Here is a 57,671-nt window from a genome sequence, read left to right on the forward strand (position 1 = left end):
GATACTCCAACAAGCTCTGGGGTAATAATTTCATACGTTGTTTTCTCTTTAAGGACCCCATCTTGGTGAATACCTGATTCGTGAGCGAATGCATTGTTTCCAACTACCGCCTTATTATTCGGAACAACCATCCCCGTTAACTTGCTAACTAGAGAACTTGTTCGTTTTACTTCTTTTAAAGTAAGTCTAGTATTCGCTTTATAAAAATCATTTCGTATATGAAGAGCAACAGCTACTTCCTCCAAAGAAGCATTTCCTGCTCGCTCTCCAATTCCATTAATCGTTCCTTCGACTTGATCTGCACCTGCTTCAATAGCTGCAAGTGAGTTTGCCGTTGCCATCCCTAAATCATCATGGCAATGCGTTGAAAGTTTTGCTTTATGCATATTCGGGACATTTTCTTTTAAATAACTAAAAATATACGTAATTTCTTTCGGAGTGATATATCCGACTGTATCTGGGATGTTAATGACGGAAGCACCTGCATCTATGACTTGCTCGATAATACGAACAAGAAAATCTAAATCAGAGCGACAGGCGTCTTCTGCAGACCACTGAATTTTCGGAAATTTTTGTGCTGCATATTTCACAGATGCAACAGCATTTTCAATAACTTGATCTGGAGTCATACGAAGTTTATGTTTCATATGAATAGGTGATGTCGCAAGAAATACGTGAATTCTAGGGTCAACTCCACCTTTTAATGCTTCCCACGCAGCATCAATATCAGATTGAATACTACGTGATAACCCAGTTACTGAGCTTCCTTTTACAAGGTCTGCAATCGCCTTAACAGACTTAAAATCGCCTGGGGATGAAGCTGGAAAACCAGCTTCGATAATATCTACCCCAAGTCGTTCTAACTGCTTTGCAATCTCTAATTTTTCTTCAAAGTTTAAATTAACTCCTGCGGACTGCTCTCCGTCTCTTAAAGTTGTATCGAATACATCAATTTTTCGCACTACCTACCACTCCTTTTGATTTGGCCTTGACGAAAGGCATCATTTCACGAAGCTCGCGTCCAACCACTTCAATTGGATGTTTTTTCTCACTTTCATTGATTGCTGTGAATTCTGGACGATTTGCTTGGTTTTCTAAGATCCATCCTTTAGCAAATTTACCAGTTTGGATATCACTTAAGATTGATTTCATTGCTTTTTTCGTATCTTCTGTTACAATTTGTGGTCCTGCAACAAAATCGCCCCATTGTGCTGTATCAGAGATTGAATAGCGCATACCTTCTAGTCCACCTTCGTACATTAAGTCAACGATTAATTTCAACTCATGTAGGCACTCAAAATATGCTACCTCTGGCTGATAACCAGCTTCTACTAACGTTTCAAATCCAGCTTTTACTAGCGCTGAAGTTCCACCACAAAGTACTGCTTGCTCACCGAAAAGGTCTGTTTCAGTTTCTTCTTGGAATGTAGTTTCAATTACTCCACCGCGAGCTGAACCAATTTGTTTTGCATATGCTAATGCAAGCTCTTTTGCTTGGCCTGTAGCATCTTGGTATACAGCGATAAGTCCTGGTACACCAGCACCTTCTGTATACGTACGGCGAACTAGATGTCCTGGTCCTTTTGGTGCAGCTAAGAATACATCCACATCTTGTGGTGGTTGAATTTGGTTAAAGTGAACGTTAAAGCCATGAGCGAATACTAATGCTTTACCCGCTGTTAATTCTGGTTCAATAGACTCTTTATATACTTTCGGTTGATTTTCATCTGGAAGAAGGATCATAATAACTTCTGCTTTTGCAGCTGCTTCACGAACTGTAAGTACTTCGAATCCATCATTTACTGCTTGATCAAAAGATTTCCCTGGACGTAAACCTACAACAACACTTACTCCACTCTCACGTAAATTTTGCGCATGAGCATGACCTTGTGAACCATATCCGATAATTGCTACAGTTTTTCCTTGTAATACGCCTTCGTTGATATCTCCGTTATAATAGATGTTTGCCATAATAAATCTCTCCTCTTTTAATGTTATTTTAGATTTTATATTAATTAATATTAATTAATTAGTGTGATTCGGTTTGTATCAAGAGATCTTTTCGTTCCTCGCTTAAGTGCAGTGATACCAGTACGGGCAAGGTCTTGAATGCCGTATGGTCTTAAGAGGTCTAATAACGCCTCTACTTTTTCATGATCTCCAGTAATTTCTATTGTCATGTTTTCACGGCCAACGTCAATGATCGAAGCTCTAAATGGATTTACTAAAGCCGCTAATTCCCCTCGTTGTTGAGGAGTAACACCTACTTTTATTAACGCCAGCTCTCTAGCAACTGTTTGTTCATCAGTAATATCTCTTACCTTTAGAACATCCACTTGTTTATTTAATTGTTTAATTACTTGATCAATGCTTCCAATCGTATCTACAACAACGACAAATGTCATTCTTGAAATGGATGGATTTTCCGTAACACCAACTGTGATACTTTCGATATTAAAATTACGTCTAGCAAATAAGCCTGTAATACGATTAAGAACCCCAGACGTATTATTTACAAGAGCAGTTATTGTTCGTTTCATGGTTTAATTCCCTCCATTTCATGCTGTCCTTTACCAGGCGCAATCATTGGATATACGTTTTCCACTTGAGTCACTCTAAAGTCCATTAATACTGGGCCATTATGCGCAAGTGCCTCTTCTAAAGCCCCTCTTACATCCTCGACTTTATCAATACGCATTCCCTTCACATCGTAAGCTTCTGCTAGCTTCACAAAGTTTGGTTGTGTATTGAAAACCGAGTTAGAATAACGTTCCTCATAAAAAAGCTGCTGCCATTGACGAACCATACCAAGTGATGAATTGTTTACGATAATAATCTTCACTGGTAAATTTAAGTCTTGAAGAATGGAAAGCTCTTGAGCTGTCATCTGGAACCCTGCATCTCCTAAGATTGACACAACTGGTGTTTCAGGTTCTGCAAATTGTGCTCCAATTGCTGCTGGAAAACCAAAGCCCATCGTTCCTAATCCACCTGATGTAACCCAACGGTTCGGCTTATTAAACTTGTAATATTGCGCTGCCCACATTTGATGTTGACCCACATCTGTTGTAACAATTGCCTCACCATTAGTTACTTCAAAGATTAATTCCATAAGTTTTTGTGGCTTAATCGTTTGGTCATCTTCTTTGTACCAAAGTGGATATTCTGTTTTCATCTTGTCTAACTCAGCTAACCATACCTCTGTCTCTCCTGCTGCTCCTTTTTCCTCAAGAAGCATTTTCAAAGCTTCCTTTGCATCACCCACAACTGGGATATGCGTTTCGATGTTCTTACCAATCTCAGCTGGGTCGATATCAATGTGTGCAATCTTTGCATTTGGTGCAAAATGCTGTAATGCTCCAGTTAAGCGGTCATCAAAACGTGCCCCAATACTTATCAGTAAGTCACTCTGATGAATGGCCATGTTTGCAGCGTATGTTCCATGCATACCTGCCATTCCTAAGAATAGTTCGTGTTCACCTGGGAAAGCACCAAGTCCAAGTAAAGTACTTGCAACAGGAATACGCATTCTCTCAGCATATTCAAACAATTCATCGTAAGCATGTGCATGAAGGACACCTGCCCCAGATAAAATACAAGGCTTTTTCGCTTCTGCTACTGCTTCTGAAAGCTTTCTAATTTGCAATTTATTTGGGATTACTGTTGGTTGATAGCCTGGTAAATCGACCTCTTTATCGTAATCAAAAATGCCTGTCGCAACAGAAACATCCTTAGGTAAATCGATAAGGACTGGGCCTGGTCGCCCTGTTGTAGCAATGTGGAATGCTTCTTTCATTATTCTAGGAAGGTCTTCCACCGTTCTTACCTGAAAATTATGCTTTGTGATCGGCATAGTAATACCAATCATGTCAGCTTCTTGGAAAGCATCTGTCCCTATTACCGAAGTAGCAACTTGGCCAGTAATAACAACAAGTGGCAATGAGTCAATCATTGCATCTGCAATTCCAGTAACAACATTCGTTGCTCCAGGTCCTGAGGTAACAATACAAACTCCTGGCTTCCCTGAAACTCTTGCGTACCCTTCTGCTGCGTGAATTGCTCCTTGTTCATGGCGGGCTAAAATATGACGAATACCTGACTTATAGATTTCATCATATGTCGGTAAAATCGCCCCTCCAGGGTAACCAAAGATGACATCAACACCTTCTTTAGCTAGTGCTTTAATTAACATACTAGACCCTGATAATGGTTGCTTCTCCTCTACTACTGAAAGATCTTTGTTTCTCAACTTGGTACTCACTTTTCTTCCTCCTTACTACCAGTTGAATTATTTGACTGACATTTTACATATAAATCTATATTGTAAGAAAGTTAGACTTTCTTAGTTAACAAATAAAAAACACCTTCTCACCCCATCAATGAACCAACCTATTGGTCCTAGCAGAAGGGGTGAAAAGATGTTTTCTTTCCACGGTACCACCCTTTTTTATGACATTTTTGCAAATGCCACCTTATGAACGTAAGTAAGACCTACATCCAGTTTTAATAACGAGTGCAGTGTACACCCGACCAACCCTACTTGCTTACGTTCGAATTGGCACTCCGAGGTGAGTTCGTCGATAGGAGCATCGCCGCCTCTCAGCACATACGGCTCTCTGTGGATGCTAATCCTTATCAATTACTTTTCCTCTTCAACGTTTTTATCATAGTATTTATTTTTTCTAGCGTTTATATTTTCATAATTCCACCAGTGTTAGCAGAAGTAACTAGCTTGGAGTAGCGAGCTAAGTACCCTTTTTTCACTTTTGGTTCTGGTTCTTGCCAGTTTTCTTTTCTATTTGCTAGCTCTACGTCATCAACATTGAGTGTGATCGTCCGATTGATTAAATCGAGCGTGATTTTATCTCCATTCTCAACGAATGCGATCGGACCGCCTTCAGCTGCTTCTGGACTAATATGGCCAATTGAAATTCCTCTTGAAGCGCCAGAGAAACGACCATCTGTTATAAGTGCAACCTTCGTTCCTAGCCCTCGTCCTACAATCGATGAGGTCGGTGCTAACATTTCAGGCATTCCTGGTCCACCTTTTGGTCCTTCGTATCGAATAACGACAACGTGGCCTTCTCTTACATCCCCATTATTAATTCCTTCAATTGCTTCATCCTGTGAATTATAGACGATTGCCTCTCCTTCAAACACTTTAATCGAAGGATCAACTGCACCGACTTTTATAACTCCACCATCTGGTGCTAGATTTCCGAATAATACGGATAAACCACCAACTGGACTATACGGATTATCTTTTCGACGGATGACATCATCATTTGTAATTTCTGCATCTTTTACTGTTTCATAAATAGTCTTCCCAGAAATTGTTATACGATCCGGGTGAATAGCTCCATCAATTTTACATAGCTCTTTAATGATGGCACTAACTCCACCTGCTTTATGAACATCATCCATAGAATAATCAGAAGCCGGACTAATTTTACTTAGGTACGGTACTCGTTCCGCCACTTTATTAATATCACTAATGTTATACTCAATTTCAGCTTCATTTGCAATCGCTAATGTGTGTAGAACCGTATTCGTCGAACCACCCATTGCCATATCTAGCGCAAATGCATCATCAATCGCATCTTTTGTGATAATATCACGAGGACGAATGTCTTTTTCAATTAAAGTCATTAAATGTTTAGCTGCATCTTTAATTAATTGGTGTCGGCCTTCAGATGTTGCTACGAGTGTTCCGTTTCCTGGAAGAGCAACTCCAAGCATTTCCATTAATGTGTTCATAGAGTTTGCTGTAAACATTCCCGAACAAGAACCACAGGTCGGACATGCTGATTGCTCAATTTCTAATAATTCTTCACGAGTCATACTTCCTGAAGAAAATGCCCCAACACCTTCAAAAACAGATACTAGTGAAAGACTCTTTCCATCTTTCGTCCTTCCAGCTTCCATTGGACCCCCTGAAACGAATACAGATGGTACATTCGTACGAACCGATGCCATAAGCATTCCTGGAGTTATTTTATCACAGTTTGGAATATAAAATACTCCGTCAAACCAATGAGCATTAATTACGGTTTCAGCTGCGTCACAAATAATTTCTCTACTTGGTAAAGAGTAGCGCATTCCGATGTGCCCCATCGCTATCCCGTCATCAACACCAATTGTATTAAATTCAAACGGGATACCACCAGCTTCTCGGATCGCTTCTTTTGCAACTTCTGCAAACTTATTTAAATGCATATGTCCTGGAATGATATCGATGTAGGAATTACATACACCGATAAATGGTTTGTCCATATCTTCTTCTTTAACCCCAGCCGCTCTTAGTAAACTTCGGTGTGGGGCGCGATCAATTCCTTTTTTAATCATATTACTTCTCATATTTGTTCTCTCCCACATCTATTGTTTTTCTTATTATACCTCTATCAAGTACTTTTAACTAACTTCTACTTGAGATTTTACTGTATAAACTTTTTCTCCATCTTCGACTACTTTTTTACGGAAAGCATTGAGCAACTTGTTTGTCTCTTTCCCAGGCTTCCCGTCTCCGATCACTCTTCCATCCACTTTTACTACTGCAATGACTTCAGCAGCAGTACCAGTTAAGAAAACTTCGTCTGCAACATAAACATCATGACGAGTAAACGGCTCTTCCTTGACTTCGTATCCGAGGTCAGAAGCGATATCAATAATGGCATTTCTTGTAATTCCTTCTAATGCTCCAATGTATCCAGGAGGAGTAAGGATCTTATTTCCTTTAACTATGAATACATTATCAGCTGACCCTTCAGCTACATACCCTTCATTGTTAAGCATTAATGCTTCACTAACACCAGCTAACGATGCTTCTATTTTCACTAATATATTATTCAAATAATTCAGAGACTTAACTTTAGGACTTAATACATCTGGTCGATTACGTCTTGTCGGTACGGTTACAATTTCTAGTCCCTTTTCATACAATTCTTTTGGAAAAATCGATAATTGTTCCGCAATAACAATAACGTTAGGTTTTGGGCAAGAGGCAGGATCTAATCCTAAGTTACCTACTCCTCTAGATACTACAAGGCGTATATACGCATCATGAAGTTTATTAACCTTTATCGTTTCCACAATGATCTGTGTTAATTCCTCTATTGTATGAGGTATTGACAGCATAATCGACTTTGCTGAATTGTATAGGCGCTCTAAATGCTCTTTTAATTGAAAAACATTGCCGTCGTAGACACGAATACCTTCAAATACACCATCACCATATAAAAAACCGTGATCATATACTGAAACTTTAGCATTATGTTTTTCAACAAATTCTCCGTTTAAATAAATCCATTGCTCACTCATACGATACACTCCTCTAGTTGCATATCAATTGTTAGAAAATTTTGAATTCTTGGTGTGCAGATAGAAATATATCTTTTTTTTCTGCAATGAGAAATTTTTTAATTATAAAAGATAAAATACTTTCATGCATTTCGTTTGTTATTTTTCTTTTCAAACAATTTGTTATTTGAGGATTATAATACGCTTATTATGAGTGCTGGTCAACCACTTTTTATAAAATTTTTTGACTATTTTGATTTGTGAGTTTCGTTGTATCCGCTTACACCATTACTACATCAGGAAAATGATATTATTAATTTTTTTTACCCTAAACAAAAAAGTTTTTATATCTTTTGTAATAGTTAATGGAAGATTGGTAAAAACTAGGTACGGTGATGATTATGATGAAAATAAGATGGAAAACTCATAGGTTTTTATTTATGAAAGTTACTTTACCAACACTTTCCTTAAGAAGAAAAAAACCGCCATTTCTCGTACCCGTAAATTTAGAGGAGCATAAATGTCAAAAAGAGTGTGAGCGAAAATTATATCAGGCACTCTTTTCACAAAATTATTATGTTACTCCTTACCTTGAGTGTGGAAGGTTTGTCATTAATCTAGCCCTTATTCCTTTTCGTATTGCAATTATCGACGAAAAGCAAGCTGGAAATGAGAAGCTAGAAAAAGCTTTAAAGAAAGATGGATGGAGAGTGATTTACTACAATGAGGAAGAATTAAATCACAATATTAAATCCATTCTGCTACAGATTCAACAAGAAGCACACAGTTACAAGCAGTTATTATCTTAATGAACTAGTTTGTGTTGTAAACCTGCAATAGTTTTGGAGATCGGCTTTGGCCGATCTTTTTATTTGTCTTTATTGTCCAAATGATGTCCAAAGGCTTTTATAGATTAAGTTATCCACTTTTTACTTCAACTTATATTTATTAAACAGAAAAAACACTCTTACCATTTGATAAGAGTGTTAATTATTATGTAATGGCGTCCCAGGAGAGATTCGAACTCCCGACCGACGGCTTAGAAGGCCGTTGCTCTATCCAGCTGAGCTACTGGGACATATTAAATTGGAGCGGGTGATGGGAATCGAACCCACGACATTAGCTTGGAAGGCTAGAGTTTTACCATTAAACTACACCCGCATGTTATGAAATAATTTGCTACGTTGGAAGTAATGTTCGTAACGACAATTACTAATATATAATATTTCAACCATAATGTCAACAATTCTTAAAAAACTTTTTTTTGTTGCATGTGGCTAATTAAGGTGATGAACTGTATCTCACATGAACCTACCCATTTATTATATCATAAAGGTCTCCTTAAGTTTACCAACATTTCACCCACATTTCACCCATCAACCACATGCATATGTACAAACATCTAAAGAATGTATTTTTTCGATAAATCTTCTACTATTTTACCTTCTAATGAATAAAACGTCACGTCAACCGCTTTGCTTTGATCGATTGTACACAAACAATATGTTTGCTCTTTACGATTTCGCGGTAATCTTATACTCCCTGGATTAATATAAATGACTCCGTTCTCCATAAAAGTTATAGCGACATGTGAATGGCCGAAGCAAACAATCTGTGCTCCTACTTCTTCAGCCCGGTAACTTAAGGGGACATAGGTCATTTTGACATTGTAATGATGCCCATGAGTAGCATAAAGAACCGTTTCTTTCGACACATTAACTGTCACTTCCTCAGGAAATTCGCTACCCCAATCACAATTACCCCTTACAACTTTAGCACCTTCAAGCTCCCTTGCACCTACTTCTAATTCTGAGTCGCCGCAATGGATTATGAAGTCTACTTCATCCCGATGACGTTCAATTAAATTCATCAGTTCCATTTTCCAGCCATGGCTATCACTAATTATTAGAATTTTAGGCACTTCCTCATCTCCCCATTTTCACTTATGAAGTGATTTCTATCCATTTTTCTTTTAATTGCTGAAGTGCTTTGGCACGATGACTAATTGCGTTCTTTACTTCTAAAGGTAGCTGGGCCATCGTTTGTTGTTTTTCTTCTATGTACATAATCGGATCATAGCCAAAGCCATTTGTTCCAATAGGTTCTTTTGTTATTTTCCCTTCACAATTTCCTTCAAAACATTCTGTATGCCCATCTGGGTAAGCGAGCGCAATCGTACAATGGAATCGGGCAGTTCGTTCATCTTCCGGAACGTTTTTTATTTCAGTCAATACTTTGTTCATATTTTCCGTATCATTTTTATTTACTCCTGCATAACGAGCCGAATACACACCCGGCCTTCCTCCTAACGCATCAACGATTAAACCTGAATCATCTGCTATTACCGGCTTTTGAAAGTGCTTTGCGATCGTCGTTGCTTTTATAATCGCATTTTCCGTAAATGTTTCACCAGTTTCTTCAACTTCTGGTATTTCTGGGTAATCCAAAAGTGAAGTCACTTTATAACCAAGTTGACCTAATATCGCTTTAAATTCTTTTACCTTTCCTTTATTTTTCGTTGCTACGATGATTTCTTTCATTTTGTTACTTCCCCTTTTGTTCCGCTAACTTTTTTGTTAAAGCGTTTGAAATCTCTTCGCCTAGTGCTACTTTTTGCTTTTCAATTAACTCTTCAATACCTAATTCACCTAAATATAAAAGTTTATCTAACTGATCTCTTGTAAAGGTTGCTTCTTCTCCGGTTCCTTGAAGTTCAACAAACTCTCCTTTTCCAGTCATGACTACATTCATGTCCACTTCTGCGCTCGCATCTTCTAGATAGCATAAGTCTAAAATTTCTCCATTCTTTTTATCAATACCAACCGAAACAGCTGCCAGAAAATCGGTTACTGGTAAGATTGAAAATGTCTTTTTCTCAACATACTTTTGTAATGCAAGCACCATCGCTACATATGCCCCTGTGATAGCTGCTGTACGGGTACCACCATCGGCTTGGATGACATCGCAATCAATCCACACAGTTCTTTCGCCAAGTTTTTCTAAGTCAATAACTGTACGTAGTGCTCTACCAATTAGACGCTGAATTTCCATCGTCCGTCCACTTACTTTCCCTTTTGATGATTCACGAATATTTCGTTGCTCTGTAGCTCTAGGAAGCATTGAATATTCAGCGGTGATCCAACCCTTTCCTTGATTTCTCATAAAAGGAGGAACCCTATCTTCAATCGAAGCTGTACAGATCACCTTCGTATTCCCAAAAGATATAAGTACAGAACCCTCGGGATGCATTAAATAATCTCTTATAATTTCTACTTTTCGTAATTGATCTTGCTTTCTATTATCTACTCTCATGTGATAAAACCCTCCCTTAAAAAGCCTTACTTATGTAGTATCCACTTTTTTTGCCAATAATATAAGATAAAGTAGATCTGTGAAACACCTTTAAAATCTAGTCACGGAAAAAGGCAGCAAAGTTGCTGCCTTAACCATGAACACCTTATACTACTTCGCTATTATAGCAAATTTTCCTGTAATCTAATATGTTCGTCTTAAAATTTACCAGTATTAATGTTCGTTGGTCGAGCCACAGGCTCCGATAATGGTTCTCCAGAAGCTTTTAACACTTTGGCTTCTCCATTAACTTCGATTGCTACTTTTTCAACACCTGGCTGTTCTGTTAATGATAACACAAGCAAATTAAGCACTTCATCTGAAATAGCTGTGTTTTCCATTTGGTTTAAAATCGCCTCATTAAAATTAACCGTTACGACCCCATTTTCATATTTTGGGGTGTCTAACAGCTCTACACCGTTACGTATATCGGTTAATAAATTAGAATAAATTGAAGGTCCTGCGAGAAGTTGTTTTACAACTTCTTGAATGGGTTCATCTGTATTTTTGACCCGTCTCGTTACAGGTACATAATAGGTGTTGTCCCCATTTTGGGCAAGGAAGTAAAGGGTAACCCCTTTACTGTTAACAACGTCTGCTACTTCACTTTGTTCAAAATTAATTCCATTGGCACGACTATACCCTTCTCCGATAGGTGTGTTATTTACAGGCATCGTTTCCTGATCGTAGCCATTGATACGAATTTGCACTTTATCTACATTTTCAAATTGAGTTAAAGTCCATGTAATTGATTGAAGAATTTGCAACTCATGTTCTGGATTATACGTTTTAAACTCCTCTGAAAAGTCAGCAACAGCTGTTCGTTCCTCCTCTATATAATTTACATCTACTTCAGTACCCGCTGGTAAAACGGCTTTAAAGCCGTTAGGTAGCATATTAGATACTGGACCACCCTCTACTAAATATTCTAACGATTGTCGAAGAACACCTTGTGTCTTTGGTAAATCAAATGTTTGTGAAACAACCATACCATTTTGGTCAATTAAGTAAAGTTCTCTTTTTACAGTTTCAATAGGTTCATCTTGTTCTTGAACTGGTTGTTCTTCAGAGCCATCAGTTTCTGTTTCTTCATCTAGCGTTTCTCCCTCATCGACATAATTTATTGGAGGAGTATCCATTTCCTGCATAGCATCATTTGAGCCAAAGGAACATCCAGAAACAATTAGCATTAGAAGTATTAGCAGCGGGACCCCTGTTTTGAACAGTTTGCTCATTCTTTTCCCTCCTAAGGTAGTTTGTACTAGTATGTATACGAGCCTTTTTAAAAAATAGACCACCTTTGTCTACAAATTCAGAGAAGGAGCGAAATTTTTAGTTAGAGGGAGTATTTTCAAATTTTAACCAATAAAAAGAGACTATCATTTTGATAGCCCTTAAATTTGACATTATCCAAGTTGAATCGTTTCCACATGTTGAAGATCTATTTTTAGCCAATTGCTTGCAATTGATTTAAAAGTATTACTATTACCTGTCGTATAAAAGATATGCTTAGGTGACCGGTCCTCCGTATAAAGTAAATTTTTATGATACAAGAGCGCACTTACTTCACGTGCGGTTTCGTCACCAGAACTTATTAATGTTATATCATTTCCTACAACACCTTGAATGACCTGTCGTAATAATGGATAGTGTGTACATCCGAGGATTAACGTATCAAATTTCTTATCAAGAAGCGGCTTTAACGTTTCCGATACGATATTGACCGCTTCCGTCCCTTTAAATATACCTCTTTCTACTAAAGGTACAAACGGTGGACATGACAGACTTTCAATTTGAACATTACTATTAATCGCTTTTAACGCTTTTTCGTACGCTTCACTTTTGATCGTTCCAGTAGTACCAATAACCGCTACATGATCATTTCTTGTCACTTTTAAAGCTGTAATTGCCCCTGGATGAACAACACCTACAACAGGAATGGACAATTTTTCTTTTACTTCTTCTAATACAACAGCCGTTGCTGTATTACAAGCGATAACAAGCATTTTGATCTGATCCTGAAGTAAACGCTCAATCATTTCCCAAGTAAACGTCCGCACTTCCTCTGGTGGTCGTGGACCGTATGGACAGCGGATCGTATCACCAATATAAATAATTTGTTCTTTCGGTAATTGTCGAAGGATTTCTTTTGCAACCGTTAACCCTCCGAGCCCTGAATCTATAACGCCAATGGGTCTCTCCAATACTCTCCCTCATTTTCTATCTTTGAAGTATTTTTAGTTGTTATATTATTCTTTAGATGATGACTCCATTTCTTGATGAAGTACATGTAAGCTTTTTTCTAAAAAAGCAATTTCTTCATCAGAAAAATTTTGAAGAATACCTTTTAAGTAATCTTGTCTTTTCTTAATTACTTCTTGAATGATCTTTTCACCTTTTTCTAATAAATGAATGCGTACCACTCTTCTATCATTTTGATCTTTAACACGCTCGACTAATTCATTTTTTTCCATTCTATCTACAAGATCAGTCGTCGTACTGCATGCCAAATACATTTTAGTAGACAAATCTCCAATGGTCATATCGCCTAGTTCATTTAACCATTGCAAAGCAACAAACTGAGGTGGTGTAATCGGAAATTGATTTAAAATAACCCGCCCCTTTTGTTTGATGATCTCAGCTACTTTCCTTAATGATTTTTCAATGTGTTCTACCTGCTGATTTTCTACCATGTTTCCATCCCTCCTACTAGTCATTATATATATCAAATATTTTAATTTTTCCTTTATGTTTATCATTCTCCCTGTTTTCCTATCGAATTGCAATAGAAAAACATTAAGAAATGTGAAGAAGAGTTGTCAATTGACAACTCTTCTCCTTTCTTTTATTGACTCGTAAGTAAAGTAAATCGATTTTTTACCGCTTCCTCTACTTCTTCTGCAGTACTTTTCATTAACATCTCTTTTGAAAACGTTTTTAACTCTTGCTTTGACAATTTTGCAACTTGACTACGTGCCGGCAAAACAGACGTTGCACTCATACTAAACTCATCAAGTCCTAATCCTAAAAGGATAGGAATAGCGATCTCATCGCCAGCCATTTCCCCACACATCCCTGCCCATTTTCCTTCTTTGTGGGCAGCCTCAATAACCATGTTGACGAGGCGAAGAATTGCTGGATGGTACGGCTGGTATAAATACGATACTTGTTCGTTCATTCGATCTGCTGCCATTGTATATTGAATTAAATCATTTGTCCCGACACTAAAGAAATCAACCTCTTTTGCAAATATGTCGGCAGCTACAGCAGTGGACGGGATTTCAACCATCATCCCAACTTCAATCGAATCAGAAACTTGTTGGCCTTCATTTTGAAGTTTTTCTTTTTCTTCAGCTAAAATAGCTTTTGCCTGTCGCAGCTCTTCAACTGTTGCAATCATTGGAAACATAATTTTTAAATTTCCAAATGTACTTGCACGAAGTAATGCACGAAGTTGCGTACGGAATATATCTTGATGTTCTAAACAGAGGCGAATCGCTCTGAATCCTAAAAACGGGTTTAACTCTTTTGGAAGCTCTAAGTATGGAAGTTCTTTATCACCACCGATATCCAACGTACGAATAACAACTGGTTTATGTTCCATTTTCTCTAAAACCGTTTTATATGCTTTAAACTGTTCTTCTTCAGTTGGTAATTGGTCTCTCCCCATATAAAGGAACTCAGTACGATATAAACCAATACCTTCAGCCCCATTATTAATCACGCCTGCCAAATCCTCAGGTGTACCAATATTTGCTGCAAGTTCTACATGATGCCCATCCGTAGTTGTGGTCGCTTCATTTACGAGCTTTGCCCATTCTAATTTTTGTTGTTCGTACTGATCTTTTTTCTGTTCAAATGCTCGGATTGCTTCCTCATCAGGTTGAACTATGACGACACCTTCAAGTCCATCTATAATGATCGTATCACCGTTATTGATAGAAGCAGTTGCTTCTTTTGTCCCAACAACTGCTGGGATTTCCATTGAACGGGCCATGATCGCAGAGTGTGATGTTCTTCCCCCAATGTCTGCTGCAAATCCTTTAACAAATTTAGGGTTAAGTTGTGCTGTATCAGATGGGGTTAAGTCTTTAGCTATTATAATTGTTGCTTCATCGATAGCAGCCAAAGACTTCATTTGTAACCCTAGCAAATGCCCTAACACTCGCTTTGATACATCGCGAATATCAGCAGCACGTTCTTTCATATACTCATTATCCATCGATTCAAACATCGTAATAAATGTTTGTGATACATCTTGTACTGCACTTTCAGCATTGACTTTCTCATTGTCAATGTGAGACTGCATGCCTCCAACAAATTCTGGGTCACTAAGTACGAGGAGATGCGCAGCGAAAATTGCTGCTTCTTCCTCGCCTAAGTCGACTTCTGCTTTTTCCTTGATGAGAGTAAGGTCAGCCTTTGCTTTTTCAAGCGCTGTTTCAAGTCTTGTCTTTTCACTTTCCACATTATCGACTGTCTTTTTCTCAAAGGAATAGTCAGGTTCTTCTAGTATATATGCTTTTGCAATTGCAATTCCAGCTGAAGCGGCTATTCCTGAAATTTGTTTCATTATTCTCCTAATCCTTCCTTTATTACTGATGCAAGTGCTTCTAAAGCTTCTTTCTCGTCTGATCCTTCAGCTTTAATTGTTACTTCAGCTCCTTGTCCAACACCTAAAGACATTACACCCATGATTGACTTTAAGTTAACAGACTTACCTTTATATTCAATATTAATGTCTGATGAATATTGACCTGCTTTATTAACAAGTTGTGTTGCTGGACGTGCGTGAATTCCTGTTTCAGCTGTGATTTTAAACGTTTTTTCTACCATGAGATCTACCTCTTTCTTTAATAATAGTTTTTTATTTATTTTCAATGGAAACTATTCCAGTTTCTCCCAATTCAATATTACCTTGTTTTTGTAAGGCAATTTGTTGATCGTCTTTCAAATTCGTAAATACGATTGGGGTAATCGTTGAAGCTGCTTTTTCTTTTATTAAACTTAAATTCATTTCAAGAAGCTTTTGACCTATTGTAATTTCATCTCCCTCTTGAACGAACGTTTCAAATCCTTCCCCATTCATTTGAACCGTGTCAATACCGACATGAATTAATATTTCTTGTCCACTATTTGCAAGTATACCAATCGCATGCTTTGTAGGGAAGATATTAATAATCTTTCCATTTACCGGCGAACCGACAATTCCTTCTTGTGGCTCAATAGCAAAGCCATCACCCATCATTTTTTCAGCAAAAACTTTATCAGGAACTTCAGTGATAGGTAATAATTTCCCTTTTATTGGTGAACCTAAATCAATTGTTTTTGTTGTATCTTCTGATTGTCCATCAGATGAAGGGACAACTTTTGTTTCATCTACTTCTTGATCTTCTAAATCATTCATCAGTTCTTTTCCGTTAATAATATCTTTAATTAATCCTTTTAGTGAATCAGATTGAGTACCAAAGATCGCTTGGATATTATTACCCATTTCTAGGACCCCTGAAGCACCTAATTTCTTCAATTGCGCACTGTCGACTTCATTTGGTTCTTTTACAGAAACCCTTAGCCTTGTTATACAAGCATCTAAAGCAGTAATGTTATCTTTACCACCTAGAGCATGTAATACATTTTTCGCTAATTCAGTTTTACCGCCTTTAACAGCTGCTTCACTTGCTTGTGCTTCTTCTGGTTCACGTCCTGGTGTTTTTAAATTCCATTTTCTAATCGCAAACCGGAACCCAAAATAGTAAATAAATGCAAAACCAATACCTACTGGAATAACCAGCCATGAGTTTGTTGATAATCCCCAGTAGAGAACATAGTCAATAAAGCCTCCTGAGAATGTAAAACCAGCTTTGACACCGAGTAAGTCCATTATAACAAACGAAAATCCTGCAAATACACAGTGAATTAAAAATAATACAGGAGCTACAAATAGAAATGCGAACTCAATTGGCTCTGTTATTCCTGTTAAAAAGCTTGTTAATGCCGCAGACGCCATAATACCTGCAACTGCTTTTTTTCTTTCTGGTTTCGCTTCATGATAAATCGCTAACGCTGCAGCAGGAAGACCGAACAGCATAAACGGGAATAATCCAGCCATAAACGTCCCCGCTGTAGGATCTCCAGCAAAGAAACGTGTCATATCTCCTCTCACTACTTCTCCTGCAGCATTCGTAAACGACCCAAATTCAAACCAAAACGGCTGGTAGAAAATATGGTGTAACCCAAACGGGATGAGTGCTCTTTGAGTAAAGCCAAATACAAAAGCTGCTATTGTCGTACCTGTTTCCGTAGCTAAATGAGAAAACCAATCAATGACTCCTTGAATAGGAGGCCAAACAAATACAAAGATAATTCCTAGTAGTACTGCTGTAGCAGCTGTAATAATCGGAACAAATCTCTTCCCAGCAAAGAATCCTAAAAACGGAGGTAATTCGATATTATAAAACCGTTTATAGAGTGCAGCTGCTACAAGACCCATTATAATTCCACCGAATACACCTGTTTGTAACGTCTCAATTCCTAGAACCGTTACAGTTTCAGCTCCATAATAACCAGCCATAATCCCTAAGGTTGTATTCATGACAAGGTAACCGATGACAGCTGCTAAACCTGCGACACCTTCACCATCAGCTAAACCAATAGCAACCCCTACCGCAAACAATAGTGCTAAGTTCCCAAAAATTACTCCACCAGCTTCTGCCATGATTGGAATATTTAAAACATTTTCATGACCAAGACCGAGTAATAAACCCGCTGCTGGCAGTACTGATACTGGTGTCATTAATGCACGACCGACACGTTGCAATGTCCCAAATGCCTTTTTAAACATAACATCACCTCTTTTTGCTATTTCCTTTGTTGTTTTGAAGTCATTCATACTCAATAAAAGTAATCGTTTTCAGTCAATGCCTAAGAACTTCACTCTTTGCATATGTTTCAGTCACTATAGCTAAAATTGTTTCCATAGGCAGACGGCTTCATTTTCTTATACGATCCAACCACGGTTTGATGTATAAAAAAAGACATGAGTGAAAGAAAGCATACGAGTAGACATGACAAACCTATGGATAGATTGCCCAAGTTCTACTACATATACACTTCTTTTACTCATGCCTGATCGTATCAGTAACACGTAATTAGAGTGTAACTATTATTCACTTTGAGAAAGCCTTTGCAAATGCATCGCTAGATATACAGCTTCTGCATCAGCGACTTGTAATTGATAATGAGATTGAATGACCTTAATTAACTTCCATGCAAGATTATAGCATATCGGATACTCTTGCTTCAATAGCTTCACAAATTTTTCATTTAATTCAACCGTTTCTTCATGAATGACACGATCCATTACGTGGCGAAGGTGTGTAACAAGACGTGAATATTGTAGTGAGTGTCTAGCAATTTTTGTTTTTAAACCGTTTTCAATGAGTTCGATAAGCTTTATTATAAGTTTCGTGTCATCTTGCATTTCTGATAAAGGCTTATTTTCTATTGCACTATGGATGTGTAGAGCTACAAAGCCAATTTCATCTTTCGGTAACTGAAGCTTCAGTCGTTCATTAATAAAAGAAACGACCTGCTCCGCTATCTCGAATTCCTCTGGATACATGGACATCGTTTCATGTAAAAATGGATTTGTAATGATTATTCCTTGCTCAAGTCTCCTGATTGCAAAGGCAATATGATCAGTTAAGGCAATATGGATACGCTCATTTATTTTTTTATTTAACTTCTTTCTTATTAATACAATCGCTTCATTGATTGCCTCCATAATCGAATCATCTATTTGTAATAGCAGCTGTTTAAATTCTTCTTGTTGTTGTTCGTTAACGAGCTGGAAAAGTTGTTCTACACTTTGATGTGATATATAATCCCCTTGTTTTTTTCCAAAACCTATTCCTTTACCTATCAAAATAACTTCTTCTCCCTGTGAATTTACAGCGATGACTACATTATTATTTAGTGGTTTCTGAATTAAGTACATTCCCCTCATCTAGTTTTTCCTTTCTAAATAGCCTTTGTAAGTCATCGTAATCTCCCTCTTCTTTTTTTTCAAGTATAACGTTAATAAAAGTGAGACAAAATAGAAAGGAAAATTTTAGTTTGTTAGTAGTATATTCCGTTTATGACATTATTTATTTACTTAATTTAGGGTGTTTTCACAAAGGAGGATCTTGTCCGTGGAAGTAGGAACTGCAAAAGTAGAAACTGGTAAAAAAGAAAAAAGCGTAATATGGGACTGGCTCACAACAGTAGATCATAAAAAAATTGGAATCATGTATTTAGTCGCTGGTACATTTTTCTTTGTAAAAGCAGGAATCATGGCACTACTAATTCGTATACAGCTTATGTATCCTGAAAACATATTTATTAGTGGTCAAACATTTAATGAACTCATAACGATGCATGGGACATTGATGTTATTTATCGCCATTACCCCATTAATTTTAGGATTTATGAATTACATCGTGCCACTTCAAATCGGTGCCAGGGACGTCGCATTCCCATTCGTAAACGCTTTAGGCTTTTGGATTTTTTTAGCTGGGGCCACTTTAATGAGCTTATCTTGGTTTTTTGGTGGGGGTCCCGATGCTGGCTGGACGGCATATGTTCCTTTGTCTGCCAGAGATTATGCAGGTCTAGGATTAGACTTTTATGTTCTTGGATTACAAGTCAGTGGAATTGGTACTTTGATTGCAGCAATTAATTTCTTAGTAACGATTGTTAATATGCGTGCTCCTGGGATGACTTTAATGAGAATGCCTTTATTTGTATGGACGACATTTGTTGTATCAACATTAATATTGTTTGCCTTCACTCCACTCGCTGCAGGGTTATTGTTATTAATGTTAGATCGAGTCTTTAGCGGTCAATTTTTTACGCCTGACATGGGTGGGAACGCCATAATATGGCAACATATCTTTTGGGTATTTGGACATCCAGAAGTATATATCCTTGTTCTACCTGCTTTTGGAATTATTTCAGAGGTCATACCTGCCTTTTCAAGAAAACGGCTATTCGGATATACAACTATGGTGTTTGCTACAATCTTAATTGCTTTTCTTGGCTTTATGGTTTGGGCTCACCACATGTTTACAGTAGGTATGGGACCGATTGCAAACTCTGTTTTTGCTATTACAACGATGTTAATTGCAGTTCCGACAGGTGTAAAAATATTTAATTGGTTATTTACAATGTGGGGCGGAAAAATTACATTTAATACTGCCATGTTGTTTGCCTCTTCATTCGTACCAACATTTGTTCTCGGTGGAGTTACTGGTGTAATGGTAGCGATGGCGCCTGTTGATCTCTTGTACCATGACACGTATTTTATCGTTGCTCATTTTCATTATATCGTTGTTGGGGGTATCGCTCTTGGTCTATTTGCTGGTCTGTTTTATTGGTATCCCAAAATGTTTGGACATCGTTTAAACGAAACGCTTGGAAAACTATTTTTTTGGATTTTTTATATTGGCTTCCACTTAACTTTCTTTATCCAGCATATACTCGGCCTAGTAGGAATGCCACGCCGTGTCTACACTTACCTTGGCGATCAAGGCTGGGATCTGATGAATTTCATTAGTACGATTGGGACGTTCTTCATGGCCATGGGTGTCATTTTACTTGTCATTAATATCATCTATTCTGCTTTTAAAGCAGAAAGAATCGCAAACGGTGACCCGTGGGATGCAAGAACACTTGAATGGTCCATTCCGAATCCTGTACCTGAATATAATTTTGCACAAACTCCGCAAGTACGATCATTAGATCCATTATTTTATGAGAAAGTTCATGGTAGCGGTAAGATGAAAGCCGCAGAACCATTGCAAGATATTCATATGCCAAATGGTTCTATTCTACCACTGATTATGGCCATTGGATTATTCTTTGTTGGGTTTGGATTTATCATGATGAATATGAATGATCCTTGGATAGACCCTTACATCGTCATGGGTGGAGGCTTTGTTATTACGATTATTTCTATGATCATCCGCTCCGTTAAGGAAGACCATGGTTATTATATTGCAAAGAAAGATATTAAAGCGGAAGAAATGGGATAATTCATCCCCCCTTTACTTCACCTTGCATTTGAAGTAAAGGGGGTTTTTTATTAATTAAGCAAAGTTCACTAGACAGACACAGTTATAACCTTCTTATAATTAGAAAAAAACTCGCCGAACGGCGAGCCTTGAGAGCGACAAGACAGGTGGGGGACACATTGACCTTCAATACATACGACTGTTTTACAATGATATTAAAGCAGCTTTAATTCATATATTTGTAAAAATAAAAGAAGCTGACTCAAGTATTGAAGTGTCTTTCAGCTCTAGGATATGATAGAACTACTTAAAAAGCAGACTATATATCATGAGGAGTTGTAACACTTAGGAGTCAGCCTCGTTTTAATCAAATCTCGAGTTCACCTAGACGTATTAACTCGATCACTGCTTGGGAGCGCCCCTTAACCCCAAGCTTTTGCATCGTGTTAGAAATGTGATTGCGAACTGTTTTTTCACTAATGAAAAGCTGCTGAGCAATTTCTTTCGTCGTTTTGTCTTGAACCAATAGCTCAAATACTTCTCGTTCCCTTTTTGTAAGTAAGGGTTTTGGTCCGTATTCTGCTCCTTTCAATGAATTCACCCCTTCTTGCTCAGGCTGTACACCAAAGAGGCTTCAAATAAGAGAATTCTAAACGTATGGACGGTTCAGTTAAACTCTTACAGAAGGTATTTAGTCAAGATAGTATATGTACTCTATAGGAACCTTGTGAATTCATATCCGCATAAAATAGCTTTATATTCCCATTTTTTTTGAAATCGCATGAAATTTTTTAAATAATCACCCGTCTATATAAAAATTTAGCCTTTTAATAACAAAATAATGCTTGAACCCCTTCACATCGTTTCAGATAGTAATGCTCGTTCCTGTGCTAACTTTTTTCCATACTCTCTAGAAAAGCGCAAGCGCCCGTTTAGCGGCGTATAGACTGGAGCCCCACCGTATGAGATAAAGGAAACACGGTGAGTGTAATCGAGCCGATGTTGACTTATCGTAAGGAGGAGGAGCGAAGTCTACTAGACGCTGGGCGCTGTAGCTAGACAAGAAAAGCGCAAGCGCCCGTTTAGCGGCGTATGGACTGAAGCCCCACCGTATGAGATAAAGGAAACACGGTAAGTGTAATCGAGCCGATGTTGACTTATCGTAAGGAGGAGGAGCGAAGTCTACTAGACGCTGGGCGCTGTAGCTAGACAAGAAAAGCGCAAGCGCCCGTTTAGCGGCGTATAGACTGGAGCCCCACCGTATGAGATAAAGGAAACACGGTGAGTGTAAAGGGGGGAGCGAAGTCCACTAGACGGTGGGCACTGCAGCTAGACACAAAAAAACGACTCTCTTTTTCAGAGAGTCGTTTTGATTTAATAGATTATTAATAGCCACCAAAGAAGTTTTTAAATGATTGAATCGTTGTTGAACGGTTAAGTGCCGCAATGGAAGTTGTTAATGGAATACCTTTAGGGCAAGACTGAACACAGTTTTGTGAGTTACCACAATTCGTAAGCCCTCCGTCTCCCATAATCGATTCTAAACGCTCTTCTTTATTCATTTCTCCTGTTGGATGGGCATTGAATAAACGTACTTGAGAAAGTGGCGCTGGTCCGATAAAGTCGGATTTACTATTCACATTTGGACAAGCTTCTAAACAAACACCACAAGTCATACATTTAGAAAGTTCATACGCCCACTGACGTTTTGTTTCAGGCATACGTGGTCCAGGACCTAAATCATACGTTCCATCGATTGGGATCCAAGCTTTTACTTTCTTTAATGAATCGAACATACGGCTACGGTCAATAACTAAGTCACGAACGACAGGGAAAGTCTTCATTGGCTCCACACGGATTGGTTGTTCTAATTGATCAACAAGTGCAGTACAAGATTGACGTGGCTTTCCGTTAATGACCATTGAACATGCTCCACACACTTCTTCTAAACAGTTCATCTCCCAGTTTACTGGTGTCGTATTTTCCCCTTTAGCATTTACTGGATTACGGCGAATTTCCATAAGAGCCGATATAACGTTCATATTTGGACGGTATGGAACTTCAAACTCCTCTGTATATGGGGCGCTGTTAGGATCTTCTTGACGAGTTACGATAAATTTTATTAATTTGTTTTCACTCATGATTTAGCAGCTCCTTGCTTCTTCGACGTATAGTCACGTTTACGTGGTGGTATTAAAGATACGTCAATATCTTCGTAATGGAATTCAGGGTTACCAGTAGAAGCATTATATTTAGCCATCGTTGTTTTCATGAATTCATCATCGTTACGATCAGGGAACTCCGGCTTATAATGTGCTCCACGACTCTCATTACGGTTATAAGCTCCAAGTGTAATTACACGAGCAAGATTTAACATACCATTTAATTGACGAGTAAATGAAGCTCCTTGGTTACTCCATTTCGCAGTATCAACAATATTAATGTTTTTGTAACGCTCCATTAATTCTTGAATCTTCTCGTCTGTTTTTAACAGCTTATCATTGTGACGAACAACTGTTACATTATCAGTCATCCACTCACCAAGCTCTTTATGAAGAACATACGCATTTTCTTTACCATCCATTTTTAGAATGTTATCATAGCGTTCTTGCTCTTTCTTTTTCTCTGCGTCAAATACGCTTGAAGAGACAGCATCAGCAGACTTTTCTAAGCCTTTAATATATTCAACAGCATTAGGGCCAGCTACCATACCACCATAAATTGCAGATAGTAATGAATTAGCACCTAAACGGTTTGCACCATGCTGAGAATAATCACATTCACCCGCTGCAAATAATCCAGGGATATTTGTCATTTGGTTGTAGTCAACCCACATACCACCCATTGAATAGTGAACAGCAGGGAAAATTTTCATAGGTACTTTACGAGGATCGTCACCCATGAATTTTTCATAAATCTCAATGATCCCACCTAGTTTAATGTCTAGTTCTTTAGGATCTTTATGAGAAAGATCTAGATATACCATGTTTTCACCATTAATACCTAGTTTTTGCTCAACACAGACATCAAAGATTTCTCGAGTGGCGATATCACGTGGAACAAGGTTACCGTAAGCAGGATACTTTTCCTCTAAGAAATACCATGGCTTACCATCTTTATACGTCCACACTCGGCCACCTTCACCACGGGCCGACTCACTCATTAAGCGCAATTTGTCATCACCAGGAATGGCAGTTGGATGGATTTGAATAAACTCACCGTTTGCATAATATACACCTTGCTCATATAAAGAAGCCGCAGCGTATCCTGTATTAATAACTGAGTTTGTCGATTTACCAAAGATAATTCCAGGTCCACCTGTAGCCATAATTACTGCATCAGCTGCAAAATGATGGATTTCCATCGTTTTTAAGTCCTGTGCAGTAATCCCGCGACAGACACCTTCATCATCCATAATGGCAGATAAGAATTCCCAACCTTCATACTTAGTTACAAGACCAGCAACTTCCCAACGACGAACTTGCTCATCTAATGCATATAGTAACTGCTGACCAGTTGTTGCGCCTGAAAACGCAGTACGGTGATGCTGTGTCCCACCGAACCGACGGAAATCTAGTAAACCTTCTGGTGTACGGTTAAACATTACCCCCATACGGTCCATTAAATGGATAATTCCAGGTGCAGCTTCACACATCGCTTTAACAGGAGGTTGGTTTGCTAAGAAGTCTCCACCGTATACTGTGTCGTCAAAGTGTTCCCACGGTGAGTCACCTTCACCTTTCGTATTTACAGCACCATTAATTCCACCTTGAGCACATACGGAGTGAGAACGTTTAACCGGAACTAATGAAAATAGATCGACTGGTACGCCTGCTTCCGCTGCTTTAATGGTTGCCATTAATCCGGCTAAGCCACCACCGACAACAATAACTCTTCCTTTACTCATCATCACTCACTCCTTAAATGTTTGCTAGTTCTGGATTAATAAATGCTAAGATTGCACGGATACCTACCCAAGAAAGGGCTACGAAGATACCGAGTGTTACATACGTAGAAATAACTTGCGAACGAGGAGTAACAGTAATACCCCAAGATACTGCAAATGACCACAATCCATTCGCAAAATGGAAGATTGTAGCGATGACACCAACAAAGTAGAACACTAACATAAATGGACTACTTAAAATATCAGCCATCATATTATAATTAACCTCTGCTCCGAAAGCAGCTTGGATACGAGTCTCATATACGTGCCATACAACGAAAATTAATGTAATGACACCTGTAATCCGTTGTAAAATGAACATCCAGTTACGGAAAAAGCCATAATGACTAACATTATTCTTAGCTTGAAAAGCAATATAAAGTCCATAAATTGCATGATAAAGTAATGGAATAAAGATTATAAAAATCTCTAAAAAGTAACGGAATGGAAGATTTTCCATAAAATGCGATGCTTGATTAAAAGAACTAGCACCTCTTGTAGCAAAATGGTTAACAATTAAGTGTTGGACTAAAAATAATCCAACTGGAATAACACCCAATAATGAGTGCAGCTTCCGGTTCATAAACTCTCGGTTTCCAGCCATACTAATGTCCCCCCACAATTTTTTTTTGACTTTTTAGCAGCTTGTCCTCTAGTTATCTCTTTTCTTTGCGCTTATAATGCTGTACCTCCCTACTTTGACTTATGTAAAGCATTAATAGTGAACACACACTTAAGATAAAATATGAAACTTTAATAAAGTTTCTGTGAATAATTTACGACAAATTTATTGTACTCCCATCGACTTGTATCGTCAAGAAAACGTATACAGGATATATTCAAAAAATTCAATTTAAAATACAATGACTTATTGATAGATTGTACTTTAGTAGAATAAAACCCGTATATGAAAAAAAAAGAACAATAAAGAATTCTCATAACATTTTCTCATATTTTGTCGCTTTTGTAAGAAAAAATAATAAAATTGACTTTAATTTCTTCTCATTTATAGATTTGTCATTTTTTAAACTTTACTGTCGAATTTACTAACCAATAATAATTCGCTCTGTTGGATATTTATAATGGCTTTTCGTTTCTTTTCGACGAATTGAAAATAGAAAAGCAATCAAGCCAACTCGTCCGATAAACATTAATATCATTAATATGAATTGACTGGCTAGACTTAAATCAGCTGTGATCCCCATGGAAAGACCACACGTTCCGAAAGCGGATGCTGTTTCAAAAATAATTGCCATTAATGCAATATCATTTCCATTTTCAAAAGCTGCTATCAAAATAACAGCACTGAATAATAATAAGATAAAAACACTCAAGACGATAAATGCTTTTTGACGATCTTCAGGGTGAATCTCTCTGCCAAACACTTTAACATCGGATTTACCTAACGCAAAACTCCAAATCGTTAAAAACATGACAGCTAATGTCGTTGTTCGAATACCGCCACCTACGGAAGATGGGCTTGCTCCAATAATCATAAGACCCGAAATAAATAACAGTGTAGCTAAACTTAACTCGGATACGTCCATCGTAGCTAAACCACCGCTTCTAGCTGTTGCTGAATTAAACAAAGAAAAAAATAATTGCTGATGCCATGCTAACCCTTCATAAAAATGTCCTAATTCAAGCAACCAAATACCGATTACACCAATTAAGAAAACAGCAAAATAAGTCGTTGTTGTTATCTTTGTAAATAAGCTAAATTTAAAGTTTGGATTTTCTTTTGAGAAGTATTCCCTTATTTCCAATAAAACAGGAAAGCCTATCGCTCCTGCAAAAATGAGTAAGATCACGACAAGTTGAACGTAATAGTCATTTGCAAACGGTATTAAAGACTGACCTGTGATATCAAAACCAGCATTTGTAAATGCACTTAATGAAGCAAAAGCTCCTTGATAATAGGCTTCTCCAACCGTATCAAAATAACGAATATAATATGTACCTAGGATTAAGGCCCCAATTAACTCAATGATTAAGGCAACAAATAAAATACCTCTCATTAAATTAACAAGACCCGAAAATGTATTTTGGTTTTGATCAACCATAATGAGCATCCGTTGTGATAAGATAATTTTTTTTCCAAACAACATCCAGACAAATGTTCCTAACGTCATAATACCAATGCCACCTAATTGAATTGCTAACGCCAAGAAAAAGATCCCAATATAACTGTATGTTTCTGGAACATTAACGACCGTTAAGCCCGTTACACTAACAGCACTTACAGAAGTAAATAACGCTTCTGAAAAGGTTAATTTTACACCTGCTTGCTGCGATATTGGTAAGTACAACAGGATACTAAAGAGAACCATTGCAATAATATATGACAATAATATAATTCGAAATGGTGTGAGAAACTGGTTTAGGGCTAATTTCATACACTTTACCTCCGCATTCTTTCGCGGTTTAGTATACCATGATTAATTTTAGAAAGTAAATTTAAAATCCAACAAATTGAACATAGAGAAAAACGAAATGAGTGATTATAATAAGTAATAAGAGAGGGGTTTACATAAATGAAGAAAACTGAGCAAATCTTATTTAATAGTGAGCAAGCCGTTCCATTACTTGGTCACCATTTAATTCGAAATGTTCTCATGTCTAATTTATTAGGAAAAGACCATGAAAATATTTTGTACTGGGCTGGAAAAAGTATTGCTAGGGAATATCCACAAGAAAATATTGAAGCAGTTATCGACTTTTTTTCCAAAGTCGGCTGGGGAGAGCTTTCGCTTATAAAAGAAAAAAAAGATGAAATAAACCTACAACTCGTTTCACCTTACCATAAAGAAAAGATTACAGTAACTTACCAATTAGAAGCAGGATTTTTAGCTCAACAAATGGAGAGCCAAAAGAAGCTAATGACTGAAGCAATTGTCCAAGAAAAAAAAGATAAAGTACTAATAACCTTAAAATGGGATTTGAAAGACCCAACAGAATAAGAAAATGGCTTAGAGGCAAATCTCTAAGCCATTTTTTAGTGATAAACATTATTACACCATTACTTCTTGTTCTTCAAGTTGAAATGCTCGATGAAGGGCTTCAACTGCAGGAACCATTATACCTTCTTCTACTAGAGCTGACACCTTAATTTCTGATGTACTAACCATCTTAATTAAAATCTCATGTTCCGCTAATATCTTAAACATTTGTGCAGCCACACCTGGATTAGAAACCATCCCTGAGCCGACGATAGAGACTTTTGCTAGGTCTCCTTCATGAGTTAATTCAGTAAATTGAAGCTCATCTTTGTGATCATTCAAAACGGCTAATGCCTCTTCAAGCAAAGAGCGGCTTGTCGAAAAAGAAAGGCTTGTTTTTTCTTCAGCTGTTTGATTTTGGATAATTATATCTACATTAATTCCGTGCTCTGATAATAATGTAAAGACATTAGATAGTGTTTCGATTTTGTTTGGTAACCCTGAAACCGTAATTTTCGTCACATCGTTCTCAAATGCAATTCCTCGTACAACTAAATTTTGTTCCATTGAAACTTCCTCCTCAATTATCGTCCCTACTTCCTCAACCATACTTGAAGCGACCATTAATTTAACTTGATAATTTTTTGCAAATTCTACCGCTCTCGGATGGAGTACACCTGCTCCTAAGTTAGCCATTTCTAACATTTCATCATAAGAAATTGAATGCAATTTTCTTGCACCATCAATATAACGAGGATCTGTCGTATAAACTCCTGTTACATCTGTGTATATATCGCATCGCTCAGCTTTTAGAGCAGCTGCTAATGCAACTGCTGTCGTATCTGAACCACCTCTTCCAAGCGTAGTAATTTCGCCGTGCTCTGAGAAGCCTTGGAAACCAGCGACGATAACAACATTTCCTAAAGAAAGTTGCGCTTCAACCTTATCAGTTTGAATATCAAGGATTCGCGCATTCCCATGACTTTCTTCTGTCACAATACCTGCTTGCCATCCTGTCATCGAGATCGCACCTAAACCTCTTTTTTGTAGCGCCATCGCTAGTAAGGAAATGGTTACTTGCTCTCCTGTAGTTAAAAGCATATCCATTTCTCGTTTACTTGGCTTTTCCGAAATTTCTGATGCTAATTTTACTAGTTGATCAGTTGTTTTCCCCATTGCAGAAACGACGACAACGACTTGATTTCCTTGTTCTACCGTTTTAGCAACACGCCCAGCGACATGCTCAATTCGTTCTACAGAACCAACGGATGTACCACCATATTTTTGTACTATAATTGACATTTTTTTCATCCTTTCTAAAAGTGGTTGTTCAAAAAGTTAAGGAACTTATTGTACCTGCGTCTTCTAGTCTACTCTTTGAAGAAAGCTTCCTCGGTACATGTTAGCTAAGAAGAAACTGCAGCGTAGTATACATGCTGTCGATGAAAGAACTTCGACTAAGAACCCCACGTCCTGCGGGAACGTCGAAGTCACCACATCCTGTGGAAGCTCGTTGGCTTGCTTCTGCGTTACTCATGTATTAATTACCATACACTGCGCTCCTCATAGCTACGCCTCGACCTTCTCGGCCCTTTTTGTCCTCCTTTTTGAACGAATTTTGTAAAGGAGAAAGAAAACAAAAAAGCAACAGAAAAGGAAAAGTCCTCACTGTTGCTTGGAATACCAAAAGGTAATAGTTGTTCCCTTGCTCCGTGAGATAGTTCTCCACACAACTTTTGGGTTGGTTGCGTGACAGCCCTGTACTTATTCAATACAGGTCCAGCATTAAGAGAGATGAGACTCTCAACACTTCGGCGAATTCCCCTTTCAGCAAAATTCTTCGGACCCCATCTTCCTCACTTTGCTTACTCTTGGTTTTCGCACCTCTACCACCACTTCATTTAGAAGTACGGTATATTTAATTGTCCTTTATTTTATCAGAACACATTGAATATGACAATTATTTTTTGTTCCCATCACTATTTAATACCTGAAGAATTTCGGTTGCTACTTTTTCTGGAATTTTTATTTCCTTAAAGTCTTCAATTGAAGCTTCTTTCATTTTCTTGATGGAACCAAAGTGTTTGAGTAGTTTCCTTCGTCTTTTTTCACCGACTCCTGGTATGTCATCAAGAACTGAAGTAAAAAGAGTTTTACTACGAGCCTGCCGGTGAAATGTAATGGCAAAACGGTGCACCTCATCTTGAATTCGTTGTAAAAGGTAAAATTCATGGCTATCTCTTTTTAAAGGAACGATCTCTGGAGGATCTCCCATTAAAAGCTGTGATGTTCGATGTTTGTCATCCTTTGCTAAACCACATACTGGGATTGATAGTCCTAGTTGATCTTCTAGAACGCTTTGCGCGGCTGCAATTTGCCCTTTTCCTCCATCAATGACTATTAAGTCTGGTAATGGCCCATTTTCTTTCAATAGACGTAAATACCGGCGATAGATGACTTCTCGCATGGAAGCATAATCATCAGGACCTTTCACATCCTTAATCTTATACTTTCGATAATCTTTTTTGCTCGGTTTTCCATCGACAAAGGAAATCATTGCTGAAACAGGGTCTGTTCCTTGAATATTAGAATTATCAAACGCTTCTATACGATATGGAGTGGAAATACAAAGTGCTTTTCCAAGGTTTTCAACTGCTTTAATCGTTCGTTCTTCATTTCTTTCAATAAGTGTAAATTTTTCTTTCAGTGCTACTTCAGCATTTTTCTTAGCCAAATTTAACAGTTCTTTTTTCTTACCTCTTTTTGGTTGAACAACTTTTACGGATAGCAATTGTTCGACTAAATCAGCTTCAACTTCGTCAGGTACGAGAATTTCTGAAGGCTTCACATGCTCCTTCTTTAAATAAAACTGCCCAATAAATGTGAGAACATCATCGAGTGGCTCTTGGTAAAATGGAAACATGGAAACATCCCTTTCAATCAACTTCCCTTGTCTTACAAAAAAGACTTGAATACACATCCATCCTTTATCATATGCGTAGGCAAAAACATCACGATCCACTTTGTCATTGATCGACATTTTTTGCTTTTCCATGACCGTTTCCATTTGCTGAATTAAATCCCTTAGTTCCTTGGCACGTTCAAATTTTAAATCTTCTGCAGCTTTATGCATTTTTTCAAAAAGTGCATTTTTCACTACTTCATGCCCATATTTTAAAAACCTTGTAATTTCTTGAACCATCTCTTGATTTTGGTCTTTCGTTACTTCTTGAACACAAGGGGCTAAACACTGACCAATATGATAATACAGACAGACCCGGTCTGGTAATGTACTACATTTTCGTAATGGATAAAGTCTGTCAAGAAGCTTTTTCGTTTCATTAGCCGCCCCTGCATTTGGATATGGTCCAAAATATTTTCCTCCATCCTTCTTCACATTCCGAGTAGTAATTAGACGAGGATGTTCTTCAGACGTTATTTTCAAATATGGGTATGATTTATCATCCTTTAACATCACATTATATTTCGGATCGTGCTTCTTGATTAAATTCATTTCTAATATAAGTGCTTCTATGTTAGAGGATGTAATAATATATTCAAAATCAGCAATTTCACTTACGAGTCGCTGCGTTTTTGCATCATGAGTTCCAGTAAAATAGGAACGAACTCGATTTTTAAGAACTTTAGCTTTCCCGACATATATGATCGTTCCTTGACGATCTTTCATTAAGTAACAACCTGGTTGATCAGGAAGCACTGCTAATTTTTCTTTTAAAGTCGACATACCAATTTCCTCCCTCCTCTCTATTGTTCTCAAAAGAAGGTAATTTTGCAACAAAATAGTCTATGATTTTATAACCATTATATTAAAAACCAAAACCGCATTGGAACTCAACTTCCAGTGCGGTTTTTAATGATTGTTGTCACTTTTACTCAAGCATATGAATTATTATTAAGGATTTCATTTGTTTCATATCTTGGCGGACACCATTTTAAATGGATCTTAACAAAATAGATGTACATTTAATTTTTATTTTTGCTGTAAAAAAGAGACGAAAACCAGTACGATTTCCGTCTCTAATTGCTATGATTTTTAAAGTTTTCTCCCTCTGTTTTGAACTCTTTAGCAGAAGGCAGAGACTTTTTATTATAAGTGTTTATTTAACAGCTCAACAAGTGCTTCTTTCGGTTGGAAGCCAACTACTTGATCAACTTTTTCACCGTTTTTGAAAACCATTAACGTAGGAATACTCATTACACCAAACTTACCTGCTGTTTCTTGGTTCTCATCTACGTCTAATTTAACGATTTTTACTTTCTCGCCCATTTCCTCATCTAATTCAGTTAAAACTGGAGCGATCATTTTACAAGGTCCGCACCACGGAGCCCAGAAGTCCGCTAAAACAACACCTTCACCAGTTTCAGTTGCAAAATTTTGATCAGTACCATTTACAATTGCCATTATTTTTTTCCTCCTTATAATCCAACTTCTTCTACAAAAAGAATTATACCATTACGGTATTCTGAATGCTATTATGTTGCTCACACATGTATCATACCCTTTTCTCGAAAAAATAAAGCGTATCTAATGATTACGAAATGGATAAATGCGTATATCTAATCAAGAAAAGCGCAAGCACCCGTTTACCGACGTACGGACTGGACTGAACCGCAGGAGATAAAGGAAACACGGCGAGTGTTAACGAGGCGATGTTGACTTATCGTACGGAGGTGAGGGAAGTCTCGCTAGTCGGTGGGCGCTGCAGCTAGACAATAAGAAAAGCGGAAGGTGTCTGCTTATCGGCGACAAGCGCTGGAGGGCCAGCAATTAGTGTCCTGACTTTTGGACACGTTTGATGGACCGAAGCGACCTCGAGCCGATGACACCTGCAGCTAGACAAGAAAAGCGGAAGGTGTCTGTTTATCGGCGACAAGCGCTGGAGGACCAGCAATTAGTGTCTTGACTTTTAGACACGTTTGATGGACCGAAGCGACCTCGAGCCGATGACACCTGCAGCTAGACAAGAAAAGCGGAAGGTGTCTGTTTATCGGCGACAAGCGCTGGAGGACCAGCAATTAGTGTCTTGACTTTTAGACACGTTTGATGGACCGAAGCGACCTCGAGCCGATGACACCTGCAGCTAGACAAGAAAAGCGGAAGGTGTCTGTTTATCGGCGACAAGCGCTAGAGGGCCAGCAATTAGTGTCTTGACTTTTAGACACGTTTGATGGACCGAAGCGACCTCGAGCCGATGACACCTGAAGCTAGACATCCTCGAAATTTAAACTTTCTTATTCTTTTAAAAACCGCCTCTATGTAGAGACGGTTCGGTCAAATTTAATATTAAGAAACAACTGCTTTTTTCAGTTCTTCTGTTAATAATGGCACAACTTCAAATAAATCGCCCACAATACCGTAATCGGCTACTTCAAAGATCGGTGCCTCAGGGTCTTTGTTAACGGCAACGATCACTTTTGAGTTAGACATCCCCGCTAAGTGTTGGATGGCTCCTGAAATCCCGAATGCAAAGTAAAGGTCAGGTGTTACGACTTTACCTGTTTGACCGATTTGCAGCGAATAATCGCAATATTCTGCGTCACACGCACCACGCGATGCACCGACTGCAGCTCCTAGTACTTCTGCAAGCTCTTCAAGCGGTTTGAAACCATCCGCACTTTTCACCCCACGACCACCTGCAACGACAATCTTAGCTTCTGAAAGGTCTACGCCGCCTGTTGCTTTACGAACCACTTCTTTAATGACTGTACGGAGGTCTTTAATTTCTACGGTTACATTTCCAATATCTCCAGTACGAGACTCATCGATTTCAAGTGGAGTAATGTTATTTGGACGAATCGTAACTAAAATTGTTCCTTCTCCTACTTGCTTCTTCTCAAATGCTTTCCCCGAATAGATCGGACGAGTAAAGACAGGCTCGCCACCATCCACTTCAATGCTTACAACATCAGATACTAGACCTGCGTTTAATTTCGCAGCGATACGAGGAGATACATCTTTTCCTAAAGCTGTATGTCCCATGACAACACCCTCTGGTTGCTCAACATCCATCACTTGCAGGATTGCCTGTTGGTATGCGTCAGTTGTAAATGCTTTTAAATCAGCGTGTTCAACTTTCACAACACGATCAGCACCGTAATGGATCATTACGTTCGCTTGCTCGCCTACTGTTTCACCAAATAATGCAGCAACGACCTCTCCACCATCTGCAATTCGTTTGGCTGCCGCTATGGCTTCAAATGAAACGTTACGAAGTTCTCCGTCACGAATTTCTCCTAAAACTAATACTTTTTTTGCCATGTTGATCCCCCCAATTATATGACTTTCGCTTCAGACTTTAATAATGAAACAAGTTCTCTAACTTGAGCATCGATTTCGCCTTCAAGAATTTTACCAGCTTGTTTTTGTGGCGGCAGGAAGATTTCTACCGTTTTCGTTTTTGCTTCTACATCTTCTTCTTCTAAATCAAGGTCATCTAAATCAAGTGTTTCTAATGGCTTTTTCTTTGCTTTCATAATTCCCGGAAGAGACGGATAGCGCGGCTCATTTAAACCTTGTTGAGCTGTAACAAGTACTGGTAAAGTGACTTCAACTGTTTCTTCATCACCTTCAACATCGCGTACGATCGTCGCTTTATTTCCATCAACAGAAAGCTTTGTGATCGTAGTCACTTGTGGAATTCCCAACATTTCTGCAACACGAGGTCCAACTTGTCCTGAACCACCATCTACTGCTACGTTACCTCCCAAGATAATATCAATCTCTTGATCTTTTAAGTAAGTTGCAAGGAGCGTAGCTGTTGTATATTGATCAGTTGCTTCCACTTCTTCACTATCGATGAGTACTGCTTTATCTGCACCCATCGCTAAAGCTGTACGCAGTTCTTTTTCAGCATCTTCAGTTCCTACAGTGACAACTGTAACTTCCCCACCATGCTCATCACGTAATACGATTGCTTCTTCAATTGCATACTCATCATAAGGGTTAATGATGAACTCAGCTCCGCTGTCATCAATTTGTCCACCATTGATCGTAATTTTCTCTTCAGTATCAAAGGTGCGTTTCATAATAACGAAAATATTCATTATATTCCCTCCCTAAAATAATTAACTTATTTATTTTGAAATTCTGGCTTACGTTTTTCAAGAAAAGCTTGGATACCTTCTTTGCTATCATGAGAGTCTCCGGCAGCACCAAAGAGCTCCGCTTCTTTTTCTAATCCTGCAGTAAAGTTTGTATCTTTTGCATAGGTTAAAGCTTCTAATGCTAGCTTCATAGTATAACTACTCTTTTGTGCAATTTTACTAGCTAGTTTATAAGCTTCTTCCATCATGAGCGCTTGCTCAGTATACACGGAATTAATTAGACCTAAAGTTAAAGCTTCAGATCCAGTAATAGGTTCACTCGTTAAAATTAATTCTGTTGCTTTTGCTTGACCTACGATACGTGGTAAGCGCTGAGTTCCAGCAAAACCAGGAATTAGCCCTAACTGAAGTTCAGGAAGACCGAGCTTCGTATCCTCTGTTGCTAGACGAATATGACACGCCATAGCTAATTCTAATCCTCCACCTAGTGCTGCACCGTGAATAGCTGCAATAACGGGTTTAGGAAAAGCCTCAATCTGATTGAGTAAATCTTGTCCCTTCCTGGATAATTCGGCAAACTTGTTACCGCTATCAAGTGTGGTAAACTCTTTTATGTCTGCTCCTGCGGCAAAAAAGCGCCCTTCTCCATGAAGAATGATAACCTTCACATCTTCATTATGCCGCACCTCATCAAATGCCTGTGCCAACTCTTGTATTAATTGAGCTGACAAAGCGTTTGCTGGTGGTCGATTTAAAGTGATTGTGGCAATTTGTTGGTCCACTTTTACAGATATGATTTCCATCTGTCTCTACTCACTCCTCTCATGGTTAGCATCTTTTTTTCTATTTATCTACTGCATATGCCACCTAACAACAGTTGTTGCATTGGCTTTGCAAGTGAGATCAAATCATATTTACAATCCTTCATTACCCAGTTTGTAACGACTTCATCAAGTGTACCGAATATCATTTGTCTTGCTAACCGAAAATCTAACTCTCCAGGAAAGTAACCGCTTTCTTTCCCTTCTAATAAAATAGTGTCAATTAAGTCTAGATACTTTCTTAACACTTCGTTAATTCTTAGTCTTAGATCAGCATTGGATTGACGAAGCTCTAGTTGGGTAACGATAGCAAGGGCTCGATTATCCGCTAATTGCTTTAAATGCATTTCGACTAATATAAATAATTTCTCTTGCGGAGTTAAATTTCCTTCCAGTTTCTCTTGAATTTTATCAACAAATCTACCCATCTTTTCCTCAAATAAAGAAATGAGAATATCCTCTTTATTTTTAAAATAAAGGTAGATCGTTCCATCAGCTACCCCAGCTTCTTTAGCAATCTTTGATACTTGAGCATGGTGATAGCCATTTTCAGCGATTACTTTCACCGCTGCTTCGATAATTTGATTGTATTTAGGTCCTTTTTTCTTTCCCATGGCATTCTTCCTTTCAGAGCAACAGTTTTTATTTAAGTTGCCCAGTAAAATGAATGACCATTCATTCATATTTCATATTTTATGTTAAGGACCTGTATTTGTCAATGAAATTATTTAATTTGTAATAATTTTTAAACATAAATTTAATTTTTGGTTTGAACAACAATTCTTACCTCTAGGTTCAAAAGGAGGACAAAAAGAGCCAAGAAGGTCGAGGCGGCGTAGCTTTGAGTAGCGAAGTGTATGTTTTTAATACATGAGCAACGCAGAAGCAAGCCAACGAAGAGATTCGACAGCTATTTTTCCCGGACTTTTGAACAACAATTCTTACCTCTAGTTCTATCATATAATGAAACTCATAGTAAATCAATGTATGAAACATTTGTGAACACTTCCTCTTGATGGTGAACGTCCTAAATACTTATATTATAACCGCTCAAATATGTTTCGTTTTCCACTAGTTACCATATTAGTCCAACCTTTTCTATATTAAATTATGTAAAAAAGAGGGTGTCTTTAAAATTAAACTTTTACGACACCCTTCATGATACCTATTATTGGATAATAGTCACCTTAACTCATTCATAGCGACCTTTATTGGAAGATTTCCTTGAATACGGTTACTTTAACTCGATTTTTTCACTTTATCTTTTTGCTTTTTTTCTTCTTCTACTAGAACTCTTCGTAATACTTTACCTACCATTGTCTTCGGTAATTCATTACGGAACTCGTAATGTCTTGGCACTTTATAAGCTGCTAATTGACTTCTACAGAACGAATCCAGATCTTTTTCTGATACTTTTGCTCCTTCTTTTGTCACGATAAATGCCTTGACGGTTTCACCCCGATACGGATCTGGGACACCAATAACAACCGCTTCTTGTACTGCTTCATGTTCAAATAATACTTCTTCGATTTCTCTTGGGTATATATTAAATCCACCTGCAATAATCATATCCTTTTTCCGATCGACAATGTAAAAATAGCCATCTTCATCCATATATGCCATATCTCCAGTTAATAACCAATCCTCATAAAATGTCGCTTGCGTATCTTCCGGACGATTCCAATATCCTTTCATCACTTGAGGAGCGCGTACAGCAAGCTCTCCTACTTCTCCAGGCTTACCGACTTCCCCAGGTTCTGTAAAAATAACAGCCTCTGTATCCGGCCATGGCAAACCAATACTTCCCGCTCTTCTTTCTTCCCATATCGGGTTACAATGAGTAACTGGTGCTGCCTCTGTTAATCCGTACCCCTCTACTAATTTACCTCCTGTAAGTTGTTCAAATGTTGTTTGTATTTCAGCTGGTAACGAGGATGAACCACTAATACATGCTTCAATCGACGATAGATTATACTTGCGGATATCTGGATGGTTGATGAGTCCTATATACATCGTTGGTGCACCTGGAAAAATTGTAATTTTGTGCTTATCTATCAATTGTAAAATTTCTTTCGGATCAAATTTAGGAACAATAAACATCTGCGAACCTGTCATAATGGAAAGATTCATTGAAACCGTCATTCCGTATACATGGAAAAACGGAAGAGCTGCGAGTGTGCGATTTTCCTTACTTTTAAGCTTGTACATCCAATAAAAGCATTGAGTCGTATTTGCAACTAAGTTTCGATGAGTAAGCATAACACCTTTTGCTAAGCCTGTCGTACCACCTGTATATTGAAGTAATGCTAAATCTTCCTTTGCATCTACTTCTACTTTTGGTGCTGTATCCCTTCCTTTAGTAAGAAACGATAAGAAGCTTACTGTTGTACTATTATACTCGACTTTTGGCTTGTATCCATAACTCTTCTTTTGAATAAACGGATACACTAAATTTTTGGGGAATGGCAAATAGTCTTTGATAGCGGTTACAATAATCTTTTCAAGTTTTGTATTCCGCTTAACCTTCATCACTCTCGAATATAGCAAATCTAGGCATAGAATAAATTTTGCTTCCGAATCTGCTAGTTGATACTCTAATTCTCTTTCCATGTATAATGGATTCGTTTGTACAACAACCCCTCCTGCCATTAATGTTCCATAATAAGCAATTACAGCTTGCGGACAATTAGGTAGCATAATGGAAACTCGGTCACCCTTTTGTAGTCCAGATTGTATGATGGCGTTTGCAAACTTACAAGCTGATTGATATAAGTCTGCGTACGTTAAATGTTTGCCGAAAAAGTAAGTTGCAAGTTTTGTCGGCGATTTTTCATACGTATCTTTGAGAAGACCATGTAATGTTTGGTCTTCATAATTAATAGATTGAGGGACTTCTTTCGGGTATTTATTATGCCAATTCATTTCTGTTACAGCTGCCAAGTAAACTCCTCCTTAAGTCACTCCTTTTACCTACAATACATGCATTCATTCTCTCCTACCTTCTATTGTAATGAATGTCCATTCATTTTTAAACTTATTTTTGAAAATTTTTTAAATTTTTTTATAAAAAGAAAAAGGATACTTCATTAACACTTTTCTAGTCTGTAGTATTGGAATCTGTCCTTTTAAAGACATACTCTTATTTCCAAGACAATAATTTTAAAAAAAAGAGGGAACTTATTAGTGTCTGTGATCACTGACTCCACACAAAAAAATAGTTGCTATACTATAAAAGCAACTATTTTTATGGTTGAGGTGCTTAACAATTCGCCCTCTTTTTCATTTTGAAATATTAAATACTTTGAAATTCACTTGCTATGATATATATTCTTGTAGATTTTCCTCCCTGAAGAGATGCCTCTACTGAAAGGGAGCCATTTTTTATGATGTTTGTTGTGTTGTTTCTTTACTTTCTAATTTTTCCATTTCTTCTTCAACAAGTACACGTCTTAAAATCTTACCTACTAAAGACTTTGGAAGCTCTTTTCTAAATTCATATAGCTTAGGAACTTTATAGGCGGCTAAATGCTCGCGGCAATATTTATTGAGCTCTTCTTCCGTTAAGCTACTTCCTTCTTTTAAAACGATAAATGCTTTGACCGTTTCACCTCGATACGGATCAGGAACGCCGATAATAACAGCTTCTTGTATCTTTTCGTTCTCATACAACACTTCTTCTATCTCACGAGGATAAATGTTAAATCCACCAGCGATAATCATATCCTTTTTACGGTCAACAATATAAAAATATCCGTCTTCATCCATATATCCCATATCTCCCGTTAAGAACCAATCATCATTAAAGGTAGCAGCTGTTGATTCGGGTCGCTTCCAATACCCTTTCATTACTTGTGGACCACGAATCATAATTTCCCCAACCTCACCAGGTGCAGCTATTTCTCCTGTTTCCGCTGATAAAACGGCAGCTTCAGTATCTGGCCAAGGGATACCAATACTTCCTTCTTTTCGTTTGCCCCAAATTGGTGTTGAGATAGCTACTGGAGAGGTTTCTGTTAATCCATAGCCCTCTACTAGCTTTCCACCTGTCATCTGTTCGAACTTTTGTTGAACCTCTAATGGTAAAGGTGCAGCTCCACTTAGACAAGCCTCAATCGATGACAAATCGTAATTTTGGATCTCAGAATTATTAATAAGGGCTATATACATCGTTGGTGCACCAGGAAATATCGTAACTTTTTGTTTATCAATTGCCTTAAGTACATCTTTTGGTTCGAATTTAGGAAGAACAATCATTTTAGAATGATACATAATGGCTACGTTCATAATGACCGTCATGCCATAGACGTGAAAAAATGGCAAGGCCGCAAGAATACTTTCTTCACCTTTCTTCATCTTATACATCCAATGTATACATTGCGTGGTGTTCGTTACTAAATTATGATGTGTCAGCATAACTCCTTTTGCTACCCCTGTTGTCCCTCCTGTATACTGCAATAGAGCTAAGTCTTCTTTCGGAGATATTTCGATTTCGATTTCCTTTTCTGAACCACCTTTAATAAAATCGGAAAAGTTAATTGTCTTCGAATCATACGTAATATCTACTGTAATACCCGTTTTTTTCTTTTGAATAAACGGATAAATTAAATTTTTCGGAAACGGTAAAAAGTCTTTTATGCCTGTGACAATAACATGTTCTAAATTTGTTTTGTTTCTTACTTTTGCTACACGAGGATATACTAAATCCAGACATACAATGACTTTTGCCCCAGAATCATTCATCTGATGCTCAATTTCTCGCTCTACATAAAGTGGATTGGTTTGGACGACAATGGCTCCTGCCATCAATGCCCCATAATAGCAGATTACAGATTGAGGAGTATTCGCCAGCATTATTGCTACTCGATCACCTTTCTTAATTCCTAGGCCTTGTAGCTGATTTGCAAACTTACTAGCTAAAGTGTACAGCTCTCGATACGTTAATTCTTTTCCAATAAAGTGAATAGCCTTCTTATCAGGTACCTCTTCTGCCGCTTCTTTTAAGTACGATTGAAGACTTCTTTCAGGATATTGTATCGATGTAGGTATTTCTGCAGGGTAATGCTCAAGCCAACGCTTTTCGACTGTTATTGTCACAGTTAAAAACCTCCCTATTAAAATAGTCTCCTTTCCAATCCATCCCCTCTCTAACTCTATTGTATTGTAAACGACAACAAATATAAACTTATTTATTTCAATTTTTAGAAAAAACAAATAATTTATACAAATTTTTAAAAAAGAAAAGCGCAAGTGCCCGTTTACTGACGTACGGACTGGACTGAGTCGCAGGAGAAAAAGGAAACACGACGAACGGTAGTGAGCCGATGTTGACTTATCGTAAGGAGGGGGAGCGAAGTCCACTAGACGCTGGGCGCTGAAGCTAGACAAGAAAAGCGGAAGGTGTTTGCTTATCGTAGACAAGGGCTGGAAACTCCGACTAGAAAGTGTGTTTTTACTTTCATAGGAGGAGTTGAATCGTCCTCGAGTGGCTAAGCGCCTGCAGCCAGACATCATCGAAATTTTTTCTTTCTTATTCTATTAAAAACGAGACTGACTTAATTGTGTCAGTCCCGTGTTTTCTGTTATTGTATATTTTATAAATTAAATAACATAAAAATAACCCCAAAAAGAATAAAAACACCACATAAAATATAAAGTACTTTCCAAAGTGTCTCCACTAAAAATTTCCTCCTACTCCAATTACATAGCAATGATACTAGCCCCAATGATATAAGAAAGTGAGATAGATATGACCATCGCTATAAAACCGACAGCCCGATTATCATTGGCAATTTCTTGATCTACTTTAAAACTTGGCGTTAAAAATTCAAACATAAAATAACAAATTAACAAAAGTACAAAACCAAAAATTCCCCAACCTAACATTTCTAGTAGTGAGTCATTGTGAAGGATAGAAAAACGAAATATGTTGGCAACGCCAAAAATCTTCCCTCCTGTCGCAAGAGCGACTGCTATATTTCCTTTTTTAATTTCTTCCCAATTGTTATACTTAGTCACCAGTTCAAACACAGTCAGAAAAACTATAATTGCCAGTACAGACACGCTGTAGTAAGCTGCGGTTTGAATATACACATTTTCAAAGAAATTCACCATAAAAATAACCGCCCTTTATCTACTTAAATTCGACAACTGTATTTCCGAGTCCACCTTCGTTCATACCACCATCCCGAGAAGATTTCACATGTCGATGTTTCTTTAAATATTCTTTTACTCCTTTACGAAGAGCCATCGTTCCTTTTCCGTGAATGATGGAAACTTGATGGTACCCTGCTAAGAGCGCATCATCTAAGTATTTTTCTAACTTCAATAATGCGTCTTCATATCGCTGTCCTCTTAGATCGAGTTCTGGCCTTACATGATGATCACTGCCTTTTACTGTTGCTAATGGTTTCGTTTCTACTGGTTTCGGTCGGTCTATATACTGAATATCGTCACCATGCACTTTCATTTTCATTATTCCAAGTTGAACCTGGTACTCTTTATCATTGACCTTTTCAACGATATGCCCTTTTTGACCGAAGCTGATGACTTTTACTTCATCTCCTGGCTTCAATTCTTGTTGTTTCGCTTGTTTTTTGATTTTCTGCTGTTTTTTCTTATTTTTTAACGAAGGCGTAGCTTCTTCTAATCTTTTTTTTGCTTCGATCAACTGATGTTCTTTGATCGTTTTGGCATCTTTTTGTAGAATACGAAGTTCTTTGATCACATCATCAGCTTCTTGGCGCGCTTTTCTTACAGCGTCTTCCGCTTTTTTCTCCGCTTCTTCAAAGACTTTATCTTTTTCATCTTCTAGCAATTCGAGTTTTTCAATCAAGTCATTCCGTAGTTTTTCAGCTTCTTCTCTCAGCTTGATTGTTTCCTCCCACTCCGCCTCAGATGACTTTTTACTTTCTTCGAGTGAAGCGATCATATTTTCAATTTGACTGTTTTCTGTATTGATTTGTGCTTTCGCTAAATCAATAATCTCTTCGGAAAGGCCTAGTCTTCTTGAAATCGCAAATGCATTACTTCTACCAGGAACGCCGATCAATAAACGATACGTTGGTCTAAGTGTTTCGACATCAAACTCGACACTTGCATTCATCGCACCTTCACGATTATAAGCATACCCTTTTAATTCACTATAATGCGTCGTAGCGACAACTCTTGCTCCGCAGCGATACACATGATCTAAAATCGCAATCGCTAAAGCTGCTCCTTCTGTTGGATCAGTACCTGCACCTAACTCATCAAATAACACAAGACTTTCATGGTCGACTTGCTTAAGAATATCAACAATGTTCACCATATGTGAAGAAAAGGTACTTAAGCTTTGCTCAATCGATTGTTCATCGCCGATATCAGCGAATACAGATTGGAACACTGCCATTTCTGATCCTTCTTCGGCTGGAATGTGAAGGCCAGATTGTGCCATAAGTGTTAATAAACCGATCGTCTTTAAGGTAACAGTCTTACCTCCAGTATTTGGCCCCGTAATTATGAGAGAAGAAAATGTATTGCCGAGCTCGACATCAATTGGAACAACCTCTTCATGAGGAATGAGTGGATGTCTCGCTTTAAATATTTGGATTTGACCATCGGTATTTAACTTCGGTTGCACCGCTTTTAGTTTGTGGCTATAATGAGCTTTTGCAAAAATAAAGTCAACATCGCCTAAAATATCAACATATACGAGCAGTTCATCCGTATGCTCGCCAACCTGTCCTGAAAGCTCTGCTAAGATTCGTTCTACTTCTTTTGTTTCTTTAGCCTTCGCTTCTCTTAACTGATTGTTCATTGTAACGACGGCTTGGGGCTCGATGAACAACGTTGCTCCAGATGCGGATTGATCATGGACAATACCACCGAATGAACCACGATATTCTTGTTTTACAGGAACGACAAACCGGTCATTGCGAATTGTGATCAGCGCATCAGAAAGCATTTTTTGTGTAGATGAAGAACGGATAATATTTTCTAATTTTGAACGTATTCCTGATTCGAAACTGCGAATTTGATGGCGAATAGTACGTAATGCTGAACTAGCTGAATCTAACACTTCGCCATAATCATCGATACATTGTTTGATGGATCGTTCAAGGTCAGTAAGCGGTACAATATTTGCTGCGAGCTGTTGCAATAATGGAATTTCAACCTCATCTTCTACTAAATCTTCGATAAAGTGCTTAAACCTACGTCCACCGTAAATCGTGCTACTAATTTCAATTAATTCAGAAGGAGATAAAGCTCCACCAATTCCTGCTCTTTTCACACTTGCTCTAATGTCAAAAATGCCACCTAATGGAACTTGCCCCTTTAATCGCAACACTTTTGTTCCTTCAAACGTCTCATTTTGTCTTTCCTTAATTTCCTCTAATGAAGTAGATGGTTTTAATTGCGTTACTTTAAATCTACCTAAAGAGGAGGAAACATGCTCCACAAGCTGTTTCTTCATCTTTTCGTATTCTAAAACTCTAATAACTCTTTCTTGCACGAGCAACTGCTCCTTTCTCGGGTCATTCTATGTTTAATGATGTCGGTTAAGAAATCGCTCAAACTCTTCTTTCGTATACGTATTTATTACCGATTCCTTTTTTATCATACCTTTGCGGGCTACACCCACACCAATCTCCATAAATTCAAAGTGATCAGAATGATGTGCATCCGTGTTGATAGAGATTTTTACGCCTGCTTCTTGTGCTTTTTTTAGCCACTCAGCAGATAAATCTAACCGGTGTGGATTGGCATTCAGTTCTAAGGCGGTATCCGTTTCTTTTGCTAGTTCAATTAACATATCAATATCTACATCATAACCGCTTCTACGTCCAATTAGGCGGCCCGTGGGATGAGCGATTAAATCGACATGATGATTACGTAATGCCGTCGTTAAACGGTTCATAATCGTTTCTCTGTCTTGAGAAAAAGAAGAATGGATCGACCCGATGACAAAGTCCACTTGTTCTAATAATTCATCAGAGAAATCGAGCTTACTATTCGGTAAAATATCCATTTCAATACCCGTAAAAATTTTAAAGTCATCATATTCTTCGTTTAGACGTTTAATTTCTTTCATTTGTTCACGTAACCGTTCTTCTGTTAACCCATTGGCCACTTTTAAATATTGAGAGTGATCGGTGATCGCAATATACGAATACCCTTTCGCACGCGCAGCTTCCGCCATTTCTTTTACAGAATAAGCCCCATCACTCCACGTTGTATGCATATGGAGATCGGCTTTTATGTCGTTTATATCAATGAGAGCTAGGCTTTCTTTAGACGTTTCTACTTCTCCTTGGTCCTCTCTCGCTTCAGGCGGAATATAGCAAAGATCAAAGTGCTGAAAAAATTGTTCTTCGGTATCAAATGTTTTGATCTCACCAGTCTCTATATTTTCTACACCGTATTCACTAATTTTCTCTCCACGTTCTTTTGCTAGCTGTCGCATTTTTACATTATGGTCTTTTGAACCGGTAAAATGATGTAAAGTTGTTGCAAATTCAGCTGGCTTTACGAGTCTAAAATCTACTCCTACAGGATAGTCATAGCCTAACTCTACGGATACTTTAGTATTTCCACTTGCAATGATGTTTACAATACGAGGTAGGTTTAATAATTGTTCTTTCACTTTTTCGGGATCATGTGTACTAATAATGAAATCGAGATCTTTTACTGTTTCCCGCATTCGCCGTAAGCTACCAGCTCTTGAAAATTGAACGATTTGTTCGAAGTTTCTCAAGTAACCTTCAATCTCCGCAGCAATCGGGAGAACGAAGGCAATAGGGAAGCGCTCTGGTCGTTTTTCGAATTCATCAATCGCAGCGAGTAGCTTTTCTTCTGTTTTTTTACCAAAGCCTGCGAGCACTTGAACTTGCTTTTTTTCACATGCATCACGCAAGCTTTCAAGGTCAGTCACATTTAATTCTTGATAGAGCTTCCCAATTTTTTTACCGCCAAGACCTGGCAGCTTTAGTAACGGGATTAATCCCGCCGGAAGTTCAGCCTGCAGTTCCTCTAACAGTGAAGAAGTTCCGGTTTCCTTTAACTCTATTATTACTTCACTCGTTCCTTTCCCTATGCCTTTCAATTTAGAAGGATCCTCAATTTCAGCTAACGTACGTTCATCACTTTCTAATGCTTGTGCTGCCTTTCGGTAAGCCGAAACTTTAAATGAATTCTCGCCTTTAATTTCCATATATATCGCAATAAGTTCGAGTACTTTAATGACTTCTTTTTTATTCACATTCCTCGTCCTTTCCTTCATTTGCACTATATTGTTCTCATTTTTTTAAAACCAATAGCCATCCTTATGATCATACAAACAATAGTTGGTAAAAATCAAATAAAAAACTGAGCATATGTGGTACGCCCAGTTTATAGCTCATTATTAATCCAAATTTCTTTAATCCAACTTGATAAAAATGGAGTATAGTCTAAAATTAGATTTGCAAGAGAAGATTGTTGTAAATGAGTTTGAATAAATTCAATAGGAAGTAGTGCTGCAACGTGTAATACTATAAAAATAATTAAATATGCCTCTAAAAAACATAGCACAGCACCAAGCCAGCCGTTAATCGTTCGTAATATCGGTAGGTGGGCAACAAAGTCCAACATCGACCCGACAATATGTAAAGCAATTTTCGTTCCAAAAAACAATATAGCAAAGGCAATTCCTGAGTAATACACACTTTCAAAATTGAATGCCTCAATTAGCATTGAAAACGCACTGTCACTTGAAAATTGCGGATACGGCACCCACAAACGGATATATGAAGCGAGCTCGCCATAATACAAATAAGCTACAATTAATGCAACAAAAAAACTAATCAGATGAATTAATTGTAGGATGAAGCCTCTTTTTAAACCTATAAATAAACTACTAATTAAAATTACAAATATTAGTATACTAAACATCTGTTTCGTCCTCTTCCTTTAATTTTGCTTCTAGTTGTTCTATTCTTTTTTTCATTTTCACATAATCATCAGCGACATTTAATGCAGTTAAAACTGCTAATCTTGTTGTATCTAGTAATGGATTTCGCTTCCTTATTTCCTTCATTTTTTGGTCAACATATTGAGCTACTTCCTTTACATGAGCAGCTCCGTCTTCACTAACAATCGTATATTGCTGGCCGTATATTGATACAGTCGTACGAGTTCGCTCAGTTTCTCTCTCCTCTGACACCCAAAAGCCTCCTATCACGATCTATGGCTTCTTACTTTTTTCCAAGATGACATTTTAAAAAAATTTCCCAAGTTCTATCATAACATGAAGCGCGGGCGTTGAAAATATTAAGCCGAAGCTATTGCTAATAAATGGGCCACACACACAATATCTTTATTTAAAATTCAATAATAAATATGCATTTTGGATCAGTTTCCATACGATTTTATGTAAGCTATTTTTTTCAGGAGCTTATCTCGAGAAATTATCTATAGTTTACCGATGAATTGACGGGTAGCTCTTTCGATTAATTGAGCTAACTTTTGATATATCAGTCTAATTCTCGTTTTATCAGTCTAATTCTAATTATATCAGTCTAATTCTAATTATATCAATCTAACTCTCGTTTTATCAGTCTAATTTTAATTATATCAGTCTAATTCTAATTATATCAGTCTAACTCAAAATATATGGACCTAACTGTCAATTGATTGGTGTAACCTGATGTAATTCTACTTTTAACCTATGCTTTAGTGATTGTACTTTATTTGTTATCGAGCTCTATAACTCACATCTTTATAGGATAAGAAAAGCAGGTGACATTCATTATGAGTCACCTGCTTTTCTTGTATAGTTTTTTAAGCGCGTAACTCAGCACCGATTTCTGCTTTTAACTGATCGAGAACCTTTAAGTGAACTTGACTCACTTCCTCATCAGTTAACGTTCTTTCTGGATCGTAATACGTGAGTGAGAAGGCTAACGACTTCTTCCCTGCTTCAAGATGCTCACCTTGGTACAGATCAAACAGTTGAACGTTCTTTAAAAGTTGGCCACCAGCTGTTACGATTACCTGATGCACCTTACCTGCATGGACCGTTTCATCCACTACAAGAGCAATATCACGGGAGATTGCTGGGAATCTTGGAATTGGTATATAAGCAACGTCATCGTACTTGTACCCGAGCAATTGTTCTAAATCCAATTGAAATACGTACGTTTCATTAAGATCTAATTCCTTTTGTAGTGTCGGGTGGATTTGACCGATAAAGCCTACTTCGCTTCCATCTAAAACTACGGCTGCCGTTCGTCCTGGGTGCAGCCCTTGCTTATTCGTTTGTTCAAATGTAACATAATGGATCAGTCCAAGCTCTGAAAGTAACGATTCGACAACACCTTTAGCTACGAAAAAGTCTACAACCTTCTTTTCACCTTGCCATAAATGGCTATGAGCTACTCCTGTTAAAGCTCCAGCGACCATTTCTTTTTCTTGTGGTTGTTTTGTCACTTCTTTTTCTTCCGATAAAAAGATCGAACCGATTTCATAAACGGCAACATTATTAACTTTACGATTTAAATTATAGCTAATGACATCTAACAAATGCGGAATGAGGCTCGTTCTTAATGTACTTCGATCTTCACTCATTGGCATCGAAAGCTTAACAGGTGTTAAATGTTCATTTTCTTTGCTTAAACCTGTTGCTTTGCTAGGTGTGGTTAAAGAATACGTAATTGCCTGATAAAGTCCTGCTGCCTCTAATGACCGACGTGCTTTTCTACGACCAGCTTGATAATCCGTTAAATGGCCAGTTGTTGTTAAACCAATCGGTAATGTCGTTGGAATATGATCATAGCCATACAATCTAGCTACTTCTTCTACTAAGTCCTCAGTAATTGAAATATCACTTCGTCTTGTAGGTGCTGTTACGACAAACTCTTCATCGTTTTGTACGTAAGGAAATTCCAGACGATCAAAGATTTTCGCAATATTACCTGAGGATAGGTCTGTTCCTAGAAGAGAATTTACTTGCTCTGTTGATAACGCTACTTCTTGTTCCTTAATATCTAATGTATCCACTTCTACAATACCATCAACAACTTCTCCGTCAGCTAATTCAGCGATCAATTGAGCAGCACGTTCAGCCGCCTCACGAACTCGTTTTGGATCGACACCTTTTTCATAGCGCATGCTTGACTCACTGCGTAGGCCTAAATCTCTTGATGCCTTACGAACCGTTTGACCATTAAAATAAGCCGCCTCTAAAAGGATCGTTGTGGTATCGTTTTGAACTTCAGAAGAAGCTCCTCCCATGACACCAGCAACTGCTGTTGCTTCAGTTCCATTTGTTATCACTAAATGGTCGTTGCTTAGCTTACGCGTTTCGTTATCGAGTGTCACAATTTCTTCACCAGCACGTGCACGACGTACGACAACTTCTTTTGAACCAAATCGGTCATAATCAAACGCATGAAGCGGCTGACCATATTCAATCAGAACATAATTTGTTACATCAACGACATTACTAATCGGGCGAATCCCCGCTGCTGTTAATCGATTTTGTAGCCATAAAGGAGATGGTCCAATTTTCACATTTTTAATGACCTTAGCCCCGTAATATGGATTATCTTCTGCTGCTTTCACATGGACTGAAACATAATCAGCTGCTTTATCGCTACTTGTGCCTTCCTTAATTGTTGGATGCTCTACTTCACGCCCTAATAGGGCCGCCATTTCATAAGCGACTCCAAGCATACTTAAACAGTCCGAGCGATTTGGTGTTAAATCAAGCTCTAATACTTCATCCGTTAAGTTTAGAGCTTCTAGTGCATCTTGACCCGCTTCTACTTCTTCCGGAAAATTATAAATACCTTCAGCAAACTCTTTTGGAATAAGCTTTCCTTCAATTCCTAACTCCTGAAGAGAGCATATCATTCCTTGTGATAACTCACCACGAAGCTTTGCTTTTTTAATTTTAAAGTTCCCTGGTAATACCGCACCAACTGTTGCCACAGCTACTTTTTGGCCAGCACCGACATTTGCTGCACCACAAATAATTTGTAAATGTTCTTCTGCACCGATATCGACTTTACAAACTCGTAATTTATCTGCATTTGGATGCTGTGTACATTCCAACACATGACCGACGACGACACCACTCATTCCTTTTTTTAATGAATGAATAATGTCGACTTCAATTCCACCTTTAGTCAATCTATCTGCAATTTCAGCAGGTGTTAAATCAGCCACATCAATATAATCTTGAAGCCATTGATAAGAAACTAACATATTCTTTCCTCCTCTTACACTTGTTTAAATTGTTCTAAGAAACGTAAGTCATTCGTATAAAAATGACGAATATCATCAATTCCGTACTTTAACATCGCTAGGCGTTCAACACCCATACCGAAAGCGAATCCACTATACTTCTTCGGATCAAAACCACCCATTTTAAGTACACGAGGATGAACCATTCCCGCTCCAAGTACTTCAATCCAGCCTGTTTGCTTACAAACTCGGCAGCCTTTTCCTCCACAAATTCCACAAGAAACGTCGACTTCAACAGAAGGCTCTGTAAATGGGAAAAAGCTTGGACGAAGGCGAATCGTACGATCTTCACCGAAATAACGCTTCGCAAATGTATCTAAGACACCTTTTAAATCACTCATACGGACATTTTCATCGATGTAAAGACCCTCGATTTGCATAAACTGATGAGAGTGAGTTGCATCATCGTCATCACGTCTAAACACTTTTCCAGGACAGATGATTTTCACAGGTCCTTGCCCTTTGTATTTTTCCATCGTGCGTGCTTGAACAGGTGATGTATGAGTTCTTAACAATAGCTCATTCGTAATATAAAAAGAATCTTGCATGTCACGTGCAGGATGATCTTTCGGTAAGTTGAGTGCTTCAAAGTTATAATAATCGGTTTCTACTTCCGGACCTTCCGCTACCTCAAATCCCATTCCGATAAAAACATCTTCAACATGCTCAACAACTGCTGTTAATGGATGACGAGCACCTTTTGCAACAGGTCGGCCTGGAAGTGTGACATCAATACTTTCCTCAGCTAATTTACGCTCTACTTCTTGTGCTTCAAGCTGCACTTCTTTTTCTTCTAATTTTTCTGTAATAGCGGCACGAACATCATTGGCCATTTGTCCAATGAGAGGACGTTCTTCTGCTGATAATTTGCCCATTCCTCTTAAAACTTCAGTAATTGGGCCTTTCTTTCCTAAGTAAGCGACACGGATGTCTTGTAAGGCTTTTAACGTATCTGCTTGTGCAACTTTTTCAAGTGCTTCTGTTTTCAGACCTTCTAATCGATCTTTCATAATTTTTCCTCCTTTTATATAGAAAAGCGTAAGCACCCGTTCAGCGACATATGGACTGGAGCCCTCTGTATGAGATAAAGGCAACACAGAGAGCGTAAGCGATCTGATGTTAACTTATCGTAAGGAGGGGAGCGAAGTCCACTAGACGCTGGGTGCTGCAGCTAGACAATAAGAAAAGCGTAAGGCGCCTGCTTAGCGGCGACAAGCGCTGGAGGGCCAGCAATTAGTGTCCTGTTTTTTGGACACGTTTGATGGACCGAAGCGACCTCGAGCCGATGGCGCCTGCAGCTAGACAAGAAAAGCGTAAGCACCCGTTTAAATGAACAAATAGAGCCATCGCCCCAAATTAAGGGACGATGGCTCGTGGTACCACCCTTATTAGTAATAGAATCGACTACTACTCACTTCATTAGGTAACGGCTTTTAACCGATGACACCTTCATAAGGTTTATATAAACCTTATGTTCCGGCGCTAGCTCTAGAGTGAATTCACCTGTTTCAACCATAGAAATGCTTACAGTCCTAGACATTTCCTCCCTAAATGGTGATGGACAGCCTACTACTCTCCTTCATCGCTTTTTTCAATATAGAGTTATGTAATATTAAACTTATTAAAGTATAGAAAAAAATGACACACAGTGCAAGTGGAATTATTCATTTCGTAATCCATATAACAAAACCGCGGTTGCAATCGCTACGTTTAACGATTCTGCTTTACCATAAATAGGCACATATAAATTGGCATCGGTTCTATTTAATAGCTCTTTAGACACCCCTTCTCCTTCGTTTCCAACGATGAGTGCAAAAGAAGCTGGAGAATTAATACATTTATAGTCTTGACCATTTTCAAGAGCTGTTCCAAAGACTGGAACTTCTAGACTCTTCATTTTATCAACCCATTCTACTAAGTTGCCCTTTACAATGGGAAGATGAAATAAGGAGCCTTGTGTCGAGCGTATCACTTTCCCATTATAAAGATCGACCGAACCCTCACCTAATACAACACCATCGATCCCTGCTGCATCAGCTGTCCGTATAATCGTTCCTACGTTTCCTGGATCTTGAACAGCATCGATGAATAAATACCTTCCACGATTAGGAACTAACTGATGATCAAATTGCTGGCAGATCGCACTGACTCCTTGTGGGGTTTTCGTTTCACTTAGTTCCATCATCACACGATCTGTAACATAAGTAATTGGAACTGGCCACTCCGACCAACTTTTCGGGATATCATAATGTTCAGCAACGATTAATTCTACTGGGTCTACCCCCGAAATACGAGCTTCTTCTATTAAATGTGCTCCTTCGATTAAAAATTGCTTTTCTAGGTCTCGCCCTTTTTTAGTATGTAGTTTTCTCCATTGTTTGACTTTCGGGTTTTTTACCGATTCTATTCGATTCATGATTAACTCCTCTTCCTCATTCTTCATGTTTCTAATATAAACAGCCTTTTAATTTAGTTCAAAAAGGAGGAAAAAAAGAGCCGAGAAGGTCGAGACGGCGCAGCATTGAGGAGCACAGTGTATGCTTTTAATACATGAGCACCGCAGAAGCGAGCCAACAAAGAAATCGACAGCTATTTTTCCCGGACTTTTTGAACAACCTATATCAACCTTTTATAATTATACCCACCAAATTATACATAATCCCCAATAAATTTCACAAACTATACAAGATTTAATATCTATTAAATGAAGGAGTGCAAGCAATGAGCTTTAATCTACGTGGTGCCATATTAGCAAATGTCCAAGGGAGTAGCGAGGATCAGGTGGAAGCTACAATCGATGATGCGATGTCTAGCGGTGAAGAAAAAATGTTACCTGGTCTCGGAGTATTATTTGAAGTGTTCTGGAAAAATGCAAGTGAAGAACAAAAGCAAGAAATGGTGACACAAATTACAAATGGATTACAAAAATAGAGGCTGATTTTCAGCCTCTATTTACGTATAAATTGTAAACTACCCGGACTTTTGAACATCATCTAATCAAATGTTATTTGTTTAACCGTATCTGTATCTAGCTTCTTAATTACTTCAACAATTAGCTTTACTGCATTTTCGAAGTCATCACGGTGTAAGATCGCTGCATGGGTATGAATATAACGTGTCGCGATCGTAATCGAAAGTGACGGTACTCCGTTAGCTGTTAAATGGATGGCCCCAGAATCCGTTCCTCCACCAGCAACATAATCAAACTGATAAGGAATATTATTTTCTTCTGCAGTGGATGTAACAAAATCTCTTAATCCTTTATGAGATACCATAGACGCATCGTACATAATAATTTGTGGTCCTTCACCCATTTTAGCAAGCGCATCTTTATCACTTACTCCAGGCGTGTCCCCAGCAATACCGACATCGACACCAAAACCGATGTCGGGTTGGATAAAGTGAGCAGATGTTCTAGCGCCACGTAAGCCCACTTCTTCTTGAACCGTTCCAACACCATACACCGTATTTGGATGATCAACATCTTTTAATTGCTTTAGTACTTCAATGGCTATGGCACAACCAATTCGGTTATCCCAAGCTTTTGCCATAAGATATTTTTCATTTTTCATGACAGTAAAATCACAAACAGGAACAACAGCGTCACCAGGGAGAACACCGAACTCCATCGCCTCTTCTTTACTGGATGCCCCGATATCAATAAACATATCTTTTTTATCGACTGGCTTTTTTCGAACCTCTGGAGAAAGGATATGTGGTGGTTTTGACCCAATCACACCTGGAACGCTTCCATTTTTCGTCATAATCGTTACGCGCTGCGCGAGCATGACTTGCTCCCACCAGCCACCAACTGTTTGAAAACGTAAAAATCCTTTATCGTCAATACTTGTAACCATAAAACCAATTTCATCTAAATGGCCCGCGACCATAATTTTAGGCCCTTCTTGTGTGCCATTTTTCTTCGCAATTAAGCTACCTAAATTATCTGTATAAACTTCAGTTGCATAAGGCTCAATAAATCTTTTCATCACTTCACGAGGCTCTTTTTCATTTCCAGGAATTCCGTTTGCATCCGTTAATTCTTTTAACATTTGCAATGTTGGATCTAAATTTGCCATATGTAAATGTCCTCCTTTATATGTATTCCACTCTAGTATATACGAAAAGAGTTTCGATACTCAAACGATCACCTTAAAGACTCTTTTTAATACCCTTCATCTTGACGTTTATGATTCACTTCATTTTTTTCAAAATAGGCTTGTTCAATATCTTCATGGGTAAAACCTAATTGTTCTCCGAGTAGTAAATAGGTAGTAAACAATTCTATAAAGCTCTCGTCCGATTGGTTTTCACTCAATTTCGTAATGAGATCAAATACTCGTTGAAAAACATTGACTAAGGAGATTTCAGAATCATATCGTTTCTCTTGTAGCTGAACGTCTTCAAACTTCAAAACGATACCTAAAGATAGGATAAAATGAAGTCCATCTACATATTCTTCTAAGATGATGTGCCGGTCTGCAGGTGGCTTATTACTCCAATACTTAAAGCATCTTGTTTCGTTAGCTAGCTCTCCTAATTCTACTTCAAGAGCAAGAATTTGTTCTGCTAATAAATCTTGTCCTTCAAGCTGATGTTCTCTAATAATTCGTTCATTTAACTGCCGCTGCATATTAAATAGTTTTTCTAAATTCACCGTAGTTTCTCTCCTTTTAAATACTTTCATTCTTTTTTGTTGTAGTATAAGATAAAGTGATACAAATATTATAGCAAATGTGCAACCATTTATCGTTTTAATCGTATATAGAATAAGAATGATTTAGACCACGAATAGGAGGAATTGTTATGGTCTTATTATTTCGTTTGCTCATTATTATTGCTTTTATTGTCATTATATATAGTGCGATTAAGTACATTACAAACCCGAAACGAAAATTTGAACTTGCTCATGAAAAGAAACATTTTTATTTCCACGATGAAAAACAAAATGTACGAAAAAACTTTTTAGTAACTTATAAGGGTGTCTTATTTGAGGGTGAAAAATATTTAGGTACGACAGAGGAGGCGTTTGAAGTCATTTCTGTTCAAGTTTGGGTTAAAAACCCTGAGCTATTACAAGGGCTTGATCGCGAAGATTTTGACGTCATCAAAACGGAGGTTCATATTCATTATCCAAATGCTGACATTGAATGGAAAAGCCCTATTAAGGAGTTTCTAAAGAAAAAGAGAGAATAGCTGCACTTTACATTATTCTCCCTTTATGATTTTGCGGTAAAAAAATCATTCCATTTGTACGTGACTTCTTTCTTTCCAATGATTGTAAAAACGATGAATAATACGGCTACTAACGTTAAGCTTATTGGCAATGGTAATTCATGTATCAAATGTCCAAATGACGTAAATACAAATGCTGGCGGTATGCAAGCATAAAAAGAATACTTCGTATATTCCTTAATAGTATGTGATATTTCTAATAAATATAAGGAAATTAAATGAAAATGAATAAAAGGCACTAAACGAATGATCATCATCTGAACTAAGCTCATTCTTTGATAAGACCCTAAATATTTCTTCTTTAAATCGAAAAGCTTTGTTGTTACGTTCGGAAATCGTTTTGCAATAATATAAAATGCTACACTTGTAAAGGTTAAGCCAATCAACGAGTAAATGGTACCGTAAAACACACCAAATAAATAGCCACCTAGTAAGCAAACAAGAATAACAGGAATAAAGAAAACTTGACGAAATACATGTAGTAAAATAAACAACAAAGGGGCCATCCATCCACTTTCTTCAATGACAAACTGAATGGAATCTAATGACTGCTCCACTATGCTCCCCCTTTCATTGGCAGGATGCCTTTATTTTATACTATGAAAACATCTATCTAGGTAGGATTCAATTCTTGAAGATTATTTAATTAAGAAAATCAGGATTGCAATTTGAAGAACTATGACCATCGGAATCCCGATTCGAAATTTAAATTTTTTCGTTTTATGGCGAAATTGCATCATCCCGATATACACTCCAAGGGATCCACCGATGAATGCAATAACAAAAAGGGTTCGTTCAGGAATTCTGTTTTTCCTTTCTCTTGCCCATCGTTTGTCCAACCCCATTAGCATTAATCCGACGATGCTTATACAAATAAAGTATGAAGCAATATAGAACATGGTTCACCACCTTTTAATCTATTTTTTTATTGTGTTAGAGGTTTTTCTGTATTAGCCTGTTTAATATGTTCTTTTGATTGGGATAAGGGCGGTCTAAACACCGTATTTAGGTAGAGTCTCCTCCTATTTTTTGGAATCTTTTAATCGAAAATAAGATTTCCTACAACACGAAAAAGGGCCTAGTAAAAATACCAGAACCCTTTTATTACAAATTAATTATTATGCGTTTAAGCTTGCCTTTGCTTTTGCAGCTAATTCTGCAAATGCTTTCTCATCGTTTACTGCTAAGTCAGCTAGCATCTTACGGTTAACGTTGATTTCAGCAACTTTTAAACCGTGCATTAAACGGCTGTAAGAAAGTCCGTTCATACGAGCAGCCGCGTTAATACGAGTGATCCATAATTTACGGAAGTCACGCTTCTTTTGACGACGGTCACGATAAGCGTATAAGAATGATTTCATTACTTGTACTTGTGCTGATTTAAATAAACGGTGTTTTGAACCGTGATAACCTTTTGCTAACTTTAATACCTTTTTACGACGACGACGAGCTACATATCCGCCTTTTACTCTTGGCATTGTAGTTCCCTCCTTGTTTCTTTAGCTTTTGCAATTATTTTTTGTATGTTAACATTTCTCTAATACGTTTAAAGTCACCAGAATGAACCATTCCTGCTTTACGAAGCTTACGCTTTTGCTTTTGTGACTTGTTACCGAATAAGTGGCTAGTAAACGCGTGTGCACGCTTTAATTTACCTGATCCAGTTTTCTTAAAACGCTTAGCAGCGCCTCTATGAGTTTTCATTTTAGGCATTGTTTATTCCTCCCTTAATCGTTCTACGTTGGCGTACTATTACTTATCACTTTTTGGAGCAAGTACTAAGAACATGCTTCGGCCTTCCATTTTAGGTTTTGCCTCAACAGTTGCAATGTCCTCACACTCTGAAGCTAATCGTTCTAATACTTTACGGCCGATTTCAGAGTGAGTAATTGCACGACCACGGAAACGGATAGCAGCTTTAACCTTGTCACCTTTTTCAAGGAACTTTCTCGCATTACGAAGTTTTGTATTAAAGTCATGATCTTCAATCGTTGGACTAAGACGTACTTCTTTAATATTAATCACTTTCTGATTTTTACGAGCTTCTTTTTCTTTCTTCTGCTGCTCATACTTAAACTTACCAAAATCCATGATACGGCACACGGGTGGTTTTGCGTTTGGCGCAACCATAACTAAATCAAGATTTGCTTTTTGTGCCATTTCTAAAGCTTCTAGTTTCGACTTAACTCCAATTTGATCGCCATTAGGACCGATGAGACGTACTTCACGGGCGCGAATGGCCTCATTGATCAACATGTCCTTACTAATAATGAGCCACCTCCAAGTGATTTTAACACGGACAAAGCATTTATGCGCTTGCTCTCAAAAGACTCCATTTTTAAAGGTATGTCTATGTTGGTATACCAAAAACTATTGAAGTCTTAGCTGAATTATCAGCTTTTTGCTCAATAAAAAAAGTGTGAACGCATACTGCGCCCACACTGATCCTTTAAAAGTCAAAATCGTAAACCTGTAAACAGCACTTTGCGTCAATCAGGTGAGAAGCGGGCGCTCCTGCTTGTATATGTCCTTAATTAAATTACTTTCCTACTTTATCACAGCTTATACCTCATGTCAAATATATCTTTTACTTACCACGCTGTTCGACAACTTCCTTTAACTGGTTCACAAAATCAACTAATGAAACTGAAGTTGATTTTTGTTCTCCATATTTTCGGACGTTTACCGCTTCGCCTTCAATTTC

The 57,671-nt window shown here is 37.9% G+C and carries 51 protein-coding genes, 2 tRNA genes, 1 riboswitch and 3 other annotated features (2 of these 57 only partly in view); of the genes, 5 read left to right on the forward strand and 48 right to left on the reverse strand.

Going from position 1 to position 57,671, the window contains the following annotated elements; all coding sequences use genetic code 11:
• The 6 genes from J0N78_RS05465 to ilvE all read right to left on the reverse strand — a co-directional run.
• On the reverse strand, positions 1–962 hold the 5' portion of the coding sequence (locus J0N78_RS05465; RefSeq protein ID WP_209122013.1) for a 2-isopropylmalate synthase. It extends 577 nt beyond the left edge of the window; only the first 962 of its 1,539 coding nucleotides appear in the window; its start codon is at positions 960–962; the stop codon falls past the left edge of the window.
• Positions 949–1,971, reverse strand: a complete 1,023-nt coding sequence (gene ilvC / locus J0N78_RS05470; RefSeq protein WP_209122014.1) for a ketol-acid reductoisomerase — start codon at positions 1,969–1,971, stop codon at positions 949–951. Before ilvC ends, J0N78_RS05465 begins: the two co-directional genes overlap by 14 nt.
• Positions 1,972–2,021: 50 nt before the next feature.
• The gene (gene ilvN, locus J0N78_RS05475; protein ID WP_209122015.1) at positions 2,022–2,540 is read right to left on the reverse strand and encodes an acetolactate synthase small subunit; all 519 of its coding nucleotides are present in this window, start codon (positions 2,538–2,540) and stop codon (positions 2,022–2,024) included.
• Entirely contained in the window at positions 2,537–4,261 is a 1,725-nt protein-coding gene (gene ilvB / locus J0N78_RS05480; RefSeq protein ID WP_209122016.1) for an acetolactate synthase large subunit, read from the reverse strand. The genes ilvN and ilvB overlap by 4 nt, the downstream gene beginning before the upstream one ends.
• 142 nt (positions 4,262–4,403) lie before the next feature.
• Positions 4,404–4,665: a binding site (T-box leader), on the reverse strand.
• A 24-nt stretch (positions 4,666–4,689) separates the two neighbouring features.
• Positions 4,690–6,357 carry a dihydroxy-acid dehydratase gene (gene ilvD / locus J0N78_RS05485; protein WP_209122017.1) on the reverse strand — a complete coding sequence of 556 codons (1,668 nt, stop codon included), beginning with the start codon at positions 6,355–6,357 and terminating at the stop codon, positions 4,690–4,692.
• 54 nt (positions 6,358–6,411) lie between these two features.
• Positions 6,412–7,317: a branched-chain-amino-acid transaminase gene (gene ilvE, locus J0N78_RS05490; RefSeq protein ID WP_209122018.1), complete on the reverse strand. Its 906-nt coding sequence runs from the start codon at positions 7,315–7,317 to the stop codon at positions 6,412–6,414.
• A gap of 383 nt (positions 7,318–7,700) precedes the next feature.
• Between ilvE and J0N78_RS05495 the strand changes: the two genes are divergently transcribed.
• Positions 7,701–8,105 carry a hypothetical protein gene (locus J0N78_RS05495; protein WP_209122019.1) on the forward strand — a complete coding sequence of 135 codons (405 nt, stop codon included), beginning with the start codon at positions 7,701–7,703 and terminating at the stop codon, positions 8,103–8,105.
• Positions 8,106–8,297: 192 nt separating this feature from the next.
• Here the strand turns inward: J0N78_RS05495 and J0N78_RS05500 are convergent.
• The 12 genes from J0N78_RS05500 to glcT form a co-directional block, all read right to left on the reverse strand.
• A tRNA-Arg gene (locus J0N78_RS05500) sits at positions 8,298–8,374 on the reverse strand.
• A 9-nt stretch (positions 8,375–8,383) separates the two neighbouring features.
• Positions 8,384–8,457: transfer RNA gene (locus J0N78_RS05505), tRNA-Gly, on the reverse strand.
• Positions 8,458–8,698: 241 nt separating this feature from the next.
• Positions 8,699–9,217: a metallophosphoesterase family protein gene (locus J0N78_RS05510; protein ID WP_307794904.1), complete on the reverse strand. Its 519-nt coding sequence runs from the start codon at positions 9,215–9,217 to the stop codon at positions 8,699–8,701.
• Positions 9,218–9,239: 22 nt separating this feature from the next.
• Positions 9,240–9,836: an XTP/dITP diphosphatase gene (locus tag J0N78_RS05515; protein WP_209122020.1), complete on the reverse strand. Its 597-nt coding sequence runs from the start codon at positions 9,834–9,836 to the stop codon at positions 9,240–9,242.
• A gap of 4 nt (positions 9,837–9,840) precedes the next feature.
• Positions 9,841–10,608: a ribonuclease PH gene (gene rph / locus J0N78_RS05520; protein ID WP_209122021.1), complete on the reverse strand. Its 768-nt coding sequence runs from the start codon at positions 10,606–10,608 to the stop codon at positions 9,841–9,843.
• A gap of 197 nt (positions 10,609–10,805) precedes the next feature.
• Complete coding sequence (locus tag J0N78_RS05525; protein ID WP_209122022.1) at positions 10,806–11,882, reverse strand: GerMN domain-containing protein; 1,077 nt, start codon at positions 11,880–11,882, stop codon at positions 10,806–10,808.
• Between the two features lie 171 nt (positions 11,883–12,053).
• Entirely contained in the window at positions 12,054–12,851 is a 798-nt protein-coding gene (gene racE, locus J0N78_RS05530; protein WP_209122023.1) for a glutamate racemase, read from the reverse strand.
• 45 nt (positions 12,852–12,896) lie between these two features.
• Positions 12,897–13,340 (reverse strand): MarR family winged helix-turn-helix transcriptional regulator, encoded by a 444-nt coding sequence (locus tag J0N78_RS05535; RefSeq protein ID WP_209122024.1) that lies wholly within the window; start codon positions 13,338–13,340, stop codon positions 12,897–12,899.
• A gap of 152 nt (positions 13,341–13,492) precedes the next feature.
• Complete coding sequence (ptsP, locus tag J0N78_RS05540) at positions 13,493–15,220, reverse strand: phosphoenolpyruvate--protein phosphotransferase (RefSeq protein ID WP_209122025.1); 1,728 nt, start codon at positions 15,218–15,220, stop codon at positions 13,493–13,495.
• A complete protein-coding gene (locus J0N78_RS05545; RefSeq protein WP_209122026.1) occupies positions 15,220–15,483 on the reverse strand; it encodes a phosphocarrier protein HPr in 264 nt (87 codons plus the stop codon). Before J0N78_RS05545 ends, ptsP begins: the two co-directional genes overlap by 1 nt.
• A 31-nt stretch (positions 15,484–15,514) precedes the next feature.
• Complete coding sequence (ptsG, locus tag J0N78_RS05550; RefSeq protein ID WP_209122027.1) at positions 15,515–17,488, reverse strand: glucose-specific PTS transporter subunit IIBC; 1,974 nt, start codon at positions 17,486–17,488, stop codon at positions 15,515–15,517.
• A 321-nt stretch (positions 17,489–17,809) separates the two neighbouring features.
• Positions 17,810–18,652: a glucose PTS transporter transcription antiterminator GlcT gene (glcT, locus tag J0N78_RS05555; protein ID WP_209122028.1), complete on the reverse strand. Its 843-nt coding sequence runs from the start codon at positions 18,650–18,652 to the stop codon at positions 17,810–17,812.
• A gap of 187 nt (positions 18,653–18,839) precedes the next feature.
• Between glcT and ctaD the strand changes: the two genes are divergently transcribed.
• Positions 18,840–20,720 (forward strand): cytochrome c oxidase subunit I, encoded by a 1,881-nt coding sequence (gene ctaD / locus J0N78_RS05560; RefSeq protein WP_209122029.1) that lies wholly within the window; start codon positions 18,840–18,842, stop codon positions 20,718–20,720.
• A 346-nt stretch (positions 20,721–21,066) separates the two neighbouring features.
• On the opposite strand, the gene J0N78_RS05565 is transcribed toward ctaD, so the two are convergent.
• The 5 genes from J0N78_RS05565 to J0N78_RS05585 form a co-directional block, all read right to left on the reverse strand.
• Positions 21,067–21,291, reverse strand: a complete 225-nt coding sequence (locus J0N78_RS05565; RefSeq protein WP_078555411.1) for a helix-turn-helix domain-containing protein — start codon at positions 21,289–21,291, stop codon at positions 21,067–21,069.
• Positions 21,292–22,084: 793 nt separating this feature from the next.
• Complete coding sequence (sdhB, locus tag J0N78_RS05570; RefSeq protein WP_209122030.1) at positions 22,085–22,840, reverse strand: succinate dehydrogenase iron-sulfur subunit; 756 nt, start codon at positions 22,838–22,840, stop codon at positions 22,085–22,087.
• Entirely contained in the window at positions 22,837–24,606 is a 1,770-nt protein-coding gene (gene sdhA, locus J0N78_RS05575) for a succinate dehydrogenase flavoprotein subunit (protein ID WP_209122031.1), read from the reverse strand. Before sdhA ends, sdhB begins: the two co-directional genes overlap by 4 nt.
• 13 nt (positions 24,607–24,619) lie before the next feature.
• Positions 24,620–25,249, reverse strand: a complete 630-nt coding sequence (locus J0N78_RS05580; protein WP_209122032.1) for a succinate dehydrogenase cytochrome b558 subunit — start codon at positions 25,247–25,249, stop codon at positions 24,620–24,622.
• 442 nt (positions 25,250–25,691) lie between these two features.
• Positions 25,692–27,041 (reverse strand): TrkH family potassium uptake protein, encoded by a 1,350-nt coding sequence (locus J0N78_RS05585; protein WP_209122033.1) that lies wholly within the window; start codon positions 27,039–27,041, stop codon positions 25,692–25,694.
• A 138-nt stretch (positions 27,042–27,179) separates the two neighbouring features.
• Between J0N78_RS05585 and J0N78_RS05590 the strand changes: the two genes are divergently transcribed.
• Complete coding sequence (locus tag J0N78_RS05590) at positions 27,180–27,605, forward strand: YslB family protein (RefSeq protein WP_209122034.1); 426 nt, start codon at positions 27,180–27,182, stop codon at positions 27,603–27,605.
• Positions 27,606–27,656: 51 nt separating this feature from the next.
• Here J0N78_RS05590 and J0N78_RS05595 read toward each other — a convergent pair whose 3' ends face one another.
• From J0N78_RS05595 to J0N78_RS05675, 17 genes are all read right to left on the reverse strand, one after another.
• Positions 27,657–28,886: an aspartate kinase gene (locus J0N78_RS05595; RefSeq protein ID WP_209122035.1), complete on the reverse strand. Its 1,230-nt coding sequence runs from the start codon at positions 28,884–28,886 to the stop codon at positions 27,657–27,659.
• Between the two features lie 408 nt (positions 28,887–29,294).
• A riboswitch (Lysine riboswitch) is annotated at positions 29,295–29,481 on the reverse strand.
• A 63-nt stretch (positions 29,482–29,544) separates the two neighbouring features.
• Entirely contained in the window at positions 29,545–31,329 is a 1,785-nt protein-coding gene (gene uvrC, locus J0N78_RS05600) for an excinuclease ABC subunit UvrC (RefSeq protein WP_209122036.1), read from the reverse strand.
• Between the two features lie 363 nt (positions 31,330–31,692).
• Positions 31,693–32,007 (reverse strand): thioredoxin, encoded by a 315-nt coding sequence (gene trxA, locus J0N78_RS05605; RefSeq protein ID WP_209122037.1) that lies wholly within the window; start codon positions 32,005–32,007, stop codon positions 31,693–31,695.
• Between the two features lie 882 nt (positions 32,008–32,889).
• Positions 32,890–33,864, reverse strand: a complete 975-nt coding sequence (locus J0N78_RS05610; protein WP_209122038.1) for an electron transfer flavoprotein subunit alpha/FixB family protein — start codon at positions 33,862–33,864, stop codon at positions 32,890–32,892.
• Positions 33,865–33,878: 14 nt separating this feature from the next.
• Positions 33,879–34,649 carry an electron transfer flavoprotein subunit beta/FixA family protein gene (locus J0N78_RS05615; protein WP_209122039.1) on the reverse strand — a complete coding sequence of 257 codons (771 nt, stop codon included), beginning with the start codon at positions 34,647–34,649 and terminating at the stop codon, positions 33,879–33,881.
• Positions 34,650–34,675: 26 nt separating this feature from the next.
• Complete coding sequence (locus tag J0N78_RS05620) at positions 34,676–35,452, reverse strand: enoyl-CoA hydratase (RefSeq protein WP_209122040.1); 777 nt, start codon at positions 35,450–35,452, stop codon at positions 34,676–34,678.
• A 44-nt stretch (positions 35,453–35,496) separates the two neighbouring features.
• Positions 35,497–36,084, reverse strand: coding sequence for a fatty acid metabolism transcriptional regulator FadR (locus J0N78_RS05625; RefSeq protein WP_209122041.1), 588 nt, complete (start codon positions 36,082–36,084; stop codon positions 35,497–35,499).
• Between the two features lie 625 nt (positions 36,085–36,709).
• The gene (locus J0N78_RS05630) at positions 36,710–38,410 is read right to left on the reverse strand and encodes a long-chain-fatty-acid--CoA ligase (protein ID WP_374193874.1); all 1,701 of its coding nucleotides are present in this window, start codon (positions 38,408–38,410) and stop codon (positions 36,710–36,712) included.
• Positions 38,411–38,851: 441 nt separating this feature from the next.
• Positions 38,852–40,564: a long-chain-fatty-acid--CoA ligase gene (locus J0N78_RS05635; RefSeq protein ID WP_374193875.1), complete on the reverse strand. Its 1,713-nt coding sequence runs from the start codon at positions 40,562–40,564 to the stop codon at positions 38,852–38,854.
• A 603-nt stretch (positions 40,565–41,167) separates the two neighbouring features.
• Positions 41,168–41,581: a DUF350 domain-containing protein gene (locus J0N78_RS05640; protein WP_209122042.1), complete on the reverse strand. Its 414-nt coding sequence runs from the start codon at positions 41,579–41,581 to the stop codon at positions 41,168–41,170.
• A gap of 19 nt (positions 41,582–41,600) precedes the next feature.
• Positions 41,601–43,961 (reverse strand): endonuclease MutS2, encoded by a 2,361-nt coding sequence (locus tag J0N78_RS05645; RefSeq protein WP_209122043.1) that lies wholly within the window; start codon positions 43,959–43,961, stop codon positions 41,601–41,603.
• A gap of 33 nt (positions 43,962–43,994) precedes the next feature.
• Positions 43,995–45,728 carry a DNA polymerase/3'-5' exonuclease PolX gene (gene polX, locus J0N78_RS05650; RefSeq protein ID WP_209122141.1) on the reverse strand — a complete coding sequence of 578 codons (1,734 nt, stop codon included), beginning with the start codon at positions 45,726–45,728 and terminating at the stop codon, positions 43,995–43,997.
• A gap of 110 nt (positions 45,729–45,838) precedes the next feature.
• Entirely contained in the window at positions 45,839–46,378 is a 540-nt protein-coding gene (locus J0N78_RS05655) for a CvpA family protein (RefSeq protein WP_209122044.1), read from the reverse strand.
• On the reverse strand, positions 46,371–46,649 hold the full coding sequence (gene zapA, locus J0N78_RS05660; RefSeq protein ID WP_209122045.1) for a cell division protein ZapA: 279 nt from the start codon (positions 46,647–46,649) through the stop codon (positions 46,371–46,373). The genes J0N78_RS05655 and zapA overlap by 8 nt, the downstream gene beginning before the upstream one ends.
• A 617-nt stretch (positions 46,650–47,266) precedes the next feature.
• On the reverse strand, positions 47,267–49,693 hold the full coding sequence (gene pheT, locus J0N78_RS05665; RefSeq protein WP_209122046.1) for a phenylalanine--tRNA ligase subunit beta: 2,427 nt from the start codon (positions 49,691–49,693) through the stop codon (positions 47,267–47,269).
• A 14-nt stretch (positions 49,694–49,707) separates the two neighbouring features.
• Positions 49,708–50,742 carry a phenylalanine--tRNA ligase subunit alpha gene (gene pheS, locus J0N78_RS05670; protein ID WP_209122047.1) on the reverse strand — a complete coding sequence of 345 codons (1,035 nt, stop codon included), beginning with the start codon at positions 50,740–50,742 and terminating at the stop codon, positions 49,708–49,710.
• Positions 50,743–51,088: 346 nt separating this feature from the next.
• Positions 51,089–51,324 (reverse strand) — a binding site (T-box leader).
• Between the two features lie 68 nt (positions 51,325–51,392).
• Positions 51,393–52,148, reverse strand: coding sequence for a TrmH family RNA methyltransferase (locus tag J0N78_RS05675; protein ID WP_209122048.1), 756 nt, complete (start codon positions 52,146–52,148; stop codon positions 51,393–51,395).
• 305 nt (positions 52,149–52,453) lie between these two features.
• Here J0N78_RS05675 and sspI point away from each other — a divergent pair, with 305 nt between their 5' ends.
• The gene (gene sspI / locus J0N78_RS05680; protein WP_209122049.1) at positions 52,454–52,663 is read left to right on the forward strand and encodes a small acid-soluble spore protein SspI; all 210 of its coding nucleotides are present in this window, start codon (positions 52,454–52,456) and stop codon (positions 52,661–52,663) included.
• 62 nt (positions 52,664–52,725) lie between these two features.
• On the opposite strand, the gene J0N78_RS05685 is transcribed toward sspI, so the two are convergent.
• On the reverse strand, positions 52,726–53,811 hold the full coding sequence (locus J0N78_RS05685; protein WP_209122050.1) for a M42 family metallopeptidase: 1,086 nt from the start codon (positions 53,809–53,811) through the stop codon (positions 52,726–52,728).
• A gap of 86 nt (positions 53,812–53,897) precedes the next feature.
• On the reverse strand, positions 53,898–54,389 hold the full coding sequence (locus tag J0N78_RS05690) for a dUTP diphosphatase (RefSeq protein ID WP_209122051.1): 492 nt from the start codon (positions 54,387–54,389) through the stop codon (positions 53,898–53,900).
• 149 nt (positions 54,390–54,538) lie between these two features.
• Here J0N78_RS05690 and J0N78_RS05695 point away from each other — a divergent pair, with 149 nt between their 5' ends.
• Positions 54,539–54,928, forward strand: a complete 390-nt coding sequence (locus J0N78_RS05695) for a sigma-w pathway protein ysdB (RefSeq protein ID WP_209122052.1) — start codon at positions 54,539–54,541, stop codon at positions 54,926–54,928.
• Positions 54,929–54,951: 23 nt separating this feature from the next.
• On the opposite strand, the gene J0N78_RS05700 is transcribed toward J0N78_RS05695, so the two are convergent.
• From J0N78_RS05700 to thrS, 6 genes are all read right to left on the reverse strand, one after another.
• A complete protein-coding gene (locus J0N78_RS05700) occupies positions 54,952–55,524 on the reverse strand; it encodes a TVP38/TMEM64 family protein (RefSeq protein ID WP_209122053.1) in 573 nt (190 codons plus the stop codon).
• An 81-nt stretch (positions 55,525–55,605) separates the two neighbouring features.
• Positions 55,606–55,866: a DUF1294 domain-containing protein gene (locus tag J0N78_RS05705; protein ID WP_209122054.1), complete on the reverse strand. Its 261-nt coding sequence runs from the start codon at positions 55,864–55,866 to the stop codon at positions 55,606–55,608.
• A gap of 219 nt (positions 55,867–56,085) precedes the next feature.
• Entirely contained in the window at positions 56,086–56,445 is a 360-nt protein-coding gene (rplT, locus tag J0N78_RS05710) for a 50S ribosomal protein L20 (RefSeq protein ID WP_075388318.1), read from the reverse strand.
• A 34-nt stretch (positions 56,446–56,479) separates the two neighbouring features.
• Positions 56,480–56,680 (reverse strand): 50S ribosomal protein L35, encoded by a 201-nt coding sequence (gene rpmI / locus J0N78_RS05715; protein ID WP_209122055.1) that lies wholly within the window; start codon positions 56,678–56,680, stop codon positions 56,480–56,482.
• 39 nt (positions 56,681–56,719) lie between these two features.
• Positions 56,720–57,223, reverse strand: coding sequence for a translation initiation factor IF-3 (gene infC, locus J0N78_RS05720; RefSeq protein ID WP_209122056.1), 504 nt, complete (start codon positions 57,221–57,223; stop codon positions 56,720–56,722).
• A gap of 149 nt (positions 57,224–57,372) precedes the next feature.
• Positions 57,373–57,493: a sequence feature (ribosomal protein L20 leader region), on the reverse strand.
• A 61-nt stretch (positions 57,494–57,554) separates the two neighbouring features.
• Positions 57,555–57,671, reverse strand: partial view of a threonine--tRNA ligase gene (thrS, locus tag J0N78_RS05725; protein ID WP_209122057.1) — the end only. It continues 1,824 nt past the right edge of the window; only the last 117 of its 1,941 coding nucleotides appear in the window; the start codon falls outside the window, past its right edge — the gene reads right to left on this strand; its stop codon occupies positions 57,555–57,557.

The sequence above is a fragment of the Alkalihalobacillus sp. BA299 genome (assembly GCF_017745675.1).
GTDB lineage: Bacteria > Bacillota > Bacilli > Bacillales > Bacillaceae_F > Alkalihalobacterium.

Excerpts from the sequence above, each read along its gene's own strand:
- ptsG (WP_209122027.1), bottom strand. The coding sequence starts at position 17,488 with ATGTTTAAAAAGGCATTTGGGACATTGCAACGTGTCGGTCGTGCATTA.
- uvrC (WP_209122036.1), bottom strand. The coding sequence starts at position 31,329 with ATGTCGACTTTAAAAGAAAAATTAGCAGTGCTTCCTGATCAACCAGGT.
- sdhA (WP_209122031.1), bottom strand. The coding sequence starts at position 24,606 with ATGAGTAAAGGAAGAGTTATTGTTGTCGGTGGTGGCTTAGCCGGATTA.
- J0N78_RS05535 (WP_209122024.1), bottom strand. The coding sequence starts at position 13,340 with ATGGTAGAAAATCAGCAGGTAGAACACATTGAAAAATCATTAAGGAAA.
- J0N78_RS05640 (WP_209122042.1), bottom strand. The coding sequence starts at position 41,581 with ATGGTGAATTTCTTTGAAAATGTGTATATTCAAACCGCAGCTTACTAC.
- J0N78_RS05685 (WP_209122050.1), bottom strand. The coding sequence starts at position 53,811 with ATGGCAAATTTAGATCCAACATTGCAAATGTTAAAAGAATTAACGGAT.
- ilvC (WP_209122014.1), bottom strand. The coding sequence starts at position 1,971 with ATGGCAAACATCTATTATAACGGAGATATCAACGAAGGCGTATTACAA.
- ptsP (WP_209122025.1), bottom strand. The coding sequence starts at position 15,220 with ATGAAACAAATTTCAGGAATAGCCGCTTCAGCTGGAATTGCAATTGCA.
- sdhB (WP_209122030.1), bottom strand. The coding sequence starts at position 22,840 with ATGAGTGAAAACAAATTAATAAAATTTATCGTAACTCGTCAAGAAGAT.
- J0N78_RS05675 (WP_209122048.1), bottom strand. The coding sequence starts at position 52,148 with ATGAATCGAATAGAATCGGTAAAAAACCCGAAAGTCAAACAATGGAGA.
- pheS (WP_209122047.1), bottom strand. The coding sequence starts at position 50,742 with ATGAAAGATCGATTAGAAGGTCTGAAAACAGAAGCACTTGAAAAAGTT.
- glcT (WP_209122028.1), bottom strand. The coding sequence starts at position 18,652 with ATGAGGGGAATGTACTTAATTCAGAAACCACTAAATAATAATGTAGTC.
- ilvE (WP_209122018.1), bottom strand. The coding sequence starts at position 7,317 with ATGAGTGAGCAATGGATTTATTTAAACGGAGAATTTGTTGAAAAACAT.
- ilvD (WP_209122017.1), bottom strand. The coding sequence starts at position 6,357 with ATGAGAAGTAATATGATTAAAAAAGGAATTGATCGCGCCCCACACCGA.
- J0N78_RS05625 (WP_209122041.1), bottom strand. The coding sequence starts at position 36,084 with ATGGGAAAGAAAAAAGGACCTAAATACAATCAAATTATCGAAGCAGCG.
- infC (WP_209122056.1), bottom strand. The coding sequence starts at position 57,223 with ATGTTGATCAATGAGGCCATTCGCGCCCGTGAAGTACGTCTCATCGGT.
- J0N78_RS05515 (WP_209122020.1), bottom strand. The coding sequence starts at position 9,836 with ATGAAAGAAATCATCGTAGCAACGAAAAATAAAGGAAAGGTAAAAGAA.
- J0N78_RS05585 (WP_209122033.1), bottom strand. The coding sequence starts at position 27,041 with ATGAAATTAGCCCTAAACCAGTTTCTCACACCATTTCGAATTATATTA.
- J0N78_RS05580 (WP_209122032.1), bottom strand. The coding sequence starts at position 25,249 with ATGGCTGGAAACCGAGAGTTTATGAACCGGAAGCTGCACTCATTATTG.
- trxA (WP_209122037.1), bottom strand. The coding sequence starts at position 32,007 with ATGGCAATTGTAAATGGTACTGATCAAAATTTTGCAACTGAAACTGGT.
- J0N78_RS05615 (WP_209122039.1), bottom strand. The coding sequence starts at position 34,649 with ATGAATATTTTCGTTATTATGAAACGCACCTTTGATACTGAAGAGAAA.
- pheT (WP_209122046.1), bottom strand. The coding sequence starts at position 49,693 with ATGTTAGTTTCTTATCAATGGCTTCAAGATTATATTGATGTGGCTGAT.
- J0N78_RS05620 (WP_209122040.1), bottom strand. The coding sequence starts at position 35,452 with ATGGAAATCATATCTGTAAAAGTGGACCAACAAATTGCCACAATCACT.
- J0N78_RS05705 (WP_209122054.1), bottom strand. The coding sequence starts at position 55,866 with ATGTTCTATATTGCTTCATACTTTATTTGTATAAGCATCGTCGGATTA.
- J0N78_RS05610 (WP_209122038.1), bottom strand. The coding sequence starts at position 33,864 with ATGGCAAAAAAAGTATTAGTTTTAGGAGAAATTCGTGACGGAGAACTT.
- J0N78_RS05545 (WP_209122026.1), bottom strand. The coding sequence starts at position 15,483 with ATGGTAGAAAAAACGTTTAAAATCACAGCTGAAACAGGAATTCACGCA.
- J0N78_RS05590 (WP_209122034.1), top strand. The coding sequence starts at position 27,180 with ATGAAGAAAACTGAGCAAATCTTATTTAATAGTGAGCAAGCCGTTCCA.
- J0N78_RS05495 (WP_209122019.1), top strand. The coding sequence starts at position 7,701 with ATGAAAATAAGATGGAAAACTCATAGGTTTTTATTTATGAAAGTTACT.
- rph (WP_209122021.1), bottom strand. The coding sequence starts at position 10,608 with ATGAGAGTAGATAATAGAAAGCAAGATCAATTACGAAAAGTAGAAATT.
- J0N78_RS05525 (WP_209122022.1), bottom strand. The coding sequence starts at position 11,882 with ATGAGCAAACTGTTCAAAACAGGGGTCCCGCTGCTAATACTTCTAATG.
- sspI (WP_209122049.1), top strand. The coding sequence starts at position 52,454 with ATGAGCTTTAATCTACGTGGTGCCATATTAGCAAATGTCCAAGGGAGT.
- ilvN (WP_209122015.1), bottom strand. The coding sequence starts at position 2,540 with ATGAAACGAACAATAACTGCTCTTGTAAATAATACGTCTGGGGTTCTT.
- polX (WP_209122141.1), bottom strand. The coding sequence starts at position 45,728 with ATGAAGGAAAGGACGAGGAATGTGAATAAAAAAGAAGTCATTAAAGTA.
- J0N78_RS05655 (WP_209122044.1), bottom strand. The coding sequence starts at position 46,378 with ATGTTTAGTATACTAATATTTGTAATTTTAATTAGTAGTTTATTTATA.
- J0N78_RS05595 (WP_209122035.1), bottom strand. The coding sequence starts at position 28,886 with ATGTCAATTATAGTACAAAAATATGGTGGTACATCCGTTGGTTCTGTA.
- rplT (WP_075388318.1), bottom strand. The coding sequence starts at position 56,445 with ATGCCAAGAGTAAAAGGCGGATATGTAGCTCGTCGTCGTCGTAAAAAG.
- J0N78_RS05695 (WP_209122052.1), top strand. The coding sequence starts at position 54,539 with ATGGTCTTATTATTTCGTTTGCTCATTATTATTGCTTTTATTGTCATT.
- rpmI (WP_209122055.1), bottom strand. The coding sequence starts at position 56,680 with ATGCCTAAAATGAAAACTCATAGAGGCGCTGCTAAGCGTTTTAAGAAA.